Annotated in this window: 66 protein-coding genes and 1 tRNA gene (2 of these 67 only partly in view); 42 read left to right on the top strand and 25 right to left on the bottom strand. The window is 47.6% G+C overall.

Annotated features, from left to right (window positions below):
* The 22 genes from MET42_RS0113650 to xerD all read left to right on the top strand — a co-directional run.
* On the top strand, positions 1-355 hold the 3' portion of the coding sequence (locus tag MET42_RS0113650; protein WP_029512456.1) for a MarR family winged helix-turn-helix transcriptional regulator. Its footprint begins 158 nt before the window's first position; 355 of the gene's 513 nt are visible here — the last part of the coding sequence; its start codon lies off the left edge, out of view; the stop codon is at positions 353-355.
* Between the two features lie 28 nt (positions 356-383).
* Positions 384-761 carry an SgcJ/EcaC family oxidoreductase gene (locus tag MET42_RS0113645; protein ID WP_019883657.1) on the top strand — a complete coding sequence of 126 codons (378 nt, stop codon included), beginning with the start codon at positions 384-386 and terminating at the stop codon, positions 759-761.
* A gap of 34 nt (positions 762-795) precedes the next feature.
* Positions 796-1,698, top strand: a complete 903-nt coding sequence (locus MET42_RS0113640) for a DMT family transporter (RefSeq protein ID WP_019883656.1) — start codon at positions 796-798, stop codon at positions 1,696-1,698.
* Between the two features lie 141 nt (positions 1,699-1,839).
* Complete coding sequence (locus tag MET42_RS0113635) at positions 1,840-2,568, top strand: YebC/PmpR family DNA-binding transcriptional regulator (protein ID WP_019883655.1); 729 nt, start codon at positions 1,840-1,842, stop codon at positions 2,566-2,568.
* A gap of 41 nt (positions 2,569-2,609) precedes the next feature.
* On the top strand, positions 2,610-3,170 hold the full coding sequence (gene ruvC / locus MET42_RS0113630; RefSeq protein ID WP_019883654.1) for a crossover junction endodeoxyribonuclease RuvC: 561 nt from the start codon (positions 2,610-2,612) through the stop codon (positions 3,168-3,170).
* Positions 3,167-3,742, top strand: coding sequence for a Holliday junction branch migration protein RuvA (ruvA, locus tag MET42_RS0113625; RefSeq protein WP_019883653.1), 576 nt, complete (start codon positions 3,167-3,169; stop codon positions 3,740-3,742). Before ruvC ends, ruvA begins: the two co-directional genes overlap by 4 nt.
* Before the next feature lie 136 nt (positions 3,743-3,878).
* Positions 3,879-4,925, top strand: coding sequence for a Holliday junction branch migration DNA helicase RuvB (ruvB, locus tag MET42_RS0113620; RefSeq protein WP_019883652.1), 1,047 nt, complete (start codon positions 3,879-3,881; stop codon positions 4,923-4,925).
* A 1-nt stretch (position 4,926) separates the two neighbouring features.
* Positions 4,927-5,322, top strand: a complete 396-nt coding sequence (gene ybgC, locus MET42_RS0113615) for a tol-pal system-associated acyl-CoA thioesterase (protein WP_019883651.1) — start codon at positions 4,927-4,929, stop codon at positions 5,320-5,322.
* Positions 5,319-5,993 (top strand): protein TolQ, encoded by a 675-nt coding sequence (gene tolQ, locus MET42_RS0113610; RefSeq protein ID WP_019883648.1) that lies wholly within the window; start codon positions 5,319-5,321, stop codon positions 5,991-5,993. The genes ybgC and tolQ overlap by 4 nt, the downstream gene beginning before the upstream one ends.
* Before the next feature lie 11 nt (positions 5,994-6,004).
* On the top strand, positions 6,005-6,397 hold the full coding sequence (locus MET42_RS0113605; protein WP_019883647.1) for an ExbD/TolR family protein: 393 nt from the start codon (positions 6,005-6,007) through the stop codon (positions 6,395-6,397).
* A 21-nt stretch (positions 6,398-6,418) separates the two neighbouring features.
* Positions 6,419-7,249, top strand: a complete 831-nt coding sequence (gene tolA / locus MET42_RS0113600; RefSeq protein ID WP_019883645.1) for a cell envelope integrity protein TolA — start codon at positions 6,419-6,421, stop codon at positions 7,247-7,249.
* Between the two features lie 58 nt (positions 7,250-7,307).
* Complete coding sequence (gene tolB, locus MET42_RS0113595; protein ID WP_019883643.1) at positions 7,308-8,642, top strand: Tol-Pal system beta propeller repeat protein TolB; 1,335 nt, start codon at positions 7,308-7,310, stop codon at positions 8,640-8,642.
* Between the two features lie 46 nt (positions 8,643-8,688).
* Positions 8,689-9,243, top strand: a complete 555-nt coding sequence (gene pal / locus MET42_RS0113590; RefSeq protein ID WP_019883642.1) for a peptidoglycan-associated lipoprotein Pal — start codon at positions 8,689-8,691, stop codon at positions 9,241-9,243.
* A complete protein-coding gene (locus MET42_RS0113585; protein WP_019883641.1) occupies positions 9,230-10,099 on the top strand; it encodes a YbgF trimerization domain-containing protein in 870 nt (289 codons plus the stop codon). The genes pal and MET42_RS0113585 overlap by 14 nt, the downstream gene beginning before the upstream one ends.
* Positions 10,100-10,169: 70 nt before the next feature.
* On the top strand, positions 10,170-10,811 hold the full coding sequence (gene queE, locus MET42_RS0113580) for a 7-carboxy-7-deazaguanine synthase QueE (RefSeq protein ID WP_019883640.1): 642 nt from the start codon (positions 10,170-10,172) through the stop codon (positions 10,809-10,811).
* A 2-nt stretch (positions 10,812-10,813) separates the two neighbouring features.
* Positions 10,814-11,515, top strand: a complete 702-nt coding sequence (gene queC / locus MET42_RS0113575; protein ID WP_019883639.1) for a 7-cyano-7-deazaguanine synthase QueC — start codon at positions 10,814-10,816, stop codon at positions 11,513-11,515.
* Between the two features lie 81 nt (positions 11,516-11,596).
* A complete protein-coding gene (gene rpsP / locus MET42_RS0113570) occupies positions 11,597-12,058 on the top strand; it encodes a 30S ribosomal protein S16 (RefSeq protein ID WP_019883638.1) in 462 nt (153 codons plus the stop codon).
* A gap of 38 nt (positions 12,059-12,096) precedes the next feature.
* Positions 12,097-12,633: a ribosome maturation factor RimM gene (rimM, locus tag MET42_RS0113565; protein WP_232411625.1), complete on the top strand. Its 537-nt coding sequence runs from the start codon at positions 12,097-12,099 to the stop codon at positions 12,631-12,633.
* Between the two features lie 17 nt (positions 12,634-12,650).
* Positions 12,651-13,385: a tRNA (guanosine(37)-N1)-methyltransferase TrmD gene (gene trmD / locus MET42_RS0113560; RefSeq protein WP_198289774.1), complete on the top strand. Its 735-nt coding sequence runs from the start codon at positions 12,651-12,653 to the stop codon at positions 13,383-13,385.
* Positions 13,386-13,417: 32 nt separating this feature from the next.
* Positions 13,418-13,807, top strand: coding sequence for a 50S ribosomal protein L19 (rplS, locus tag MET42_RS0113555; protein WP_019883633.1), 390 nt, complete (start codon positions 13,418-13,420; stop codon positions 13,805-13,807).
* Positions 13,808-13,912: 105 nt separating this feature from the next.
* Complete coding sequence (locus MET42_RS0113550) at positions 13,913-14,389, top strand: methylated-DNA--[protein]-cysteine S-methyltransferase (protein ID WP_019883632.1); 477 nt, start codon at positions 13,913-13,915, stop codon at positions 14,387-14,389.
* 8 nt (positions 14,390-14,397) lie between these two features.
* Positions 14,398-15,315, top strand: a complete 918-nt coding sequence (xerD, locus tag MET42_RS0113545) for a site-specific tyrosine recombinase XerD (protein WP_019883631.1) — start codon at positions 14,398-14,400, stop codon at positions 15,313-15,315.
* Between the two features lie 586 nt (positions 15,316-15,901).
* Here xerD and folB read toward each other — a convergent pair.
* On the bottom strand, positions 15,902-16,252 hold the full coding sequence (folB, locus tag MET42_RS0113540) for a dihydroneopterin aldolase (RefSeq protein WP_019883630.1): 351 nt from the start codon (positions 16,250-16,252) through the stop codon (positions 15,902-15,904).
* A 113-nt stretch (positions 16,253-16,365) separates the two neighbouring features.
* On the opposite strand from folB, the gene plsY reads away from it, so the two are divergent.
* A complete protein-coding gene (gene plsY / locus MET42_RS0113535; RefSeq protein ID WP_019883629.1) occupies positions 16,366-16,977 on the top strand; it encodes a glycerol-3-phosphate 1-O-acyltransferase PlsY in 612 nt (203 codons plus the stop codon).
* Positions 16,978-16,987: 10 nt separating this feature from the next.
* Here plsY and tsaD read toward each other — a convergent pair whose 3' ends face one another.
* Entirely contained in the window at positions 16,988-18,010 is a 1,023-nt protein-coding gene (gene tsaD, locus MET42_RS0113530; RefSeq protein ID WP_029512454.1) for a tRNA (adenosine(37)-N6)-threonylcarbamoyltransferase complex transferase subunit TsaD, read from the bottom strand.
* A 135-nt stretch (positions 18,011-18,145) separates the two neighbouring features.
* Here tsaD and rpsU point away from each other — a divergent pair, with 135 nt between their 5' ends.
* The 5 genes from rpsU (at position 18,146) to MET42_RS0113505 (ending at position 22,945) form a co-directional block, all read left to right on the top strand.
* Complete coding sequence (rpsU, locus tag MET42_RS0113525) at positions 18,146-18,358, top strand: 30S ribosomal protein S21 (RefSeq protein WP_018987466.1); 213 nt, start codon at positions 18,146-18,148, stop codon at positions 18,356-18,358.
* A 126-nt stretch (positions 18,359-18,484) separates the two neighbouring features.
* The gene (locus MET42_RS0113520) at positions 18,485-18,928 is read left to right on the top strand and encodes a GatB/YqeY domain-containing protein (RefSeq protein WP_019883627.1); all 444 of its coding nucleotides are present in this window, start codon (positions 18,485-18,487) and stop codon (positions 18,926-18,928) included.
* Between the two features lie 79 nt (positions 18,929-19,007).
* A complete protein-coding gene (gene dnaG / locus MET42_RS0113515) occupies positions 19,008-20,747 on the top strand; it encodes a DNA primase (protein WP_019883626.1) in 1,740 nt (579 codons plus the stop codon).
* A 149-nt stretch (positions 20,748-20,896) separates the two neighbouring features.
* Positions 20,897-22,846 (top strand): RNA polymerase sigma factor RpoD, encoded by a 1,950-nt coding sequence (rpoD, locus tag MET42_RS0113510; protein WP_019883625.1) that lies wholly within the window; start codon positions 20,897-20,899, stop codon positions 22,844-22,846.
* Between the two features lie 20 nt (positions 22,847-22,866).
* Positions 22,867-22,945: transfer RNA gene (locus tag MET42_RS0113505), tRNA-Ile, on the top strand.
* Between the two features lie 266 nt (positions 22,946-23,211).
* Here MET42_RS0113505 and MET42_RS0113500 read toward each other — a convergent pair.
* The gene (locus MET42_RS0113500) at positions 23,212-24,633 is read right to left on the bottom strand and encodes a PLP-dependent aminotransferase family protein (RefSeq protein ID WP_019883624.1); all 1,422 of its coding nucleotides are present in this window, start codon (positions 24,631-24,633) and stop codon (positions 23,212-23,214) included.
* A gap of 158 nt (positions 24,634-24,791) precedes the next feature.
* Between MET42_RS0113500 and ccoN the strand changes: the two genes are divergently transcribed.
* A complete protein-coding gene (gene ccoN, locus MET42_RS0113495) occupies positions 24,792-26,240 on the top strand; it encodes a cytochrome-c oxidase, cbb3-type subunit I (protein ID WP_019883623.1) in 1,449 nt (482 codons plus the stop codon).
* Between the two features lie 102 nt (positions 26,241-26,342).
* Here ccoN and MET42_RS0113490 read toward each other — a convergent pair whose 3' ends face one another.
* The 6 genes from MET42_RS0113490 to MET42_RS0113465 all read right to left on the bottom strand — a co-directional run bounded on the left by MET42_RS0113490 (position 26,343) and on the right by MET42_RS0113465 (position 29,951).
* Entirely contained in the window at positions 26,343-26,765 is a 423-nt protein-coding gene (locus tag MET42_RS0113490; protein WP_019883622.1) for a DUF1398 family protein, read from the bottom strand.
* A gap of 20 nt (positions 26,766-26,785) precedes the next feature.
* Positions 26,786-27,244: a MarR family winged helix-turn-helix transcriptional regulator gene (locus MET42_RS0113485; protein WP_019883621.1), complete on the bottom strand. Its 459-nt coding sequence runs from the start codon at positions 27,242-27,244 to the stop codon at positions 26,786-26,788.
* A 71-nt stretch (positions 27,245-27,315) separates the two neighbouring features.
* Positions 27,316-27,630, bottom strand: a complete 315-nt coding sequence (locus MET42_RS0113480) for a putative quinol monooxygenase (RefSeq protein ID WP_019883620.1) — start codon at positions 27,628-27,630, stop codon at positions 27,316-27,318.
* A gap of 10 nt (positions 27,631-27,640) precedes the next feature.
* Positions 27,641-28,342 carry an NAD(P)H-dependent oxidoreductase gene (locus tag MET42_RS0113475; protein ID WP_019915190.1) on the bottom strand — a complete coding sequence of 234 codons (702 nt, stop codon included), beginning with the start codon at positions 28,340-28,342 and terminating at the stop codon, positions 27,641-27,643.
* Between the two features lie 19 nt (positions 28,343-28,361).
* Positions 28,362-29,033, bottom strand: coding sequence for an SDR family oxidoreductase (locus tag MET42_RS0113470; RefSeq protein ID WP_019883618.1), 672 nt, complete (start codon positions 29,031-29,033; stop codon positions 28,362-28,364).
* A gap of 78 nt (positions 29,034-29,111) precedes the next feature.
* Positions 29,112-29,951 (bottom strand): oxidoreductase, encoded by an 840-nt coding sequence (locus MET42_RS0113465; RefSeq protein WP_019883617.1) that lies wholly within the window; start codon positions 29,949-29,951, stop codon positions 29,112-29,114.
* A 120-nt stretch (positions 29,952-30,071) separates the two neighbouring features.
* Between MET42_RS0113465 and MET42_RS0113460 the strand changes: the two genes are divergently transcribed.
* From MET42_RS0113460 to MET42_RS0113450, 3 genes are all read left to right on the top strand, one after another.
* A complete protein-coding gene (locus tag MET42_RS0113460) occupies positions 30,072-30,971 on the top strand; it encodes a LysR family transcriptional regulator (protein WP_232411622.1) in 900 nt (299 codons plus the stop codon).
* Positions 30,972-31,301: 330 nt separating this feature from the next.
* Positions 31,302-31,874 (top strand): hypothetical protein, encoded by a 573-nt coding sequence (locus tag MET42_RS0113455; RefSeq protein ID WP_232411619.1) that lies wholly within the window; start codon positions 31,302-31,304, stop codon positions 31,872-31,874.
* Positions 31,875-31,920: 46 nt separating this feature from the next.
* Positions 31,921-32,604 (top strand): hypothetical protein, encoded by a 684-nt coding sequence (locus MET42_RS0113450; RefSeq protein WP_232411617.1) that lies wholly within the window; start codon positions 31,921-31,923, stop codon positions 32,602-32,604.
* A 129-nt stretch (positions 32,605-32,733) separates the two neighbouring features.
* Here the strand turns inward: MET42_RS0113450 and MET42_RS0113445 are convergent, their stop codons facing one another.
* Entirely contained in the window at positions 32,734-34,107 is a 1,374-nt protein-coding gene (locus tag MET42_RS0113445; protein WP_029512453.1) for a TonB family protein, read from the bottom strand.
* Positions 34,108-34,291: 184 nt separating this feature from the next.
* Between MET42_RS0113445 and MET42_RS0113440 the strand changes: the two genes are divergently transcribed.
* Positions 34,292-35,188 carry a hypothetical protein gene (locus MET42_RS0113440; RefSeq protein ID WP_019883613.1) on the top strand — a complete coding sequence of 299 codons (897 nt, stop codon included), beginning with the start codon at positions 34,292-34,294 and terminating at the stop codon, positions 35,186-35,188.
* Between the two features lie 133 nt (positions 35,189-35,321).
* On the opposite strand, the gene MET42_RS0113435 is transcribed toward MET42_RS0113440, so the two are convergent.
* Positions 35,322-35,999 carry a PepSY-associated TM helix domain-containing protein gene (locus MET42_RS0113435; RefSeq protein WP_019883612.1) on the bottom strand — a complete coding sequence of 226 codons (678 nt, stop codon included), beginning with the start codon at positions 35,997-35,999 and terminating at the stop codon, positions 35,322-35,324.
* 263 nt (positions 36,000-36,262) lie between these two features.
* Between MET42_RS0113435 and MET42_RS0113430 the strand changes: the two genes are divergently transcribed.
* The 3 genes from MET42_RS0113430 (at position 36,263) to MET42_RS0113420 (ending at position 39,755) form a co-directional block, all read left to right on the top strand.
* Positions 36,263-38,389 (top strand): TonB-dependent siderophore receptor, encoded by a 2,127-nt coding sequence (locus tag MET42_RS0113430; RefSeq protein WP_232411615.1) that lies wholly within the window; start codon positions 36,263-36,265, stop codon positions 38,387-38,389.
* A gap of 171 nt (positions 38,390-38,560) precedes the next feature.
* Positions 38,561-39,094, top strand: a complete 534-nt coding sequence (locus tag MET42_RS0113425; protein ID WP_019883609.1) for a hypothetical protein — start codon at positions 38,561-38,563, stop codon at positions 39,092-39,094.
* Between the two features lie 187 nt (positions 39,095-39,281).
* Positions 39,282-39,755: a DUF2127 domain-containing protein gene (locus tag MET42_RS0113420; RefSeq protein ID WP_232411613.1), complete on the top strand. Its 474-nt coding sequence runs from the start codon at positions 39,282-39,284 to the stop codon at positions 39,753-39,755.
* Between the two features lie 220 nt (positions 39,756-39,975).
* On the opposite strand, the gene MET42_RS0113415 is transcribed toward MET42_RS0113420, so the two are convergent.
* Positions 39,976-40,413 (bottom strand): helix-turn-helix domain-containing protein, encoded by a 438-nt coding sequence (locus MET42_RS0113415; RefSeq protein ID WP_019883606.1) that lies wholly within the window; start codon positions 40,411-40,413, stop codon positions 39,976-39,978.
* A 113-nt stretch (positions 40,414-40,526) separates the two neighbouring features.
* On the opposite strand from MET42_RS0113415, the gene MET42_RS0113410 reads away from it, so the two are divergent.
* Complete coding sequence (locus MET42_RS0113410; protein WP_019883605.1) at positions 40,527-41,012, top strand: ester cyclase; 486 nt, start codon at positions 40,527-40,529, stop codon at positions 41,010-41,012.
* A gap of 206 nt (positions 41,013-41,218) precedes the next feature.
* Here the strand turns inward: MET42_RS0113410 and MET42_RS0113405 are convergent, their stop codons facing one another.
* The 3 genes from MET42_RS0113405 to MET42_RS0113395 all read right to left on the bottom strand — a co-directional run bounded on the left by MET42_RS0113405 (position 41,219) and on the right by MET42_RS0113395 (position 43,684).
* A complete protein-coding gene (locus MET42_RS0113405) occupies positions 41,219-41,671 on the bottom strand; it encodes a DoxX family protein (protein WP_024930487.1) in 453 nt (150 codons plus the stop codon).
* A gap of 13 nt (positions 41,672-41,684) precedes the next feature.
* Positions 41,685-43,340, bottom strand: a complete 1,656-nt coding sequence (locus MET42_RS0113400) for a DUF692 family multinuclear iron-containing protein (protein WP_019883603.1) — start codon at positions 43,338-43,340, stop codon at positions 41,685-41,687.
* A 74-nt stretch (positions 43,341-43,414) separates the two neighbouring features.
* The gene (locus MET42_RS0113395; RefSeq protein ID WP_019883602.1) at positions 43,415-43,684 is read right to left on the bottom strand and encodes a hypothetical protein; all 270 of its coding nucleotides are present in this window, start codon (positions 43,682-43,684) and stop codon (positions 43,415-43,417) included.
* A 377-nt stretch (positions 43,685-44,061) separates the two neighbouring features.
* Between MET42_RS0113395 and MET42_RS0113390 the strand changes: the two genes are divergently transcribed.
* Complete coding sequence (locus MET42_RS0113390) at positions 44,062-45,222, top strand: hypothetical protein (protein ID WP_019883601.1); 1,161 nt, start codon at positions 44,062-44,064, stop codon at positions 45,220-45,222.
* Positions 45,223-45,376: 154 nt separating this feature from the next.
* Positions 45,377-45,868 (top strand): ATP-binding protein, encoded by a 492-nt coding sequence (locus tag MET42_RS0113385; RefSeq protein WP_029512452.1) that lies wholly within the window; start codon positions 45,377-45,379, stop codon positions 45,866-45,868.
* Positions 45,869-45,962: 94 nt separating this feature from the next.
* On the opposite strand, the gene MET42_RS0113380 is transcribed toward MET42_RS0113385, so the two are convergent.
* The 7 genes from MET42_RS0113380 to MET42_RS0113350 form a co-directional block, all read right to left on the bottom strand.
* Complete coding sequence (locus tag MET42_RS0113380) at positions 45,963-46,433, bottom strand: arsenate reductase ArsC (RefSeq protein WP_019883599.1); 471 nt, start codon at positions 46,431-46,433, stop codon at positions 45,963-45,965.
* Positions 46,434-46,449: 16 nt separating this feature from the next.
* The gene (gene arsB / locus MET42_RS0113375; protein WP_019883597.1) at positions 46,450-47,496 is read right to left on the bottom strand and encodes an ACR3 family arsenite efflux transporter; all 1,047 of its coding nucleotides are present in this window, start codon (positions 47,494-47,496) and stop codon (positions 46,450-46,452) included.
* Complete coding sequence (locus tag MET42_RS0113370; protein ID WP_019883596.1) at positions 47,496-47,954, bottom strand: ArsI/CadI family heavy metal resistance metalloenzyme; 459 nt, start codon at positions 47,952-47,954, stop codon at positions 47,496-47,498. The genes arsB and MET42_RS0113370 overlap by 1 nt, the downstream gene beginning before the upstream one ends.
* Positions 47,954-48,292, bottom strand: coding sequence for a helix-turn-helix transcriptional regulator (locus tag MET42_RS0113365; protein ID WP_019883595.1), 339 nt, complete (start codon positions 48,290-48,292; stop codon positions 47,954-47,956). Before MET42_RS0113365 ends, MET42_RS0113370 begins: the two co-directional genes overlap by 1 nt.
* 255 nt (positions 48,293-48,547) lie before the next feature.
* On the bottom strand, positions 48,548-49,081 hold the full coding sequence (locus MET42_RS0113360) for a cytochrome b (RefSeq protein ID WP_019883594.1): 534 nt from the start codon (positions 49,079-49,081) through the stop codon (positions 48,548-48,550).
* 45 nt (positions 49,082-49,126) lie between these two features.
* The gene (locus tag MET42_RS0113355; RefSeq protein ID WP_019883593.1) at positions 49,127-49,537 is read right to left on the bottom strand and encodes a hypothetical protein; all 411 of its coding nucleotides are present in this window, start codon (positions 49,535-49,537) and stop codon (positions 49,127-49,129) included.
* Positions 49,538-49,855: 318 nt separating this feature from the next.
* Positions 49,856-50,191: a hypothetical protein gene (locus MET42_RS0113350; protein WP_019883592.1), complete on the bottom strand. Its 336-nt coding sequence runs from the start codon at positions 50,189-50,191 to the stop codon at positions 49,856-49,858.
* Positions 50,192-50,316: 125 nt separating this feature from the next.
* Between MET42_RS0113350 and MET42_RS0113345 the strand changes: the two genes are divergently transcribed.
* Both MET42_RS0113345 and rnk read left to right on the top strand, forming a co-directional pair.
* A complete protein-coding gene (locus tag MET42_RS0113345; RefSeq protein WP_019883591.1) occupies positions 50,317-51,234 on the top strand; it encodes a LysR family transcriptional regulator in 918 nt (305 codons plus the stop codon).
* Between the two features lie 168 nt (positions 51,235-51,402).
* Positions 51,403-51,762 (top strand): nucleoside diphosphate kinase regulator, encoded by a 360-nt coding sequence (rnk, locus tag MET42_RS0113340; protein ID WP_019883590.1) that lies wholly within the window; start codon positions 51,403-51,405, stop codon positions 51,760-51,762.
* 223 nt (positions 51,763-51,985) lie between these two features.
* On the opposite strand, the gene MET42_RS0113335 is transcribed toward rnk, so the two are convergent.
* Positions 51,986-52,678, bottom strand: a complete 693-nt coding sequence (locus MET42_RS0113335; protein WP_232411610.1) for a hypothetical protein — start codon at positions 52,676-52,678, stop codon at positions 51,986-51,988.
* Positions 52,679-52,896: 218 nt separating this feature from the next.
* Here MET42_RS0113335 and MET42_RS15005 point away from each other — a divergent pair, with 218 nt between their 5' ends.
* Positions 52,897-53,238, top strand: coding sequence for a PilZ domain-containing protein (locus MET42_RS15005; protein ID WP_081624269.1), 342 nt, complete (start codon positions 52,897-52,899; stop codon positions 53,236-53,238).
* Positions 53,239-53,326: 88 nt separating this feature from the next.
* Here the strand turns inward: MET42_RS15005 and MET42_RS0113330 are convergent, their stop codons facing one another.
* Positions 53,327-53,977 (bottom strand): NAD-dependent epimerase/dehydratase family protein, encoded by a 651-nt coding sequence (locus MET42_RS0113330; RefSeq protein ID WP_019883588.1) that lies wholly within the window; start codon positions 53,975-53,977, stop codon positions 53,327-53,329.
* A gap of 49 nt (positions 53,978-54,026) precedes the next feature.
* Positions 54,027-54,380, bottom strand: partial view of a hypothetical protein gene (locus MET42_RS0113325; protein ID WP_019883587.1) — the 3' end only. 1,275 nt of this gene lie beyond the right edge of the window; the window shows 354 of its 1,629 coding nt (coding positions 1,276-1,629); its start codon lies beyond the right edge, outside the window; its stop codon occupies positions 54,027-54,029.

Genomic DNA, 54,380 nt, shown 5'->3' with positions numbered 1-54,380 from the left:
TTTGCTGCAAGGCCGTTGGTGGGTGCTGATTTTACTTATGCGTGAAGCTGACCTGACGTCTACGCCATCGGTGTTGGCGGAAAAGCTGGGTGTGACGCGTGCAACCATGACTGGTTTGCTCGACGGCCTGGAGCAGGGCGGCCTGGTACAGCGTATCTCTGTGCCTGAAGACCGGCGTAGTGTCAAAATCCAGCTCACAGCGGCAGGCCAGGCCAAACTGGATGCCGTGATGCCGGATTACTACACACGCTTACGGTTGTGCATGCGGGGCTTAAGTGAGCAGCAACGCAATGATTTGCAAGCGATTTTAGGTGTGATAGACCACGGGATGTCTGCCTGGGATTTTAATCAGTAAATTCAATTTTTAATGAAGGAGTTTCACCATGGCAACTGTTGTAGATACTTTAATCGCATTGAACCAGCAATTTGACGCCGCGTTTAACAGCAAAAATGCCCAGGCGATTGCGGCCTTGTATGCCAATGACGCGATTGTGATGCCAGCACCGGCCGGTCAGGTGGTCAAAGGTCGCCAGGCGGTGGCCGAGTTTTTCGGTGGCTTGATTGAGGCTGGCGTGATTGAACATGCGCTGACCATGAAAGAAGCGGTGGTGACTGACACGCTGGCAACACAAACCGGTAATTGGGCAGGTGCCTTGATCGGCGAAGATGGCGTCAAGCAGCAGTTTGGCGGCAATGTGCAGGTTGTTTTCCAGAAGCAAGCGGATGGCCAATGGCTGGCTGTGACGCATATCTGGAATTAATACACAGGGAACATACTTCGATGGAACAAGGCTCATGGATCAACTGATCAAACAACGTTCGCAAGCGCTGACCGCGCTGCTGGTACTCACCATCATCTGGGGCTATAACTGGGTGGTGATGAAGAGCGCGCTGCAATATGCCGGGCCGTTCCAGTTTGCGGCCATGCGTACGTTTTTTGGTGCGCTGGTGTTGTTTCTGGTGTTGTATGTGACGCGCCGCCCCATGGGCTTAACCGAGTTTCCGACCATGCTGCTGTTGGGCATTTTGCAGAATGTCGGTTTTACCGGTGTGCTTATGTGGGCGCTGGTAGAGGGCGGCGCGGGCAAAACGGCCGTGCTGACCTATACCATGCCGTTCTGGACCTTGCTGTTTGCCTGGCCGATGCTGGGTGAGCGTGTGCACGGCTGGCAATGGCTGGCCGTGATTGCTGCGGTGCTCGGCATGCTGTTTATTTTCGATCCGCTACATATCCGCGCGGATAGTTTTAGTATGTTGCTGGCCGTGTTGTCTGGCGTGTCATGGGCGTTGTCGGCCATCATGACCAAGCAGTTGCACAGGCGCCATCCAAGCTTGGACTTGATCAACCTGACGGCATGGCCGATGTTGCTGGGTTCCTTGCCCATGGTGCTGATCGCCTGGCTGGTGCCTGCGCCAGCGATTGATTGGTCGCCTTATTTGATCGGTGCCGTATTGTTTAATGTGGTGTTGTGTGGCGCGCTGGCCTGGTTATTGTGGCTGTTTGCCTTGCAGCGGTTGCCTGCTGGCGTGGCAAGTATGGCCTCCATGCTGGCGCCGGTGATAGGCGTGATTGCGGCCTGGATACAGTTGAACGAAGTGCCGGATCATCTGGAAATGATAGGGATGGCGTTGATTATCTTTTCGCTCAGCCTGATTTCGATCCTCATGATGCGACCCGGTTACGGCAAAAGCCAATAATTGAAGCCGACTTTATAAAAGGTCTGACATTGTCAGGCCTTTTTTGTTGTGTGCGACGGTCGTTTGGTGATCGGGCGGCTGTGGTAAAATCAGCGGCTTAAATTACTTCAACAACGTTGTTAAAAAATACAAGGAAGCACTATGGCTGGGCATAGTAAATGGGCCAATATTCAGCACCGTAAAGGCCGTCAGGACGCCAAACGCGGCAAAATCTTTACCAAGCTGATCAAGGAAATCACGGTTTCTGCGCGCATGGGCGGCGGCGATACTGCCATGAACCCACGTTTGCGTGCGGCGGTGGCCGCGGCTAAAGAAGAGAATATGCCTTCAGACAATATCACGCGTGCCATTAAAAAAGGTACGGGCGAACTGGAAGGCGTGAGTTATGAAGAGATTCGTTATGAAGGCTATGGCATCAATGGTGCCGCCATTATTATTGACTGCCTGACTGATAACCGCCAGCGCGCCGTCATGGACGTGCGTCACGCCTTAACCAAGCATGGTGGCAATCTGGGCACTGATGGTAGCGTGGCGTTTATGTTCAAGCACTGTGGCCAATTGGTGTTTGAGCCAGGTGTCTCCGAAGATGCGGTGATGGAAGTCGCGCTCGAAGCAGGCGCAGAAGATGTGATTGCAGATGAAGACGGCAGTATTGAAGTGGTCACTGCACCAAACGATTTTATCACCGTGAAAGAGGCGCTGGAAGCGGCCGGGCTGAAAGCAGTGATGGCGCAAGTCACAATGAAATCACTCAATGAAGTGGTTTTCACCGGTGATGATGCAGTCAAAATGCAAAAAATCCTCGATATGCTGGAAGACCTGGATGACGTGCAGGATGTGTACACTTCTGCCGTGATTGAAGAGGTTTAATTGATGCTGTTCGCCGCTGGCATTTGGTCAACAGCTTGCTAATGGCCGTGCACCGCATATTGGGCATAGACCCTGGCTTAAGAGTGACCGGCTTTGGGGTGATCGAAGCGGTGGATGGCAAGTTATCGTATGTCACCAGTGGCGTGATTAAAACGGCTTCTGCTAAAAAGAGTGCGGAGGGCGAGCCAGAAAAAGAAGCCTTGCCGGAGCGCCTTAAAGTGATCCTGGATGGTTTGTTTGAGGTGATCGCCACCTGTCAGCCGACACAAGTAGCGATTGAAAAAGTCTTTGTGAACGTCAACCCGCAATCGACCTTGTTGCTGGGACAGGCGCGTGGCGCGGCGATTTCAGCAGCAGTGATCCGGCAATTGCCGGTGGCCGAATATACGGCGTTGCAGGTGAAGCAGGCTGTGGTCGGTAATGGCCATGCACAAAAAGAGCAAGTGCAAGAGATGGTCAAACGCTTGCTCAAATTACCTGCAACCCCCAGTCCGGATTCAGCAGACGCATTAGCGTGTGCCATCTGTCATGCGCATGGTGGGCAGGGCCTGGGGGCATTGGCCACCACCGGTTTAAGAGTCAGAAATGGAAGATTAATATGATTGCGCGTTTGCAAGGCCGTTTGCTGGAAAAGTCGCCGCCCCTGATTGTGATTGATTGCAATGGCGTCGGCTATGAAGTGGAGGTGCCCATGAGCACTTTCTACAACTTGCCTGAGCTGGGCCAGCCGGTGCAAATATTGACGCATATGGTGGTGCGTGAAGATGCGCAATTACTGTATGGGTTTGGCAGCGAGCAGGAAAAAAATACCTTCAAGCAATTGCTGAAGGTGAACGGTATTGGTGCCAAGTCTGCGCTGTCTATTCTCAGTGGCGTCAGCGTCAATGATTTAATGCTGGCCGTCAGCCAGCAAGAAGTCTCATTGCTCACGCGTATTCCTGGCATCGGTAAAAAAACTGCCGAGCGTTTGCTGCTGGAGCTCAAAGACAAGTTTGTCGTGACTGGCTCTACTTCGGCGCAGCCTTCGGCTAAAGCGGCCACGGACGATATTCTCAATGCGCTGGTGGCGCTGGGTTATAACGAGCGTGAAGCCTCTGCCACCGTTAAATTGCTGGAACCAGGCATCAGTGTCAGCGATGGTATACGCCAGGCTTTGAAGTATCTGGCCAAGTGAGGCATCGCAGTCAATAGCCATGGTCTGTAATAGTCAAACGCCGCATGGTATCATGACAAAAAATAACTTCTCCAAGTGACTGGCAATGAGGGTTTTTGTTGACTAAATTTGCTTTGCACTTCATTACCGACCACCCATGATTGAAACTGATAGACTCGTCGCTCCTGCCACTGCCAGCACCCAAGAAGAGGCGCTGGAACGTGCATTGCGCCCCAAGGTGCTGGATGAGTATGTGGGGCAGGAAAAAGCGCGCGGTCAACTCGAAATTTTCATCAATGCCGCCCGTGGGCGCCAGGAAGCGCTGGATCATGTGCTGCTATTCGGCCCGCCCGGCCTCGGTAAAACCACGCTCGCCCATATTATTGCCAAAGAGATGGGCGTCAATCTACGCATGACTTCTGGCCCCGTGCTGGAGCGCGCTGGCGATTTGGCCGCGTTGCTGACCAATCTTGAACCTAACGATGTCCTGTTTATTGACGAAATCCACCGCCTAAGCCCGGTGGTTGAAGAGATTTTGTACCCAGCTATGGAAGATTACCGGCTGGATATCATGATCGGCGAAGGCCCGGCTGCGCGTAGTGTGCGCCTGGATTTGCCGCCCTTTACGCTGGTGGGTGCCACCACGCGTGCCGGTATGCTGACCAATCCTTTGCGTGATCGTTTTGGTATCGTTGCACGGCTGGAATTTTACAGTCATGACGAATTGGCCAAGATTGTCAGCCGTTCTGCCAGCTTGCTTGAAGTCGAGATGCAGCAGGCGGGCGCTTCTGAAATTGCGCGCCGCGCACGTGGCACGCCACGTATTGCCAACCGTTTGCTACGCCGCGTGCGCGATTACGCGCAGGTGAAGTCTGATGGCGTGGTGACGGATAAAGTGGCAGATGCAGCGTTGAAAATGCTGGATGTCGATCAGCAGGGACTGGACGTGATGGACCGTAAACTGTTGCAGGCTGTGGTTGAAAAATTTGGTGGAGGGCCGGTGGGACTGGATAACCTGGCGGCGGCCATTGGTGAAGAGCGCGATACGATTGAAGATGTGCTGGAACCTTATTTGATCCAGCAAGGCTATATCATGCGTACTCCGCGCGGGCGTGTCGCCACTTTGATGACTTATCAACATTTTGGCTTGAAAGCGCCTGCCAGTATGACCTCTGGCGAGCTTTGGCAAAGCGCTGGGCAATAATATGTTTGTGTGGCCGGTGCGTGTGTATTACGAAGATACCGATGCGGGTGGTGTGGTCTATCACAGCCGCTACCTGAACTTTATGGAGCGCGCACGGACAGAATGGTTGCGCGTTGCGGGTTTTGCCCAGGCTGCGTTAAAGCAACAAGAGCAGGTGCTGTTTGTGGTACACAGCATGCAACTGCAATTTAAAAAACCAGCCAGGCTGGATGACCAGTTACAGGTAGTATCACGCTTGATCGAGATGAAGCGTGGCAGTTTTAGCTGCCAGCAGCAGATCAAGTGTGGCGAAACTATTTTAATAGAGGCGCAGGTCAAGGTGGCCTGCGTGGATGCGGATTCATTTAAACCAACGGGTATTCCGGCCCGGCTCAAAATTGCACTGGAGTCTTCATGAATGTAGCGAACGATATGTCGATTTTTACCCTGGTGAGTGGGGCCAGTTTGCCAGTCCAACTGGTGATGCTGATCCTGCTGCTGACCTCACTGGTCTCCTGGTGGTATATCTTCATTAAAGTATTTTCATTGAAGGCTGCCAATGAAAATGTAGACCAGTTTGAGGCGCAGTTCTGGTCCGGTGGTGACTTGAACGAATTGTATGAGCGCATTACTGCAGGCAGAAAAACACCCCAGGGCATGGCCAGTATTTTCCAGGCCGGTCTCAAGGAGTTTATCCGCTACAAACAGCAAAAAGATACCGAAGTGAGTGACGTGATGGAAGCCACACGTCGCGCCATGCGTGCCTCGTATAACCGTGAACTGGATTACCTGGATTCGCATTTGCCATTCCTTGCGTCAGTCGGTTCCGTCAGCCCTTACATCGGCCTGTTTGGCACGGTATGGGGCATTATGAACGCGTTCCGTGGATTGTCTAATGTGGCGCAAGCCACCTTGAGCCAGGTGGCGCCAGGCATTGCTGAAGCGCTGGTGGCGACGGCGATCGGCCTGTTTGCGGCGATTCCGGCCGTGATTGCCTATAACCGCTTTGCAGCAGGGGTTGACCGTCTGTCCGTGCGCTACGAGAGCTTTATCGAAGAATTTACCAACATTTTGCAACGTAGAGCCTGATTGGAGCCACGATGAGCAGAACGCGTAAACGGCGCATGATGAACCAGATTAACGTCGTGCCTTACATCGACGTGACGCTGGTGTTACTGGTGATTTTTATGGTGACCGCCCCGATGACCAATCCTGGCATGGTGGAGCTACCCAAAGTTGGCCAGGCGCTTAAGCAAAGTGGCGACCCGATTGTGGTCACTGTACAAAAAGAGGGCACCGTCCTCATGGATGGCAAGGAAATGCAGCGCGATGATATGCTGGCATTGATCCGCCAGCGTCTGGCAGAGGCGGAAAAGCCGGTGGTCGTGTCTGCTGACAAAAACACGCCTTATGGTGAAGTGGTGTCAGTCATGGATTTATTGAAACAGGCGCAAGTGAACCAGGTTGGCTTGTTGTTTCAAAACGAAAAGTAAGCGGTTAGTGATTTAAAACAGATGAAGATCGTATTGTCGCCACAAGATCAGGTCATACGCAAACGCGCAGCCATGCTGTCTGTGCTGATGCATGTGCTGCTATTCCTGGGCATGATTTTCATGGTCGACTGGAAAGCTGTGCACGTAAGTCCGAGCGTGATGGAGGCCACATTGTGGGATAGTTTACCCAGCAAACAGCCATCCAAGCCTGCCACAAAACCGGTGGAGCCTACCCCTCCGCCACCACCGCCTGAGCCCAAGCCAGAACCCAAACCACCCGAGCCTAAGCCGCCAGAAAAAGTGGCCCCGCCGGAGCCGCAAGTCAAACAAGCGGAACAAGAAGCGGAAATTGCACTCAAAAAACGGGAAGATGAGAAAAAACGCCTCTTAGACGAAGAGAAAAAGAAAGAGCTTGAGCAGAAAAAGCAGGAAGAGAAGCTGAAGAAAATTCAGGAAGCGCTGCGTAAGCAAGAGGAAGAGGACAAGCTGAAAAAGATTCAGGACGCCATGCGTCAACAGGATATGGATGCACAGCAATCAGCGGCAGCGGGTGCGGTTGACCCTTCTGTGCTTAACTATTACATGGGGCTGATGAGCCGGAAAATTCGCAGCACTGTTAACTCTGGCTTGTGTCCAGTGACTAATCCAGAGTTGCTGGTTGACATACAAATGACCAATTCGGGTGATATATCTGGTATGCCCAAGCTGGTCAAAGGTTCTGGCGATGCGGTATGCGATGATGCGGTGATCCGTGCCATCCTGGCGGCAAAGCCGTTTGATATGCCTGATGATCCGGCCGCGCGCAAGAAAATGGTGGATCAGATACGTTTGAAGTTTAGGCCGCGTAGCTAATAGAGCAATGACGCTGAACAAGCTTTTCGTTATAATTCTTGTATATAAGCAAACTAAAATGAATAAAACTGTGACCATGCAAAACCTCAAAAATGGATTGATCCATTTTTTGTCTCATACCATCGGTGCTGGCGTACTGGTCTGGATGTTCGCGCTGCCGGCACAGGCGGCATTAGAACTCGAGATCAGTGGCGGTAGCGCGATCCAGATTCCGATCGCGATTCTGCCTATGGCTGAATCTGGTAGCGCCCAATCTGGCAGCCGCTTGCATGACATTATCAGCAACGACTTGCGCGGCAGCGGCATGTTCCGCATTATCAATACCAGCGGCATGCCTGCGTTGCCAACCAATGCTGCGCAAATTAAATACACTGACTGGACAGCATTGAAAGCGCAAGGCCTAAGCTTGGGTGAAGTGCAGCAAGCGGGCGGTAACTTAAAAGTGTCTGTGCAAGTGATGGATGTGTTGCGCCAAACCGCTTTGCTGCAACTGACTTACACCGTCTCGCCCAGCCAGTACCGCCATGTGGCGCATTTGATTGCTGACCAGATCTATGAAAAATTCACCGGCCAGCCAGGGGCATTTTCGACACGTATCGCCTATGTAACCAAGGTCGGTAAGCGTTTCACTTTGCAGATTGCAGACTACGATGGCTTTAATGCGCAAACGCTGGTGTCATCCAATGAGCCGATTATTTCACCTTCCTGGTCGCCTGATGGCAGCAAAATGGCCTATGTGTCATTTGAGAAAAAGAAACCCATCGTATTTGTGCAATCCCTGTACACTGGTGAGCGTAAAATCGTTGCCAATTTTAAAGGCAATAATAGTGCGCCAGCCTGGTCGCCCGATGGCAGCAAGCTGGCTGTCGTATTGACCTATGGCGCTAACTCACAGATTTATACCATTTCTGCCGATGGTTCCAATTTGCAGCAAGTGACTAAAAGTAGTGCGATTGATACATCGCCTGCATTCTCACCGGATGGGCAATGGATATACTTCACTTCTGATCGTGGCGGGCGCCCGCAAGTGTATAAAGTGTCCGCGTCCGGTGGCTCGGCTTCACGGGTAACCTTTGAAGGCAGTTATAATGATGGTCCGCGCTTTTCGCCAGATGGTAAATATCTGACCTATATCCGCAATGATGGCGGTGCATTCAAGGTGGCGGTGCAGGATCTGGGCAGCGGTGATGTCAAAGTGCTCAGCACTGGCTCGCAAGATGAATCACCCAGCTTTGCCCCTAATTCGCGTACCATTATGTACGCAACCCGTGTTGGCGGCAAAGGCACGCTGGCGACCGTCACTGTTGATGGTCTGGTCAGGCAGCGTTTGTCAGAAGCGGGTGGAGATATTCGTGAACCTGCATGGGGACCTGCACAAGCAGCGCCCAAGTAGTCTATCCGTGGTCAATCTATTTAGTCACTCATTTTAAGGAGAAAGTATGAACAAGACAATTTGGACAGTTGCAGCACTTGCATTGGTGTTGACTGCTTGTAAAAGCACCCCGATGAACCCGGCAAAAGTGGAAGATTCCAGCGTGACTCGCCCAATTGCCAAATCACAAAGCAACACTGGTGCTGACAGCTCTGCCAGCACAGACAAAATCAATATCAAAACCGTTGATGTTGACAGCAGCAAAGATGAGTTGAGCGCTGCTGAGTTGGCTAAACGTCAAGTGTTCTTTGATTATGACAGCGATGCGATTCGTGAAGAATACAAAGGCCTGGTAGCTAACCACGCTAAATACCTGGTTGCTCACCCGCAAACTAAAGTGGTGCTGCAAGGCAACACCGATGAGCGCGGTACACACGAGTACAACCTGGCATTGGGTCAGCGTCGTTCAGTGGCGGTTAAAAACGCGCTGAATGTATTGGGCGTGAGCGATAGCCAAATCGAAACCGTGAGCTACGGTGAAGAGCGTTCCAAGCAGAATTGTGCTGATGACGGTTGCTTCCAGCAAGACCGTCGCGTAGACATCGTCTATGCAGGTCAGTAATTTGCGACTCTCTGTTGCTTTGATTACCCTGGGTCTGACGGTGTCGACTGTCAGCCAGGCAGCCTTGTTTGACGATACCGAGGCCCGGAAGCGGATTTTCGAGCTGGAAAACAAGCAAACGACTGACCATGATGCGCAACAAAAAGCCATCACTGACCTGACGCGTACCCAGCAATCGCTGGACCGGCGTGTGCAAAGCCTGGAAGCCCTGATTAACGGTAAGGGCTTGCTGGATATGCAAAATCAGCTGGAGCAGATGAGGCAGGATGTGGCACAGCTCAAGGGGGATCTTGAGCTTGTGACGCATCAGCTGGAGGATATGCGTACCAAGCAAGGAGCTGCATACACTGATCTTGATACGCGTGTGCGCAAGCTGGAAACGTTGGCGCAGTCAGTCAGCAGTGGGCAATTGCCAGTGTCATCATCTAACGGTAATGGCGGCAGTGCAGCAGATGCGAAAGCGGATGTGTCACAGCAGGAAGCCAATGCGTTTGCTGAAGCGGAGTCTTTAAATCAGGCTGGCAAGTACAAAGAGGCGTTTAATGCTTATGATGTCTTTTTGAAAAGCCATGCAGGCAGCAAGCTGGTGCCGGATGCGCTGTATGGCATGGGCTACACCCAGTTTGCGCTCAAGAGCTACAAATCTTCTGCTGCGACGCAGCAAAAGTTTTTAGATAGTTATGCTGCGCATGCCTTGGCGCCAAATGCCATGTTGAGTTTGGCTAACAGCCAGATTCAATTAGGCCAGATTCCGGCGGCCAAAAAGACTTTGAAAGACCTGATTGCCACTTATCCGTCAGCAGAAGTGACGCCAAGTGCGCAAAAACGTTTGAAAGTACTGGAAAGTATCAAATAGCAGAATTTCGCGAGTTCGGCGATAATAGCGGGCAGATAGCAATATCTGCCCGTTTACTTTTTATATCCCCATGACCACACTCAGAATTTTCGAGATTTTCTATTCCTTGCAGGGCGAAAGCTCGCGCGTTGGCCTGCCTACTATTTTTATCCGCTTGACCGGTTGTCCACTACGTTGTGGCTATTGTGATACCGAGTATGCGTTTAAAGGTGGCAACAATATGTCGCTGGATGACATCATGCAGCAGATTGCGGCTTATGGGACGCCTTATGTCTGTGTGACGGGCGGCGAGCCATTGGCGCAAAAGCCATGCATTGAATTATTGACTCGCTTGAGTGATGCCGGTTACCAGGTGTCATTGGAGACCAGTGGTGCCATGGATATTGCGCCAGTCGATCCGCGCGTCAAAGTGATCATGGACATTAAAACGCCTGGTTCTGGTGAAGTGGACAAAAACCGTTGGGAAAACCTGGCTTTGCTCAAAGCGGAGGACGAAGTGAAATGGGTGATTTGCAGTCGCGAAGATTTTGACTGGGCCAAGCAGATGTTGCAAACCCGGCCGTTTCCAGCGCACTGTGACCAATTATTTTCCCCGAGTTTTCATGATGTCAGTGGCGAAACGCTGGCCAGCTGGATTTTGCAGGATCACCTCAAGGTGCGCATGCAATTGCAATTGCACAAAATCCTCTGGGGCGAGAAACAAGGAGTTTAAGCTTGCTTGCAACACATAAACCCAAAGCCGTGATTTTGTTATCTGGCGGGCTGGATTCCAGCACGGTGCTGGCGATTGCCAAATCACAAGGCTATGACTGTTATTGCCTGAGCCTGGATTATCACCAGCGCCATAATGTCGAGTTAGTGGCGGCGCAACGCGTGGCGTTTGCGTTAGGCGCCACCGAACATAAAACTGTGCAGCTGGATTTGTCGCTGTTTGGGGGCTCTGCGCTCACTGACAGCAATATCGCTGTGCCAGAGCAGGAAACACAAGGCATCCCTGTGACTTATGTGCCTGCGCGCAACACTATTATGTTATCGTTGGCGCTGGCCTGGGCAGAGGTATTGCAGGCACGCGATATTTTTATCGGCGTCAATGCGCTGGATTATTCAGGCTACCCGGATTGCCGGGGTGAATATGTCAAAGCCTTCCAGCAAATGGCCAACTTGGCGACCAAGGCGGCAGTAGAGGGCCAGACGATTACGGTGCATGCGCCATTAATAGAGATGACCAAAGCGGATATTATTCGCAGCGGCCATGCGCTCGGGCTGGATTACGGGTTAACCGTCTCCTGCTATCAGGCCAATCAGCAGGGCGCGGCCTGTGGGGTGTGTGATTCCTGTCGTTTCCGCAAAGCAGGGTTCGCGCAAGCCGGAGTGGCTGATCCTACACCGTATGTAGGCGCATCTTCTGGTGCGTGAAAAACACTTGCCATGCTTTGATAATATCAAGTATAATCCGCGCCTTTCTGCAAAGAAATTCAATTTTAAGAGAACAAGATTATGGTCGTTATTCGTTTATCACGTGGTGGCTCCAAAAAGAACCCGTTCTACAGCCTGGTTGTAGCAGATTCGCGCAACCGTCGTGACGGTCGTTTTATCGAGCGCGTTGGTTTCTACAATCCATCTGCACGCGCTGGCGCTGAAGGCTTGCGTATCGATGAAGCACGTACACAATACTGGGTGGACAACGGTGCACAACTGTCTGAGACCGTGGCACGTTTGGTAAAATTCCACGCTAAAGGCGCTGAAGGTATGGCTGCTGTTAAAGCGAAAGAAGTTGCCAAAGCTGAAGCTGCTAAAGAAAAAGCAATCGCTGAAGCTGCTGCCAAGTTGAAAGCTGAAGCTGACGCCGCCGCTGCAGAAGCTGCCGCTAAAGCGGAAGCCGATGCTAAAGCCAAAGCAGAGGCTGATGCAGCTGCTGCCGCAGAAGCCGCTGCTGCTGAAACACCAGCTGCTGAGTAATTGTTTTTAGCGCCTTAATTCAGATGGCGTTTGAAAACATGGTCGTAATGGGGCGCATCGTCGCCCCATATGGCGTTTATGGCTGGGTGAAAGTGGTGCCGGATACGGAGTATCTGGACGGCTTGCTGGATTATGATGCCTGGTGGGTAGGTAAAGCGCCGAATTGGCGTGAAGCAACGGTTGAACAAGCCAAGCTTCACAATGACGTGTTGCTGATCAAGCTGGCGGGAGTGGCTGATCGCGATGCAGCGTTTGCCTTGAAAGGGCAGCAAATCGCCGTACCGCGTGAGTCGCTGCCTGAGCCTGAAGAAGGTGAGTATTACTGGTCAGACTTGATTGGATTGAGTGTGACCAATGCGCAGGGTGTGGCTTTTGGCAACATTACGCAGGTGTTTGAAACTGGCGCGAATGATGTGCTCGTGGTCCGTGAAGCGCAGCCAACCAGCGTTAAAGGTAAAGATGGCAAGTTGCAGCAGGAGTACCGTGAGCGCTTGATTCCGTTTACCAGTGAAGCGGTGCCCGAGGTGGATTTGCAAGCAGGCACTGTGCTGGTAGATTGGGATGCTGATTTTTAAAGAAGGTGGCTCTCATGATGCAGATTGAAGTCATCAGTTTGTTTCCTGAGATGTTTGCGGCACTGACTGAATATGGCATTACCAGCCGTGCCAGGCAACGTGGTTTGTATCAGTTAACGCTGACCAATCCTCGCCAATATACGCAGGACGTGCACCATACGGTCGATGATAGACCTTATGGCGGTGGTCCTGGTATGGTGATGCTGGCTGAGCCGCTAACTGCTGCGATTGGTGATGCCAAAGCGCGGTTGCAGGCACAAGGATTGTCACCCAGGGTGATCCATTTGTCACCACGCGGTAAACCGCTGACGCACGAAAAAGTGTTGCAGCTAAAAGAATGTCAGGGGCTGGTGTTGTTAGCCAGTCGCTATGAAGGCGTAGACCAGCGTGTGCTGGATACACTGGTGGATGAAGAAGTCTCCATTGGTGACTATGTATTAAGTGGTGGTGAGTTACCCGCCATGGTGCTGCTGGATGCGATCATCCGGCAATTGCCAGGCGCGTTGGGTGATGCTGATTCAGCACAGGAAGATTCGTTTGTGAATGGCCTGCTGGATTATCCGCATTACACGCGCCCGGAAGAATTTGCAGGATTGAAGGTGCCCGAAGTATTACTTTCCGGGCATCATGAAAAGATTAGACAATGGCGATTACAGCAATCGCTACTGCTAACAAGGGCGAAACGCCCGGATTTATTGGCCGAAAGGCCGTTGACGAAAGAAGAGGCTAGGCTACTCAAGGATGTAGAGTAGGAACGAGCTCTTTACAATTAAAAGGAACCAATATGGCAGACATTATCAAAATGTTAGAGCAAGAAGAAATTGCTCGTTTGAACAAAACCATCCCTAGCTTTGCGCCAGGCGACACAGTGATCGTTGGTGTAAACGTGGTTGAAGGTACACGTAAACGTGTGCAGGCTTACGAAGGCGTTGTGATCGCCAAGCGTAACAGAGGTCTGAACTCCTCATTCATCGTGCGTAAAATCTCTTCAGGTGAAGGTGTTGAGCGTACATTCCAGACTTACTCTCCACAAATCGCTTCTATCGAAGTGAAACGCCGTGGTGATGTTCGCCGCGCTAAACTGTACTACTTGCGTGAGCGTTCAGGTAAATCTGCACGTATTAAAGAGAAATTGGTTGCGCGCGAGAAAGACATCGCTGCAAACAACGGTTAATTTAAACGTTGCACCAAAAAGCCCGGATTTCGATCTGGGCTTTTTTATTACCTGCTGCCGCTGCGCTTGGTTGCAGCCTAGGCAAGATTGCAGTTTAATAGCGTGATGAAGAGTCTTTATGATGAACTTGATGCCTTAGTCCCGGCGCCATTCGGCTTCGTCGGCGTACGCTGTGATGAGGCAGGAGAAACCTTGCAGTTTTTGCTGCATGCCTTACCGGTCAAGGCCCGGCCAAATCTGCGTGCACAAGCGGTGGCTGACCAAGTGGCGGCTTATCTAGACAATCCAAACCATGCTTGGCAACAGATTGCCAGCAATCTTGGTACCCCATTTCAGCAAGGCGTATGGCAAGCCATGCGTGAAATTCCCGTCGGTGAAACGCGCACTTATGGCCAGTTAGCCGCTGCGGTAAAGTCTGGTCCGCGCGCAGTTGCGAATGCCTGTGGCGCCAACCCTTTGCCTTTGTTTAATCCTTGTCACCGCATCGTGGCTAGCAATGGCCTGGGTGGCTTTATGCAAGGCATAGATGGCGGCTTGGAGATCAAGCGCTGGTTGTTGGCGCATGAGCAGCGACACAAATAAGCGATCACATGCGGCAAAAAAAGAATGCTGTGGCAGTCACAGCGCATTTTCCTGAAATTGATGTTTTTATCGACCAGCTATGGCTGGAAGATGGCTTGTCAGCCAACACCCTATCAAGCTATCGCAATGATTTAAAGGGCTTTGCCGAGTGGTGTGGCAAGCAATCGCTAATGCTGTGGAGCGTTCAATCACACCATGTGCAGGAATACCTCGCCCATCGTTTTCCGTTAGTCAAAGTGCGCAGTATCAATCGTTTGATTGCAACCCTGCGCCGGTTTTACCGCTATGCCTTACTGGCTAACCTGATCAAGCAAGATCCGACGCTGCATATCGAAGCGCCAAAAATGCCAAAATCACTGCCCAAGACCTTGAGTGAGTCGCAGGTGGAAGATTTGCTGCATGCGCCGGATGTGAATACACCGTTGGGTCTGCGCGATCGCGCTATGCTGGAATTATTATATGCCAGTGGTTTGCGCGTCTCCGAGTTGGTCAATGTGAGTATTGCCGAAGTCAGTACGCAAGACGGGGTAGTGCGGGTGACGGGCAAGGGCAGTAAGACGCGCTTGGTACCTATGGGGCAAGAAGCGGCAGAATGGATAGACCGCTACCTGGTGATCGCGCGGCCTGAGATATTAAAAGGCAGCCTGAGTGATGCGGTATTCGTCACCACACGCGGCGCGGCCATGACGCGGCATGCATTCTGGCACATTATTCAGCGGTATGCAGTGCAAGCAGGCATCTCTCAACATATCAGCCCGCATGTGTTGCGCCATGCGTTTGCTACGCATTTGCTCAATCATGGCGCGGATTTGCGTGTAGTGCAGATGTTGCTGGGGCATGCGGATATTTCGACCACGCAGATTTATACGCATGTGGCTAGGGAGAGATTGCAGCAGCTGCATAAGGTGCATCATCCTAGGGGGTAGTTTTGTGTGCTTGTGATCAGTTGCTTTTCGCCTTTTCGGCGACCATTCTTTCTTATGCTTGTCCATAAGAAAGAAGGCAAAGAACAAGACACCCCAGCTTCCGCTTTTATCCTGTGCTACTCGAATTGCCGGGCGTCCATCGAAACTCGCCCTGACAAGCCACATAAAACGTGGCTTGTTGCGGAACTCGGACAGCCGATGGCCGAAGACTCCCGCCAACCCTGCGTTGCTCGGCGCGGCAGATGGGGACCCCGAGCACCCGCGAGCGCCATCGTTTAGCAGGGTTAACAAAAGAGTCTGGTTTTTGAACCATCCGCATTTATGCGATGTGAGTTTGGCGAGATAAATCCCATCCCATCACGCTGAGTAGCGGAGACAAAATAAGAGTAGAGGGAGCGACTGTCTGAATCCAGCGGTGGGCTGCGTAGTGTGCAGCCCGCTAGGATGAGTTTCGTGACCGTCTTATTTTGTTGAGCAACGCAAGGGAGCCTTTAGGCCGTGATGGCTGGGTGCCCTCCTCTTTGGTTACTTTCTGAGGGGCAAGCATCAGAAAGTGACTCGCCTAAAGGCGAAAGGGGCTTTGAATTTATGCTGCACGGTAAATTTGAATCCCTAAAGCCTTCAACCCCGGCAATATCCCCGGTTTACTCACTTTTAACTTCACATTCTGCGCTTTAAATTCCTGCAGAATCAGCTGGCACACATGCTCACCCAGGGCTTCAACCAGTTTAAAGCTGTGTTCTGCTAATGTTTCCCGAATGCGGGCAGCCACTTGCCCATAATCAATCGTGTCTTCAATCGCATCGGTCTGGCAGGCTTTGCTAAAGTCATAGCCGATTTCGATATCCAGAATGACAGTCTGCGCGACCGCGCGCTCCCACTCGGGAACGCCGAGTTTGGTTTGCACTTTGACTTGTTCGAGAAAGATAATATCCATTGAGGTGCACCCTTGTTGTTATTTCCGCGCAGGCCGGAATCCAGTATGATTCGGCATCATACAACATCGTGCAGTGGCTGGCATAAGCGGCTGCATTTCACTGGAATTTACGCATGAACGAAATTGGGTTTGATATTGAGGCGCTGGTGTGGGTTGTGGCAGCTTATCTGATTGGGTCGATCGCCTTTGGCATTATCATCAGCAAGCTATATCGCCTGCCTGATCCGCGCACGGTGGGCAGTGGCAATATAGGCGCGACCAATGTGGCGCGTAGCGGTAAGAAATCCGCTGCGATTCTGACTTTACTGGGTGATGCTTTTAAGGGCTGGTTGCCGACCTGGCTGGCATTGCAAGCCGGGATGTTAATGGATGTGGTCGCGTTGGTGGGTCTGGCGGTATTTATTGGGCATTTGTACCCGATTTACCATAAGTTCAAAGGCGGCAAAGGCGTGGCGACAGCGTTGGGCGTGATGATTGCGTTTTCCGGCTGGTTGGCGTTAAGTGTGGTGGCGGTCTGGCTAGTTGTGTTTTTAATCAGCCGAATTTCTTCATTGTCTGCCCTGGTCGCTGCAATATTGGCCCCCGTGATTGCCTGGCAGTTCTTGTCACCTTATCCGGTGTATGTGGCGGTGGTTGTCGTGATGACGGCGTTTTTGATTATTCGCCATCAGGGCAATATTGAGAAGTTGCTGGCAGGCACTGAAAGCCGCTTCGGCAAAAAATAGCCAACCATATTTAGGCGGGGGCTTTGAGCTCCGATAAATCCCAGCGTGGGCGGATGCTGAAGCTGTAATCTTGTTTCACTGCTTGCATGGCGTGTAAACGCATGGCACCGGCAAACGCAATCATGGCACCATTATCGGTGCAGAACTCCAGCCGTGGGTAACTGACGCTGATGCCGTGCTTGCTGGCGGCTTCGTTAAGTCTGATGCGCAGGCGCTTGTTGGCACCCACGCCGCCCGAGACCACCAGCCGTTTCAGCTTGGTTTGCTTGAGTGCTTTGAGGCACTTGTGCACCAGAATCTCGGTGACGGACTCCTGAAACTCCCAGGCAATATCTTTGACGGTGTCATCATCCAGTTGTGGCTGGTTGTTGACTAGCGTGAGCACCGCTGTTTTGAGGCCGCTAAAGCTGAAGTTCAAATCCGGGCTGTTGAGCATGGGGCGCGGTAGTTGAAAATGCGGTTTGCCCTGGTCGGCTAGTTTGGAGACGGCCGGTCCGCCGGGATAACCTAACCCAAGTAATTTAGCGGTTTTGTCGAATGCTTCGCCAGCGGCGTCATCCAGCGTATCACCTAAGAGCTCATATTGGCCGATACCGTCTACGCGCATCAGTTGGCTGTGGCCGCCTGAAACCAGCAAGGCAACAAATGGGAAGGCTGGCGGATTTTCTTCCAGCATGGGCGCCAGCAAATGGCCCTCCAGGTGGTGCACGCCGATGGTGGGTACATTGAGCGCCATGGCCAGTGATTGCGCAATGCTTGTGCCTACCAGCAAGGCACCAGCCAGGCCAGGGCCTTGTGTGTAAGCGATGCCTTCTATGTCTTGCAGGGTTTTATCGGCTTGTGCCAGGACTTGTTGGGTCAGTGGCAATGCGCGGCGTATATGATCGCGTGAAGCGAGTTCCGGCACCACACCACCATAAGCGGCATGCATGTCTACTTGTGAGTGCAGGGCGTGCGCCAACAGCCCGCGGCGCGTGTCGTACAACGCTACCCCGGTTTCATCACAAGAAGATTCAATGCCCAATACCAACATACGTGCTTTCTCGCAGACAATATTTTGCGGAAATGATTGATAAATCCAAATAAGCGCGATAGAATACGCGGTTTTCAGTGCTGCATCAATCCGCATGCACGATTTGCCAACCATTTTTGAAGGATAGGGATTTACATGACCGCTATTCGTGTGAAAGAGAACGAACCGTTTGACGTTGCAATGCGCCGCTTCAAGCGTTTGATTGAAAAAACCGGTTTGTTGAACGACTTGCGTGCACGCGAGTTCTACGAGAAGCCAACTTGGGAACGTAAACGTAAAGCCGCTGCTGCGGTTAAACGTCAGTACCGTCGTCTGCGCAACCAACAGTTGCCGACAAAACTCTACTAATTTTTAGTGGATGTGAACGGTTAGCCGCTTTCAGGTTAACCGATGATGCGAAGGTTGTGGGTTTCCGCAACCTTTAGCTATTTATACAGCCCATATTTAAGCCTCCATTCAGATAAAGATATTTCTATGAGCCTGAAAGCACAAATCTCCGAAGACATGAAAACCGCCATGCGTGCGAAAGACATGCAAAAGCTGGGTGTGATTCGTTTGTTGCAAGCGGCGATCAAGCAACGCGAAGTCGACGAGCGTATTGAGCTGGATGATGATGCCGTGATTGCGGCGATTGAGAAAATGCTCAAGCAGCGCCGTGATTCGATTGCTGCGTTTGAAGGTGCTAACCGCCACGACCTGGCGGATCAGGAAAAGTTTGAAGTCACTGTATTGCAGGCTTATCTGCCAGCGCAATTGTCTGAGGATGAAATCAACGCCATCATCGCCAAGGTTATCGCTGAAGCGGGTGCTGCGGGTGCCAAAGACATGGGTAAAGTGGTGGGTGCGGTGAAGCCGCTGGTCGCAGGTAAGGCAGATATGGCGAAAGTCTCTGGCCTGATCAAGGCTGCCTTAGGTTAATCGGTCTTTAACCGCATAAACAATGGGGCGCATTTGGCGCCCTTTGTTTTTTTAGTGCGCATAAGCGATACTTGCATCTATGATCCCCGAAAGTTTTATTCAAGAACTGCTCAATCGCGTAGATATTGTCGAAGTCATCGACAAGGCAGTACCGCTGAAAAAAGCCGGGGCCAATTATTCGGCCTGCTGCCCATTCCATAACGAAAAATCCCCCAGTTTTACCGTCAGTCCGACCAAGCAGTTTTACCATTGTTTTGGTTGTGGTGCGCACGGCTCCGCCTTGAGCTTTTTGATGGAGTATAACGGCCTTAGTTTTGTTGAGGCCATACACGACCTGGCCAAACAGATTGGCATGATTGTGCCGCAAGAGCAGCGCGACCCTAATCAACCAGCGTCCCCCTCAAAGGCGGTGTTATTGAGTTTGCAAGAGACCTTGCAACAAGCCGCTAACTATTACAAAGCAGAGTTGAAAAAATCACCACGCGCGATTGATTACCTGAAAAACCGCGGTTTAAGTGGTCAGGTCGCGGCCAAGTTTCAGGTTGGTTATGCCCCGGCTGGCTGGCAAAATCTGCAAACGGTGTTTCCGCAATATGAGGCTGAGGCGCTGGAGACCGCCGGGCTGGTGGTGCAGAACGAACAAGGGCGCCGTTATGACCGCTTTCGTGACCGTATTATTTTCCCCATCCATAACCAAAAAGGCGAAGTAATTGGCTTTGGCGGGCGCGTGATTAACCCCGAAGATACGCCAAAGTATTACAACTCGCCGGAAACACCGCTGTTTCAAAAAGGCCATGAATTATATGGCTTGTTTATGGCACGTCGCGCCATCCGTGATGCGGGCCGCGTGCTGGTGGTTGAGGGTTATATGGATGTAGTGGCACTGGCGCAATATGGTATTGAATATGCCGTCGCGGCGCTGGGTACAGCAACTACCCCGTTTCATATTGCCAAGCTGATGCGGCAAACCGATGAAATTGTATTCAGTTTTGATGGCGACAAAGCCGGGCGTACGGCGGCTTGGCGCGCAGTGATGAACGCTTTGCCGGCGATTAAAGATGGTCTCAAGTTGCGTTTCCTGTTTTTGCCTGCCGAACATGACCCGGATAGTTTTGTGCGTGAATTTGGTAAAGAGGCATTTGAGGCGGAAATGGATAAAGCGATGCCGCTGTCGCAATACATTATCCAGCATTTGAGCGAGCATAACCCGATGGCTTCGCAAGAAGACAAGCTGCAGTTTTTAAATGATGCCGAGCCTATTCTCAAGCAAATTCAGGCGCCCCGTTATGCCATGTTATTGCGCAAAAAAGTAGCCGAGATGACCGGCTTGGCCGGCGGCGAAATGCAACGTATGCTCAAGTTGCCAGATCCGGTTAAAACCAAACAAAAGCCTGTGCGCCAGCGTTCGCGCACACCATTATCGCTGTATGTGCGCCTGGCCTTGATGTTGCTGATGCGGCCGCAATGGGCTAAGCCGGCGTTGATGGCGGAGATTGTCGGCGAAGGCGATGAAGAGCAGATGTTGCGTGTGGTGTTGAGGGCTGCTGTCGCCAAGCCAGACGCGCGGCCGGTGGTATTGCTGCAAATGATCACCCCGTATATTTCTGAGGTTTTGCGACACCAATTGCAACGTGAGTTGTCTTTATTGGACGAAACGCTGGACTTCACGCTTGAATTTGAGGGGGCGTGTACCCAATTATCAGACATGGCAGTCATTGCGCGTGAAAAGTCCTTGTTAGGGCGGCTGACTGAAAAGCCATTTTCTACGCTGTCGGACGCAGAGCGTGAGGCTCTGCGGCAGTTAACCAGCAAGCGCTAGTCAGCAATTCCCTAAAAACCGTGTGGGCATGCTTAAAAAACATGCAAAAATCTGGTAAAATAAAGGGTTTCCCGTAATGTTAAATCGAGTGATGTGACAGTAGCGGTAGCCAACACTCGGCATCAATCATTTTAGAGGTGGAATCGGCCATGGCCAGACCCAAAGCAGATAAAAGTTTAGACAAAGAGCTCGGAATTAACGAAGTCGAAACACACAAAGACCCCGCCACCCAGGCAATGGATGCCGAGGCACGTCGTACCCGCCTGAAAACCCTGATTGTTCTGGGTAAAGAGCGTGGTTATTTGACCTACGCCGAAATTAATGACCATTTGCCGGATGACGTGCAAGACTCCGAGCAGATCGAGAGCATTATCGGCATGATCAATGACATGGGTATCCAGGTCTATGAAGAAGCGCCAGATGCCGAAGTATTGCTGATGTCTGATGCGCCTCCAGCGGTGACTGACGAAGATGCTGCCGAAGAAGCCGAGCAAGCGCTGGCGACGGTAGACTCCGAGTTCGGTCGTACGACTGACCCTGTGCGTATGTATATGCGTGAAATGGGCACGGTTGACCTGCTGACACGTGAGGGTGAAATCGAGATCGCCAAGCGTATCGAAGATGGCCTCAAGCACATGGTGCATGCGATTGCCGCCTGTCCGACCACCATCGCCCAATTATTGGATATGGTAGATAAAGTCGAAAAAGACGAGATGAGCGTCGACGAACTGGTAGACGGTTTGATTGACAGCGATCTCGGCCTGGATGACGCTTTGGCAGTGGCTGACGCAGAGGAAGAGGAAGCTGCTGACGAAGAAGAGGAAGAGGACGACGAAGATGGCGATGCTAAAGCATCCGCCTTGTCTGCCGAAGCGCTGGCCAGACTCAAAGACGAAGTCCTGTCTCGCTTTGCCGTCATTCGCGCTGCGAATACGCAAATGAACAGCATTCGTGAAGCCAAAGGCACTAATGATGCTGAATACAAAACCCTGCATCAACAGGTGCTGGATGAACTGACGGCTTTCCGTTTCTCTGCCAAGCAAGTAGAAGCACTGTGTGACCAGGTGCGCAACATGGTAGAAGAAGTGCGCACGCATGAACGCAAAATCATGGATTTCTGTGTTGAAAAAGCCAACATGCCGCGTCAGCAATTTATCAAAAGCTTTGTCGGCAACGAAATCAACCTCAGCTGGTTAGATGGCGAACTTGCTGCTAAGCCCGCCTACGCAGAGCGTTTAAGCCGTTTCAGACACTCGATTCTTGACCAGCAAGAGCGCCTGCAAAACCTGCAGAACCGTGTTGGCTTGCCAATTAAAGAGTTGCGTGAAATCAACAAACAAATGACCACCGGTGAAGCACGTGCCCGTCGCGCTAAACGCGAAATGATCGAGGCCAACTTGCGTCTGGTGATTTCTATTGCCAAAAAATACACCAACCGTGGTTTGCAATTCCTTGATTTGATTCAGGAAGGCAACATCGGCCTGATGAAAGCCGTGGATAAATTTGAATACCGTCGTGGTTACAAGTTTTCTACCTATGCAACATGGTGGATCCGTCAGGCCATCACGCGTTCGATCGCTGACCAGGCACGTACCATCCGTATTCCGGTGCACATGATCGAAACCATCAACAAGATGAACCGCATCAGCCGCCAGATTCTGCAAGAAACTGGTCTGGAACCTGATCCGGCCACCTTGGCTGAAAAAATGGAAATGCCGGAAGAAAAAATCCGCAAAATCCTCAAAATCAGCAAAGAGCCTATTTCGATGGAAACGCCGATTGGTGACGACGAAGACAGCCACTTGGGCGACTTTATTGAAGACAACACCACACTGGCGCCAATGGACGCAGCGGTTTACGCCAGCCTGCGCGACGCCACCAGTGAAGTACTGGAGTCACTGACCCCGCGCGAAGCCAAAGTACTGCGTATGCGCTTTGGTATTGAAATGAACACCGACCACACCCTGGAAGAAGTGGGCAAACAGTTTGACGTGACGCGTGAGCGTATTCGTCAGATTGAAGCAAAAGCACTACGCAAGTTGCGCCACCCAACGCGCTCCGAACGTCTGCGCAGCTTCCTCGAAAACGGTCAGGATTAGTTTATAATCCCACGCTTTCCGGCCCCTTAGCTCATGCTTGGTTAGAGCAGCGGACTCATAATCCGTTGGTGCTGTGTTCGACTCACAGAGGGGCCACCATTTATAGAGAGGCTCAAGGTTAACACCTTGGGTCTTTTTTGTTTTGAGGTGAGGTAAACTGACATCAGAATATATCCAATTGGGGATCTCGACAGTTACTGCAGAGTAGTTAATCACGATTGGGGTGTTCGCCGAAGCAAGAAGCATCCCATGTACAAAAGGGGTTGTCATCCAATCATCCGTGAGTTTTTACTCACACCTGGTTGGCTTGACGTATAGCAGCAATACTTACTAGGCTAACTCCTTATTCACTCGCTGCATAATATTTAACCAGTTAATTGATTCATGATCAACGTTCCCAAAGTGGCGATTGCTGCATCGACTTTTTCATCCCACTCATGACCGTAATTTAATCTTATATAATTTTTATATTGTCGCTGAGCAGAGAAAATAGGACCTGGGGCAATGCTAATTCCATGTTCTAAAGCAGCACGATGTATTTTCAAGACATCTACTTTTTGAGGTAATTCAATCCAGAAAAAGTAGCCTCCGTGCGGTTTTGAAATACGAGTCTCCTCAGGAAAATGCCTTTCAACGGAATTAAAATAACAAAGTTGCTGTAATGAAAGTGTATGTCTTAATTGCCTTAAATGGCGATCGTAGCCACCCTTAGCCAAATAATTGGCAATAGTTTGTTGCACCGGAATGGAGGTTGTATGTGTGGTTGATAATTTAAGTCTTTGCACCTTCTTTGCAAACCTACCGGCTGACACCCAGCCGACTCTATACCCCGGAGCAAGTGTTTTCGAAAATGAGGAGCAATGTAGAATCAATCCCTCGTCATCATAAAACTTGGTGGGTGTTGGTCGTTTCTCATCAAAGTACAACTCCCCATACACATCATCTTCAATCAGAGGTAATTGATATTTTTTAAGAATCTCTACCAATCGCTTCTTGTTAGCGTCTGGCATTGAACTTCCAAGTGGGTTCTGAAAGGTAGTCATGATCCAGCAAGCAGTCGGTTGGTGTTTTAGAATTGTTTGCTCCATCAAATCTAAATCAATTCCCGTAACGGGATGGCCTGGCACTTCAACAGCTTTTAATCCTCTTTTCTCGATGGACTGAAGCGCGGCATAAAAAGTCGGAGATTCAATAAGAACAGTGTCGCCAGGTCTGGTGATGGCAGAAAGGCAAAGATTTAGCGCCTCTAAAGCACCATTTGTAACCACGATCTCGTCCAAAGGAATATTGATGCCGTCAATCCGGTACCTTAACGCAATTTGTCTGCGTAACTCACTGTCTCCAGGCCCAAGGTACTCGACTGTGCACCATGGATCCATTTTTTGCACCGAATGCGCCATCATCTTTGCAAGTCGATCAAATGGGTACAGTAATGGACTTGGAAAGGCGGCACCTAATGGGACACAGCCTTGAGACCTAGTAGCCTCCATCACTTCAAATACCAGCTCACTTACGTCAACTTCCTGATGCGGTCCTACCTCTTCAGTTTTGGTAACGTCTAATGGCTTAAGCTTCTTAATACTATTGTTTACATAGTAACCAGATCGGGCGCGTGTAGTGATTAACCCTCTAGCCTCCAGAAGATAATATGCCTTGAATACTGTCGAGGCACTGACGCCTTTAAGTGTGCTGACTTCTCTAACCGAAGGAAGCTTCTCCCCACCTCTAAAAACTTCATCTCTGATGGACTTTGCAATGGACTCAGCTAGCTCTTCGTATCGCTTCATAAAACCGTTTTCGACTAATTCACTTTTTTAATATACATCTGATACGCTATTTTTGTAAGTTTCTGAGTATGTTTTTTATTTGGATAAAGCCCCAAAATCTCGAACAACATAGAGATTGAATTTCTATTACCTGCAAAGATTCAAAGGGAATTGACTATATGGTGACTCAAGTAAGTACACAGACTTTTAACGATAAAATCGTTCGTCAATTTACGATTATGGCGATAGTCTGGGGAGTAATAGGTACGGCAGTTGGTGTGCTGATTGCATCTTTGCTAGTTTGGCCAGAAATTGGATCTGGTATTCCTGAGCTTTCCTTCGGGCGACTTCGCCCTTTACACACTAACCTGGTTATTTTTGGTTTTGGAGGGTGCGCACTGTTTGCAACTTCATACTATGCCGTACAACGCACAAGCCAAACTAGACTTTACAGTGATAGAAGTGCCAGTGTCAGCTTTTGGCTATGGCAAGCGGTTCTAGTAGGAGCAGTCATTAGCCTACCTTTAGGGTATACCCAAGGTAAAGAGTACGGCGAACTAGAGTGGCCAATTGATCTTATGATATTGGGTAGTTGGATTGCCTACGCCATCAGTTTTTTTGGGACGATCTCTCATCGAAAGATTAAACATATTTATGTGGCTAACTGGTTCTATGGAGCATTCATCATTGCATTCGCATTGCTGCATATTGTTGAAAGTGCAATGATTCCAGCGGGCTGGTTCAAATCCTACTCTGCTTATCCAGGTGTACAAGATGCGATGGTGCAGTGGTGGTATGGCCATAACGCGATCGGCTTCTACCTCACTGCAGGCTTTCTAGGCATGATGTACTACTATGTGCCTAAACAAGCTGAGCGTCCTGTGTACTCTTACAGCTTGTCTATCGTGCACTTCTGGGCATTGATTTTCACGTACATGTGGGCGGGTCCTCACCACTTGCATTACACTGCTTTGCCAGACTGGACACAATCAATCGGTATGGTGCTATCTCTGATTCTGTTTGCACCAAGCTGGGGCGGCATGATAAACGGTATCATGACCTTATCCGGCGCCTGGCACAAACTGCGCACAGATCCTATCTTGCGCTTCCTGATCGTAGCTCTGTCTTTTTATGGGATGAGTACCTTTGAAGGCCCGATGATGGCAATCAAAACTGTAAACGCGTTATCCCACTACACTGACTGGACAGTAGGCCACGTGCACTCTGGTGCCCTGGGCTGGGTTGGTTTTATTTCTATCGGCTCCCTGTATTTCCTGGTTCCACGTTTATTTGGACAGAAGCAAATGTACAGCGTGAAAGCGATTGAAGTGCATTTCTGGATGGCAACTGTTGGAGTAGTTCTTTATATCTCTGCTTTATGGATTTCGGGCGTAATGGAGGGGCTGATGTGGCGTGCGATGAATGCTGACGGCACCTTGGCTTATACTTTTGTTGAGAGTGTGAAAGCGAAATTCCCGTACTATTTCACACGTACATTGGGTGGTTTCCTGTATATGAGCGGTTTAATTCTCATGCTGTGGAACACATACAAAACTGCAACTAATGGCAAACCAGTAACGATTGAAATACCAATACCCGGAGCCCTTGCCCATAATCGTACGCTTTGATCCATACCTAACCAATCAGGCTGGCCGACGTAAGGGCAATTGTTGCTGTTATGTCGGCTTGGCGTGGGATCTGACAGTTTTACGGTGTATCAAGTTTTTAAGTTAAGGCGCTGTTAATAAATCACTTGAGCTATCTGGAAACCGCTCAATATGCATCTCACCTTTGCGCCCGTAATAAGTCACATGCTGACCTGTAATCCAGACCGTATACCCAATGCACCCTGACTCTTGTGAGAGTCTTTTAAATTCTGGGTACATCACTTCGCCACGTTGCGCACCTGCTATAGCATCTTTGATACCAACCGCACTAAAGTCTGAGGCTATCTGAATATCTGGCAGATCCAATTTCAATCTAAGTGTTTCACCACTTGGCATGTAATAAGCAATACGGCCCCCACGATAATCCACGGCATAAGACTCAACGCCTGCACTAGTAAGATGTTGGATAACCTGACCAAAATGGATACGACCTTGATTAGAGGCCTCTAATGTTTGGCGGATAACTGATTCGGCTGCCTGATTCATTACTAGCTCCTTTAATATTTTTACTTGGTTGGAATCTCTTTTAATTGATGCAAAGTGACTAATTCCTTCATAAGCTTTTTTAAGTCCTCACGACTTGAAACAGAAAGATGCCCGAAGAAATATTTGTCATTTTCATCTGCGGTGGTCGCTAAGGTAGGTACCAACTCCTTACCTCTTTCAGTTAAGCACAGTACCTGTTCGCGTAAGCTGTCTTGAGCTTGTTCTCTTTTTGCTAAGCCTTTAACTTCTAGCTTTGAAATAATTTTGGACGCAGCACCTTTAGTCATTCCAAGTGCATCAATCAGCGATGAGTGAGTCGCAGCATTGGAGTTGAATAAGGTTCGCATGGCTACCCACTCAGTCACAGAAATATCGTGTAGAGCCAACTGTTGTTCAAAGCGACATGAGACTTGATTGGATACAAAGCGCAGCCAAAATCCAATATGTTCTTCAAGCGAGCTGGGAATAGGGTCTTGCATAATAAGTTTATGTTTCCATGGAAACCATTATGGTAGTTTCCTCGGAAACATAAGCCAATACTTGTTTCTTTTTATTCAAACTTTATTGACTTTGATAACATATCCAAATAGTGCAATTCCAAAGGGGCGCGGAGTAAATTAGGCAGAGTTTTCATCATTTCCTGCATGTATGGCATTTCAAAGTGCAGGTCCAAGTCGCTACGATCATGCCAATTCTCATACATTACAAATAGAGTAGGATCATCAGATGATTGGTGTAAATCATAATTTATACATCCCGGTTCTGATCTACTAAGATCAATCAGTGATTTCAACTTATTGGCCAATTCGTCTGTGCACTCTGGTTTAGCATAAATGAATGCAACCAACGTTAATTTCTTTTTCATGTTTAGTCCTTTATATCATTTCAATTGCAGTGGCTTTAGAAAGCTCAGTCGAACTTCCACCTGGATAGCCACTTACTACCTGGTCGATTTCTAAACTCAGATTTTTGAACATTTGCTTAACATCATTGTTGTTCATTCGGCTAACAGCAGGCGCTAAAAAAGTCGTAACCCAATCTATCCCGCAAAACTTCAGAACCCCACCAATGAAAGGCTTCAGCATTTGCTCAATTGAGCCCGTGTATTGACTATCAGCTATGAGTTCTTCGTTTGTAGCGCCAGTTGTCAAAGAAAGCATTGCTCGTTTTCCCTTGAGCAAGCCATTTTCAAACACGTGCTCATCGTCATAAGCAAAGCCATTACCCAAAACTCTTTCTACCCAACCTTTTAGTATTGCTGGAATCGAATACCACCAAAGCGGAAATTGAAAGATGACCAAATCTGCTTCTTTCAGACGTCTTTGCTGATCTTGTATTTCTCGCTGATAGTTGCTGGTTAAGCTTGCATTGAGTTGTTCATGTGCCAAAGAGAACCTCAATGGATTTTTGAGCTGATTGAAGTCACTGGGATAAGGTGACATTGTGAAATCTTCAGCATAAAGATCAGATATCTCTACTGTCCAGCCATGAAACTTCAATCGTTCAACCATCACGTTCATCATGGAGTGGTTCATACTTTTAGGTTCAGGATGAGCAATAATAATCAGCGCTTTCATGATATTCGTCCTGTCTCTACTAACCGTAAACTCGTTCCCAAACCCATGCCTCTTTTGGAGTGGATTCCATTTCCCAGAATATGTCAGCTACATCCCGGGATTCTGGCGAGTCTGAGGCAATAAGCTTGCTAACCGTTATAGTGCCAATGTGGATTCCTTTAGCTTTAAGTGGTGCAAACATGCCTTGTGTGAGCGCACGAATGCCAGCTTTGCCGATACTGATAGGTAGAAAGTCTGGAGATGGATTGATGCCAAAGCTGCCACCTGTGATGAAAATTGAACCTTCATTCTTAAGCGACATACCAATTTCAGCGGCACGCACCGCAACCAGAGCACTCGTCAAATTGATATTGATATCTGACTCCAGTTGTTCTCTGGAGTGATCGGTCAATGTCATAGGTTTGAGATTTCCGGCTTCATCATAACGAAGCACTCCAGCGTTATATAAAATAGTCAGACGAGTGTCTTTTGCCAAGCGACTGACCAAGTGATCAATTTGTGCTGGATCATTCGCATCCGCAACTTCAAGTGTTGCCTGTATTCCGAATCTACTTAATTTTGCAGACTGAGCGTGCAGGTTTTGAAGATTGCGTGAGGATAGGACGATTTCATAATCTTCACCTGCAAAACGTTGAGCCGTGGCTAAACCAATGCCAGGTCCAGAGCCAATAATGAGTAAAGTCTTTTTCATGATTCATCCTTTCATTCATATATTCTTAGTAGGTCGCTTATCAATCCCCAGCACAAGTGTGCTGGAGACTGGGGTGACTTAAACATAGTCAGTAGAAACAGCCAGGTCTTTCCATGCGTCCAACTCTTTTTGAACGAATTGATTTTTCTCACTGATCTTGTGAACAGTGTCTGAACCCAGTGGTAGTCTCAAAGGAGGATTCTCACTATCTACTAATTTCAGGATTGCTTTTGATAACTTAGTAGGATCACCTGGCTGGGCATGATTAGCTGATGCAGCAAACTCACGCATTGCTCCCACTGTTTCAGCATATTCCGGGAATGATTTTTCGGTGGAAACCAGGGAGGTACTGTCCAGAAAGTCGGTACGGAAGAAGCCTGGTTCAACTGTTGTCGCCTTGATCCCGAAAGGTTGCAGCTCATATGCCAGTGACTCAGTCAAAGCTTCCACTGCAAACTTAGTCGCGCAGTAGACTCCCCATCCTGGATAAGAGGCATAACCGCCGATTGAGGAAATATTAATGATGTGGCCGCTTTTGTTTTCGCGCATATAAGGCACTACCGCACGAATCACGCTTAGTAAGCCGAATACATTGGTATTGAACAGGTCTTTTACTTCTTTGTCGCCAGACTCTTCAACGGCACCCAGCAAACCATAACCCGCATTGTTCACAAGAATGTCAATTTGTGAGAATTGTGCAATCGCATCTTTTGCGGCCTGAATGGAAGCAGCCTCATCTGTAACATCAAGTTTTAAAGCAAGCAGATTTGGGTGGTTACCCAATGCATCAATGACTGTTTTTGGATTGCGTGCAGTTGCGATGACTTTATCGCCACGATCCAATGCATCTTTTGCGATCAAAGCGCCAAAACCTCTTGATGCACCAGTGATAAACCATACTTTTGAATGAGTGCTCATGACTATCTCCTTTAATTAAATGAACCGCGACATGCAGAACATGGAGGTCATATTAATTACTATTAAAAAGTAATAAAATATTCAATATAATTGTTTTATTATCAACCTATAGTTGCCTATATGCAGATGATCAGACCTTTAACTATGTTCCTTGCCGTAGCCAATGCCATGAGTTTTAGAAAGGCTGCTATTGATCAGGGAGTGTCTCCACAGGCGGTGAGCAAAGCCGTAAAACAACTTGAAATGCACCTTGGATTGAAATTACTGCATCGATCAACCAGGCACTTAAGCCTGACGGAAGATGGTGAAAGGCTTTTTCAAAATGCCAATCAAGGTATGCAGCTTTTAACAGATGCTATAGTTGGTCTTGAAGAAAGTAAGCAAGGTATGGGTGGGATGATTAGGCTGGCCGCTCCACTGGCTTTTGGGAATCGAATTCTATTACCCTTGATAGATGAATTTCAGTCAGTAAATCCGGATGTTCATTTTGATCTGATGCTTAGCGATGATTTTGTAGACATCGTTACCCTGAGAATCGATATAGGTTTCAGAACTGGTCAATCTCCAGATAAAAATGTCCTTTCAAGAAAGTTAGGTGACATTGTTTCTGTGATTTGCGCATCACCACAATATATTCAGAAATATGGTGTGCCTGTCGACTTGAATGGCATTCAGGGGCATCGATGCACTGGATTTTTACATCCTCAAACGGGGAAAGAGCTTCCTTGGGAAATCAATGTGAATGGAGAAGTGAGCTACATACATGTTCCATCTGTCGCTAGATTTAATAACATTGAGGCAGAAATTGAAGCAGTTAAACGCGGCATAGGAATCGGACAGCTAAGCGAGTATTTGATCAAAGAAGAACTAGAGACTGGAGAATTAATTCAAATTATCCCAGATGGTTGGGTGCCTAGATTAGGGATATATATGTACTACTCAGAGAGAACAAAAATACCTATACGGATAAGGCAATTTATCGACTTTTGTATAGCAAAAATGACAAATAATAATCAATGATACTATTCAAATCTAATCGAGTAACCGAACTACTCGACGACTCGTCGCCTTTCGATGCGCTGCTAGCTGGGCAGCGTCGGTTTCGTCAGTTCGTCAAGTCGCAACTACTGAGCTTTACTCTCTTCGAAATCCGCCCACTCGCAGCCTCAAACGCTGCTCATAGTCACTCGCCTTGAGTTATAGCCAAGCAATCAGCGGCCGGTCGATACGACGGTGATCTCGGTGAGAGTCGTTGACTATAATATTGATCGGGCGTGCGATCTTGTAGTTGACTGTAATAACTTTCTTGGACAATACTTCAACTAAATAACAAAAATTAAAGGGGTGGATGTGAAAGTTAGTCGAATGATATGGGGCGTAGTTTTGTTAACTACGATGTTACTCACTGCTGGTTGTGCATCTATTGATGACAGTCCAGGTGATCCTAATTTGAACAAGCAGGGGATTCTCATCGTGGCTGGCGAGGGCTTCAATCCACGCTACGATGATCCCAAAGATATAAAAGCCTCGTCCACTTGGTTCATAACATCTCAAAAGCTTGCAGAAGCCTTGTATGCAGACTTGGATAAACGTCATGTTAAAACTCAATTGTTTATCAATTCAAACTCTAATCTTGACTCCCAAACCTTAGTTGCACAGTTAATTGCCCAGAATAAGCGGGATGGCCTCATACGAGTCAAAATCGTACATGTCAAAAATGCCACAGAGAATACTATTAACCTGATCTTGGCATATTCATCTTTGCAGTATGGCAGGAATAATCAAGGTGAAACAGTCACTCTTGGTAAAGGCATGGAGCAGAGTTATACGTTACTAGGAAAGAATTTCGAAGGGTCTCAAACACCATTAACTGCATTCACCAGTGACTTCACTAGTAGACTTAAAAAAGCTGGATATATTTGAGCGTCTTTTGTTCTACTTATACTGTTAAAGGTTAATTAAAAGCATTATGCATCTAATTAAAGCGCTTCTCTTTGTATTGGTATCAGCCTTTATTATTTCTTGTCCAGCCCACTCAGAGGAAAGCCCGAGTGTGTCTTCATATAGCACAATCGTTTCTACTCCGATATTCAGCCAGAATTTAGTGCATGGCTTGCCTAGTGGATGGAAGCTGGTTAATTCTGGAAAAGCAAATCGTCCTGAAGGAATGCTTTTTAGTCTAAATTATGCTTTAGATGGCCAAACCCCCGCCAATTGGACAGAGCTTATTACAGTTACTGGTTTCAAGAATCTGGCACAAAATGCAAATGCAACGCCTAAAGCTCTAATTGGCAAAATGGCCGGACAAAAAGAGTCTGTTTGCCCTGGCAATTCAGTAGTCGCTTCTGGTGGGGATGTGGCATTCGGTGAGGTTCGCGGTCATGTGGCAGTACTAGGTTGCGGTAAATTGCCAAATGACCTTGGGGGGATGAAAGCTGGAGAAGGTGAAATAGGTGTGTATATTGTGCTTAAGGGAGCTAATGACATGTATGTCATTCAGCGTATGCAACGTGTTGCGTCATTTGAGCCTAAATCACAGCCTATCACTCCACAAGTTTTGGGTGAGTTACTTCAGTCCTTTTTCCCTATTGGTTTGTGTGAGTTAACTGATACCCCCAATGAATGCCAACCAAAGCTTGGTGGTAATAAATGAAACTTAGGTTCAAATTATCCTAATCCATTAGTGTCGTGTTTGACTCACAGAGTTGCCACTATTTCATAGAGAGACTCAAGGTTAGCGCCTTGGGTCTTTTTTGTTTTTGGGTGAGTAGTTGTTATTTACCTATTCTACGGCATCAATCTCGAAAACCACTGGGATCTTGGCAACGACATCCACAGGTTTACCTTTGATTGTTGGCGGTTCAAACAACCATCTGGAAACCGTAGATAAAGCAATCCAAGCTAAATCTTCATTGTCTGCTTTGATGATGTGCGGTAGTTGAACCTCTCCTTGCTTATCAACATAGAACTCGACTAGCACCCTTTGTGAGGCATCCTTAGCACGATATTCAGCCGGAAATACCGGACGAGGAGCGTAAAGTGGGTTTAGTTTTTTATCCAATTCCTGCATTTTATGGATATCTGGTGTTTTCGAGTTTAGCTCATCCAGTAGTTGTAACGTATTTTCACTGATGACGACATCACGTCCAAGTTTGGTGAATGTTTGTTCAAAGGTAAACGATGACCATATGGGTGCGTTGTCTTTGTAGGCTGGGGTGAATAGTGAAGATTCGATCATGGCTTTTGTCGCCCGTCCAAATGCTTCATGAGTTGCCTTTATTACTTTGACATTACTTGGTTCCCCAGCTGGATTGATTGTTGCGGTGATTGTTGCCGAACCATCAACTGATTGTTGGTAAAGCTCAAAGGGGTAGACTACGGGGGCAACGACTTTGTATTGAACGGGCTCCGTGACTTCTGGATCAGATCGATCCTCTAATTCAGAGCGATATGTAGATGTGGCTTGTTTTTTGAAATCTCCTTTAAATGTGAAAGTAAACGGTACCTGAACCCAAGCAGGGATTGCTTGGTTATCTAGTTTTCTTGGTGAAAATTTGGCTTTTAGAATCGCTTTGATCGCTGCTTTCTCGAATGCGGGGTGATGGGATTGATCTACTTTTAATTCAGTAACTCTACCTGTTTGATCTATGTTTGCTCGTAATATGATTTTCCCTTTATGTCCATAGTAGGACATGACTTCTGGGAAGCTGGCGGCTGGTTTTTCCACATAGTCTGCTTGCTTAAACCTGTTAGCTGGAATCTCACCTTTTGAAAAGAGTCCCGAATATACAACGCCATTAGGCCAAGTGCGGCGGCCACTGCCGTCTTCCACTCCATGGACTAGTGTGCCTTCATATTTAGCACCATCCGCATATTCAACGATAGCGTGTCCCTCTGCTTGACCCTTATAAAAGGAGGCTTTCATCGTAAGGGATAGTTTTCCATGACTGCGAAGCATTGCAGTCCCCTTGCCACTGATATAGCCATCGATGCAATCGCCATCCCATAACAGAGTGTCACTAGGCTCTGCACCTACCAAATATGCTTTGCAACCATTTTTGTCTATTAGCCAGACACCAGTTTCCTCTTCTGCAAGGCTGTGGCTGGATAGGGAAAAACAGGCTAGAAATAAGATGCACTTAAGATATTGGCTCATACTAAATGTTGTTTTTATTGGCGGGTAACCATCCGCGACGGGTTACATAAAAAGCATTCAAAACTTGTTGAGCGGAATAACCGACAATGGACATGATTTACGTATAATAATTATAAATGAGAATTATTCCTATTCTTGAATGTGTTTATCCTTTCTGTTCAATAATATTTAAAAGAATTTATCAATGCGCCTCTATAAAACTATCACTCACTTAATAGCCACTCTCTTGGTTTTAAACTTTTCCATCGTGTGTATGGCAGGTTCATTGGTAGTACCTGCCGGGCTTGAGTTTGATTTTTCAGAAGATTTTGATTTTCCCGAAGGCCTTGATATTACTTATCAAGTTATCCCGGCTATCGATAAAACAGTAAAGTACATCGCCATATGGAATGGTGACGAATTGCAATACACAATTCTTGTTAATAAGTTACCTAAGGATTACTTGGATCCTAAAGTGTATATGCAAGGGTTTTATCGAGATATTAAAACCGCTTACAACGATGCGAAGTCAAAAGGCAGCGGTGGCTTTAATACAAAAGGTAAATTGAAAGCTACTGCCGTTGAATTGTTATATAGCCCAACTCCTGACAATCCTAAAGCGATGATAGGCGTGCATTTGACAGATGGTAAAGAGGCTTATGGCGCAATGATCAACGAATACCAGAAAAGTCCTGATACTGATGCGATTTTAAAAGAGGTGGTGAGCATTTTTCGAACAGCAAAGATAGCAGACCCAGCAACGGTTCCTCAAGCTGATAGGCGGGAGGAGGATGGTTATATCGGGACTTGGGCTTCAGACTCTACGCTACCTAATGGGCAATCAGTGAATGCAAAAATGAATATGGATCAATATCTCAATTTCAAAGCTGAGGTTTCAGTCGAGGGTAAGCTTATTTTTGTCGGTACTGGCAATTGGTATGTGAGTGATAAGAAAATCTTTTGGGCCTATATGTACAGTAATCCACAGCTATCAGATGATGACAAGAAAGACGAAGATGAAGTCATCTCTTTTGAAAGAAATGAACTGGTTTTGAAAAACAAAAAAACTGGTAAGACAAATACATTTAAGAAGTTTCCCTGATTAGCTTTCCCTCATAATCCGTTGGTGCTGTGTTCGACTCACAGAGGGGCCACCATTTATAGAGAGACTCAAGGTTAACGCCTTGGGTCTTTTTTGTTTTGTGGTAATTTGGACTTCAGAGTATTGGTGAGTGTTATGCAAACATAGTTTTGAAGCCTATTAATAACATGCCAGCGATGGACGCCACGAAGATGATTGCGCCCACAGTTTTACGTCGATTCAGCTCGGTCCACAGCAATACGCCTGTTAGAGAAAGCAGGATCATACTTCCACCAATACTGTCAGCTAATAAAACCCAGCCTACACCTGCGCCATTAGCGCGGTGGAAGTTATCAATTGCACCTACCCATGTTTCATCTGTACGTTTGATTTTCACCATATTAGACCCGACCCAATAATCGCTAATGACTTTATATTGAGGTGCAACAAACCGTATGTCCCAATGTTCTGGCTGCTTTACGTCTTGGCCGTTCCATGACACAGTTTCCGCCTGGTCTTTTTTGATGCGAGGCTCTCTGTCCATGGATAACTCTTTGCGTAGCCAGATAGCCATCGCTTTAGGGCTTTTCTTAGCTGCATCAGGCACAGCTATTTGAATCTCATTTGATTGTGGTTTTTCCAAATCAATCTTCAATACTGTGCGGTGATTATGAATGATGCCTGTAGCACCAAACAGCAGACCCAGAACGGCACCCCAAAGACCTAGCCAGCCATGGATGTCACGCAACCATTTTAAGAACGTACTACGGCGAGATCTTGTATTCGGTTTGGGGGGTAGAGATTTTGCCTTGCGGGTAATCGTAGAAGTCATTCTGGTATAGGGGTATCTGGCAGTTATTGGAGGGGGGCTTTGTTAAGAGCTAAGGATGAATTGTCGTACATTCATTAAGTATCGTCCACGGGAAATAAGTATCAGCAATTGAATCGTGAAGAGTCTGGGGATGCAAAGTGATCACTGGCTCTTTACCGAAAATAATACTTTGCCAATGCTAATCAGGTCATTTATTGTACCTTCAATGTTATAATTTTGATAATGAGAATCGTTAACATTTAACCCCGCACGAAAGTTACCAAATGAAAATTAAACCCGCTTCATTTTTAGCGGTGATGTTGTCCTATCCATTCATCAATTCCTTAGCTCAAGATATTAATAATCAAATTGACACCCTTCCTGAGGTGGCTGTGACTACCGAGAGGGTTAAGGAGTCTGCAACTGGGCCTATCCATAAGTACAAAGCCTCCCAGGCACGTACCGCTACCAAATCAGATACGCCAATTAATGAAACCGCACAATCAATCTCAGTCGTTTCTAGCGAGCAAGTACGAGACCAAGGCGCTCAAACCCTAGCAGATACGCTCAAGTTTGTTGCTGGTGTTGATGCCGGACAAAGAGGTAGACGAGGTCTTGATGATTTCTCTATCAGAGGATTTGTTCAAAGCGACTATGTATTGCGTGACGGTATGCGAATGTTTTACGACACCGCGTGGGTGCAGTCTGAGCCATTTGGCTTTGAGCGTGTAGAGGTCATGAAGGGTCCGGCTTCAGTGTTATACGGTCAAACTGGCCCGGGTGGTTTTGCGAACGTTGTGAGTAAGCGCCCGACGGATCAGCCATTGGCAACCATAGGGCTGACACTAGGGAATTATGATCAGCAGCAATGGACGGCTGATTTCTCTGATTCTTTGAACAAGGATGGAACGTTACGTTACCGCTTAGTTGCCTTGACTTCAGAAAGCAATGATCAGGTGGATTTTGTCGACCGTAGCCGTACTTATATTGCGCCATCATTAACATGGGATATGGGTGACCGCACCAGCATTACTTTACTCACGAGCTATCAAAAAAGTCGTTATGTACCTGTGCGTGGCTTGCCAGCAGAAGGCACTGTTCTTTCTAACCCGAACGGTAATATCCCTTTCAGTCGTTTTGTAGGTGTACCTGGTGTCGATAAGTACGAAACCGAAATTTCATTATTTGGTTATGAGTTTTCTCATATTTTCAACGACACTTTTACCTTTAAGCAAAATGTCAGATACAACACTTTCAATGTGGATGGTGCTTTTACTGATACTACCAATGGGTTAACGGCAAATAAGCGTAACTATCAACGTCGTTTGAATGTGCGAAATTTATCTGCTCAAATGTGGACGATTGATAACCAGTTGGCAGCCCATTTCAACACTTTGGGATTGAAACATGACCTGTTAATAGGTGCAGATATTCTGCACTACAACATGGATCGAACTTTCATTAACCGTAGCCTGACCGCGCTTAACCTATATCAACCAAACTATGGTGCCGCAGTGATTGGCGCACCTGTGGTCGTTGCCGGTAGTACAGGGAGTGATATGGCCAGGCAGTCTGGTTTATATCTCCAAGACCTCATTAAATTTGGTGATGGGTGGAATCTGCAACTTGGCGTACGTCACGATGAGACAGATTTGGTTCAAACGCGAATCAACAACAGCCGTACCAAAGCTGATCCATCCAAAACGACAGGTAAGGCAGGTGTACTGTATGCATTCGATAATGGTTGGTCACCTTACATCAGTGTTAGCGAGTCATTTTTACCCTTAACAGGGAACACAGCAGATGGCTCTCCATTCAAACCCGAAACTGGTGAGCAGCACGAAGCCGGGATTAAATACGAATCCCCAGATCATAAGTTCGGTACCACTTTCGCGGTATATGACTTAAAGAGACAGAATGTAACTACCACTGATCCTAGCAACCCCGGTTTTAGCATACAAACGGGTGAGCAACAACATAAAGGATTTGAGTTTGAAACAACTGGTCAATTAACAGATCGATTGAATTTGGTGGCGACGTACTCATACATTGATGCAGAAATCACTAAGAGCACAACCAATACCTTGGGTAAAAGACCCATCCTCGTCGCCAAGAATATGGCTAATGTATGGTTGCGTTATGATTTAACTAGCTGGGCGCAGGGCTTAGGCTTTGGGGCTGGTGCAAGACATATTGGAGAGCAAGCAGGGGATACGCAAAACACTTTTGACGTGCCATCTTATACTTTGTTTGATGCTGCTGTTTATTACAATACGGCCTCATGGCGGTTTGCACTCAATGCCAGAAATCTTGCAAATAAGAAGTACATTGCAGGCTGTGCCAGCATTAGCCAGTGTTATCCAGGTGATCCACTCACAGTCATGTTGACGGCTAATTATTCGTTCAAGTAGTCTCAGGATGAGAGCTACTCTCAGAGGGGCCACCATTTATAGAGAGACTCAAGGTTAACGCCTTGGGTCTTTTTTGTTTTGGAGAAGGTAGTTCCAATTCATTTTAATGTAACTGAATAAATATAGCTTGCTTAAAAACCTTGATTAATTTTAGAGGTGCCAAGAGAGAATATGAATAACAAAATACTCGCTCAAAAGCTCGGGTGGACAATATTACTATTATGGATTTGTTACGTTCCAGAGGTTAAATTGGATCTGCGCAACACTTATGTAAAGTCTGGTAGTTTAAAACTTTCTGGATCTCGAAACGGTTCATACCATCTCTTTAATGGTAAGGCTTTATGCGAACAGATGATTTGGTTTGGATGCCACTCAGGATTACACCGAAATTCAGCGCTTCAGATGGTTGATGATGGAAAAGCGCCAGTTGAGTTGGTTTTTGCACCAAACCGTGGAAATGCGATTTGGAATGAAGACATTGTTATTGAAGTGAGGGCATTTGGTGCTGTAGTGCCTGGATACTCCAAAGCTGAAATGATTGAAAGAATGCAGTCTTTGCAAAACCAATATTTAGCTTCTGTGATTAATTTCATAATCTTCTTACCTATTATTTTGTTTCCTCAGATTCTAAAAGTATTTGTAAGGTCAGATTCACTCGATGGATCTGATGACTCACCCACCCGCACTCCCAAATCCTGCCCATAGTCACACGTCTTGAGCCGTAGGCAATTAATCACGGGCTAGCTGATACGATGGTAATCTCCGGTGGCAATCGTTTGCCGTTATGTTGGTTTGGCGTGGGAGTTGGGATTTCTTCAGACGCAGCTATCGTTATAGCTGGTTCTAATTTAAGATGAACGCGGCTAGAGTCGAATTCGGTAAAGGGGTTAGGTTGAAACTTGCAAATAGGTTAGGCATTCGAGTGATTGCATTGTTTGAGGGCGGTAAGGCCATGCTCATGTTGGTTGCCCTGCTCGTTTTTATTTTGGACTTTCATCTTAATGCCTATGATTTAGCAGAAACACTCGTCGGCAGACTCCATCTCGATCCTCAAGGTCATTACGTGAGTCTGCTGCTCAAGGTGGCTGAGAATTTTAGTGGAGGCGAACTCGCCGCTGTTTGCGTGTGCGCATTGATGTATTCTGTAATCAAATTTTCTGAGTCTATTGGGTTATGGAATCAACGCCCATGGGGAAAGACTTTGGGTATTGCCAGTATAGGTGTGCTTATACCGTATGAGGTTTACGCTTTATTCCACCAATACACTCATTTCAAGTTAATGGTTTTACTAATCAATACTTCTATTGTTTTGTATCTATTCATGTTTTTCAATAGACATACAATTCTATCTTCATCTGAACTCTAAAATCCTGCTCTAGGTGCGCATTGTGAGTCATTGGCAGGCAAGATTGACTGATGGTGTGATACCGATTGAGATTTTTGGCCGTTATGTTTGCTTGGCGTGGTAATTGCCTCTGAATCAGGCGGAAGTAAATTAGCGTTAGTACAAGATTCGATTGTTTGGTGGACAGTACACATGAGAGACTCAAGGTTAACCCCTTGGGTCTTTTTTTTGAGATTCGATCTTAGTTAAATACAATCTTACGTACGTTTGGTTGCTGCTTTTCTGAGTCTTGGGCCTTATCGTAAGCTGATTGCGCTGCCAGCACTTCCTCAATATGTGTTTCAGACCAGACCCGAATGGCGGCCAAGGGTGCCACCAGTGTGAAACCGAGCGGTGTGATGCTGTATTCCACTTTGGGTGGCACTGAGGCGTAAACAGTCCGTTGTATCAAGCCATCACGTTCCAGGCTGCGCAGTGTCTGTGTCAGCATTTTTTGCGAAATCCCGCCAGTTTCGCGCTGCAAAGTACTAAATCGCTTGGTTTCCCGCTCGAGTAATCCTAAAAGCAATACTGCCCATTTATCAGCAATTCTGTTCAACATCAGGCGGGTCGGGCATTGCTCGTTATATGCGTTCCAGCTAGTCGAAATGTTTAATTCATTTTTTTCTTGATCACTCATGATGTACTCGGAATTAAGTTCATTAGTTACTTATAGGTTCCTACTTACTAATAGTAACTATTGGGAATAATATGCGCAACTCCATTTTATGATTTGTTTGAAAAGGAGTGTTTATGAAGTTATTGAAAGTGATACTGAGCGCATTTATTTTTTATTTATCGTTTATTTATGGAGCGTCTGCTATGGCCCAGGATTTATCGCAACAGAACAAACAATTACTAGCCAATTTTGCTAATGAGGTATTTGTAAAAAAAGATTTAACGAATTTGCAAGAGTACTTGCATGATGACTATATCCAGCACAACCCCATCGTGCCGCAGGGGTTGTCAGGTTTTAAACAGTTCTTTGCCGACTGGTTTAAAGCTGTGCCGGACTGGCAATATCAGCTGGAGAAAATTGTGAGTGAGGGCGATACCGTGTGGGCCTATGGTGTTTATTCCGGCACCCAGCAAGGCGACTGGTTAGGTATCCCATCTACAGGCAAGCATTACAGTATTCATGCTGTAGATATCTTTCGTATCGAGAATGGTAAGCTGGCCGAACACTGGGATGTGATTGACACCTATGGCTTGTTCAAACAGTTGGGTGTCATTCAGTAGTTATTGGTTTTGGGTATCCTTTGATCAGGCAGGCGGATTTTTAATCCGTTTGTTGTGGATTGGATCCGCGCATACCAAATATTAAAAGACGGTTCGCAGCAAGATGAGCCGTCTTTTCAATATTTCAACTTTCCGCCTGTCAGCGTTCTTGGCCGTTATGTTGGTTTGGGAGGCCAATGGGTGTTAAATGCACATAAAACACACGGTCACTTTTTTCGATTCAAACGCTCTAAGAAATAATCGATAGAAACCTTACCTGCACCACCAATGGCAAGCCAGGTAAATACTGCAAAGTAGGTCGCCTCTTCAAAACCCAGCAGGGTTTCCACAGAGTCAATGTCAGCCAGCCTGGCTGAAATAATCGCCACGACCATCACCGTGGCAAGTGCGCCGCCGCAGATTCTGGTCATCAGCCCCAGTATTAAGCCCAATCCGCCCAGGAATTCCCAACCTGCGACAAAGGGTGTCAGCAATTCCGGATAAGGAATGCCCCAGCTTTTGAAGTTTTCTATGATGGCGGGCAGATTCGTGAGTTTACCCCAACCGGTCAGCATAAAGGTGTATCCGACGACGATGCGCGCGATCAATGGGCCCACCCATTCAAAATGCGAGGCAATTGTTTTAGGCCACCAGATCAATATGTTCATAAGAGCGTTCATGTGTATTTCCCCTTTATCGATACTCGTAGTGATGCGATGCCAATAAGCCGTTTCGCATCCATTTTGAAAAATATGCCTTGATCTTGTGTTGCTCGGTTTCATGTACGTCAGAAAGTGTCTCACCGATGGTGGCGCCATCAAATAGTTTGGAGAGCAACCCAAACTCCTGTGCCTCCAGCTCCATACGCCAGACCACGTCCTCATGCCTGAACACGGCCAGGTAAACGGCCTCATTCACTGGCACCACAGGCCTATGGTCATCCATGACGGCCTGGTAATAGGCATTCACCTGCTGATCAAACTGCATCAGGGCCAGCGCTTGCCGAGGATAAAGTGTGAGGTCCAGAAGTGTCTCGGCAGTCAGCCCTTGAATATCCGCTTCATGGAGTGCTGCGGTTTCTGTGGGATCAGTCATTTGTGCAACAGCGGTTTCCAGCTGGCACAAGGCATGCGCAAAGACGTCGTTGGGCAAGGTTTTTTGAATAAATGCTGGTAGTTTCAGCGCAAAGCGGCCAATGTTAAAGTGATCCGGCAACACTTCGCCCACAAATGCCCAAATGAGTGCAGAGAATCTTTGTTCGGTCAGGTAATGCATTAATACCGGGTAGTCTTCCGCAACCACATCATACAAGCGGTAGCGGTAAGCATTTGCGTACACCGATAGCTGCTCATGTGGCGCAAACGCATTCTTGGCCCGTATCCACTGATCAGGGACGCTATCAAAGCGGTCGCCAAGCATCACCGCCTGTTGCATATGCGTTTGTGCCTCTGGCAAAGTGACATTTTTCTCAATAAAAATCACGCTGTCAGCCTGTGCAATGTGCGGTAGGGTAAATTCGGTCGCATGTTGGGCAGCTTCCCTGGCTTTGTCCAGTTCCGCATACAACACCGGAAATTCGGGGATATGGTCGTCCCATTCAATCATGGTGTTCGGAACGCGTCCGGCGCGGTTGACCGCATACTTGTACAGGTTCCACACCTCATCAATCACATGGTCATCATGGGTATCCACAATGTAATGCCCTTTATTGCTATGCCCTGAAAGATGCATCTGTATCACCCGGCCCAAAGGCAGCGCATCCAGGTAGTTTTGCGGGTCCAGCCTGTGGTTAAAGCAGGTCACATACACATTATTTATATCCAGCAGCAAGTGGCAATCAGCCTCTTTGGCCATGGCCGCAATAAACTCTGCTTCTGGTATGGTGGAGTGCTTAAACTCCAGATAAGTCGAGGGGTTTTCCAAGGCGACTCTGCGCCCCAGCCGGTCTTGTACCTGTTGAATACGGCGAACAATGTGCTTCAGCGATTCTTCGGTGTAAGGCAGCGGTAGCAAGTCGTGCGTATTCTTATGCGCGACGCCAGTCCAGCACAGATGATCTGAAATCCAAGCGGGGTTCAGCCAGTCCATCAGTGCTTTCAGTTTTGTCAGATACTCGGAATTCAGCGGATCCACACTGCCAATCGACATGGAAACCCCATGCATCACCACTGGATAAAGTTCCTTGATGCGCGCCAGGTTGCGTTTTGGTTTGCCGTCGGTATCCATAAAGTTTTCGGAAATCACCTCAAACCAGTCAAGCTTGGGCTGATGTTCAAAAATATAAGAATAATGCTGTGGCCTAAGCCCGAGCCCGAAACCGAGCGAAAATGATGAATTAACTAAGCACATTTAAGAAAAGGCCTCCGCAAGAAAGCAGGGTAACTCTCCCTGCTTTCTTGGTGCTGATTGAGATAATTGCTCAGTTATTTACTGCCGTCTGTTGCGCAGGAGCCGTGACCTTTGCATGCATTTTTGCCATCACCGCCCTGGCCTTTGCATGAGTTTTTGCCCTTACACGCATGCTTCTCTTTGCCATCTGCCGTTTTGCAATTGGCTTTTTCCATCTTGGCATTATCTTTGCCGTTACAGCTAGACTTAGCATCTTCTCCTGCAAATCCTGGAGAGGCCGTCATCACTGAAGCTGTAAAAAGACCCAAAAGTGCGGCAGTAGCCAATTTGTTAGTAGTTTTCATAACATCTCCTAAAAGTAACAATCAATAAAAATGAATCAATAACCTTGTAGTGCCAGCATTAGTCAGTTGGAATAGGCAGCCCTTACATTTATTTTGAAAGTTTTTTTGATTTTCCTTATAGGACGTTAAGCAAAAAATAAAAACAATTGATTGCGCCATCTTGGCTCTCATCGCTCCTCTCGAACCATCGTTCAGAAATCAGCGATGGTATCCATTACTTGCGTTTGGGTCTTAAGGCAGAAACATGTCCCAGTTTATGAATTTGACCGAAGTGAATATGTATGACAATAAATGGTCTCGCCAGTGGCGGTGACTATGTAATATTTATAAGTGCTCATCATTGAGCACAAATCGTTTGTAAATCAAAAGGGGAAATTATGTTTTCAACTACAACACGTTCTGCGTTGGTGATGACCGTTGTGGCGATGTTATTAATTCCGTTAGCCGCGTCCTGGTTTGCTTATCCGACTACGCATCTACCGCCAGGTTTTGGCGTTTTTCCACCTCAGTTTGTGGCAGAGCCGCCGGGGTTTAATCTGATTGTTTTTATTGCGGTTGCCCTGCTCGAAGCCGCATTTGCTGCTTTTTTAATATTCCCGCAATGGTTCGGCTTTAAACCGCCCGCCCCGTCTCCGCGGCCTGCACTGCGGGCGTTGCCTTGGTGGTTTTGGGTGGGGGCGGTTGTCACAGTGTTTTTCTGGTGGTTGATGTGGACGCGCACGACACCGTTTGGTGATTTGGTGTATTACGCCTTTACGCCGATGTGGTGGGGATTTATCTTTGTGCTTGATGGCTTGGCATACCGCTATTCTGGTGGTTACTCGCTGTTTGCAAGTCGCCCTAAAACATTTCTGATTAGTGCGGTTGTATCGATTTTTGGCTGGTATTTCTTTGAATATTTCGATTATTTTGCGTTAGGTAACTGGTATTACCCTAATACTGACATCCCGGGTTTAAGCCATGCCAAGATTGTGTGGATTTTTATTTTTGCCTACACCACTGTTTGGCCGGCCATTTTTGAGTGGTATACCTTGCTGAATGCTTTTCCTAAAATTGCAGGGCGCTATGCCCAAGGGCCCAAGCTGGCCCTGCCGGCAAAGCCAATGTTATACCTGAGTTTTGTGTTGTTTGCCGCCGTGCCGTTCTGGCCTTATCCGTTGTTTTGGGCCATGTGGATTGCGCCATTGATAGGTATCGCTGGCATATTGATGATGCGTGGTATCTGGACCCCATTTACCGATGTCGCCAACGGCAATTGGAGTCCGGTTCTTTTGATGGCGATCAGCTCATTGTTTAACGGATTTTTCTGGGAGGTGTGGAACTACGGCAGCGCGCATCCGGCATTACCGGTCACCAACCCGAATTACTGGGTCTACGATATTCCTTATGTGAATGTGATTCATATTTATGCTGAAATGCCACTGTTGGGATTTGCAGGCTATTTGCCTTTTGGTGTGCTGGTGTGGGTGGTGTTTATCTGGGCGGGTAAGGTGCTTGGTTTTAATACCGATATTCTTCCGAGTGGTAAAGGGCATTGATGCGCCCGTCATTCACTCACCTGTAGTTTTGGGTATTGTAAGTACTCGACGCGTTAGGTAGGCAATGCATCCTAAGAGACTCAAGGTTAACGCCTTGGGTCTTTTTTGTTTCTGGGTGTTAGTATTCATGTTCATCAAAAGCCAAGGATACGCTGTGAATCAGAAAGGAACGTTAACTTTCTTTTGTGGAAAGATGGGCGCCGGAAAAACGACAAAATCCAAGACGCTTGCGCTAGAGAAAAATGCTGTATTGATATCAGAAGATGAGTGGTTATCTGCACATTATCCCGATCAAATTTATTCATTTGACGACTATATGACGCACTCTGCCCGGATAAAACCTTTTGTTAAGTTGCATGTTCAATCCATTCTTAAAACAGGCACGAATGTTGTGATGGACTTTCCAGCCAATACGTTGAATCAACGCGCTTGGTTCAATCAACTGTGTCACGAGATTGAATGCAATCATGCGCTGATTTATCTGGATTTAAGTAATGAGCAATGTCTGTTGCACATAGCCAAGCGAAGAACGGAGCAGCCAGAACGCGCGCAGTTTGATAATGAGGCGGTGTTCTACCATGTGACTAATTTTTTTGAACCACCTTCACAAAATGAAGGTTTGAACATGGTGCATATTGAGTCTTGATCTATTACTGAATGCTCATGGCAATACCCAACTTTTGGATGACTGGCAGTGGTCGATGTATTTGCATGGGGAAGTGATTGCATTTTTAGACGTCTCAAATATGACCAATCAGCTGTAATGCCTGCTTGAGCTTTTCTTTATCATTCAGGCAGTCAGGACTCAGGCTCAGGAATGCCTCAATCCTTGTGCGTAGAATCGAGTATGCTTGGGTGAATGCAGCCTCTATTTCAGTGTCTGTACCAGTTGCTTTGGCGGGGTCATCAACGCCCCAATGCGCCCTTAGTACGTTACCAAGGTATGCCGGGCAGGTTTCCCCCGCCGCATTGCTGCATACGGTAATGACAATGTCTGGTGTCACTGGCAGGTTGTCCCATGACTTGCTGTAATAGCCCTCTGTGGCAATGCCCTCACGCTTGAGCAGGGCGATAGAGCGCGGATGCACTTCACCGGTAGGCTGGCTGCCTGCGCTCATGGCTTGCATGCTGTCTGGCGCTAATGCATTGAATGTTGCTTCAGCAAGGATGGAGCGGCAGGAGTTACCTGTACATAAAAATAGGATATTCATTGCATGCTTTCGATAATTAGGCGTTCTCGTACCAATCGCGGCTACGATTGACAATTGCGACCACAGACAACATGACGGGCACTTCAATGAGTACACCGACCACGGTGGCGAGCGCCGCACCTGAGTTGAACCCAAACAGGGCAATAGCTGTTGCTACCGCCAGCTCAAAGAAGTTTGACGCGCCAATCAGTGCCGATGGGGCAGCGACACAGTGAGCCACCTTCAGTTTCTTATTTAGCCAGTACGCCAGCATGGCGTTGAAATACACCTGAATGGTGATGGGCACTGCTAACAAGGCGATCACGAAGGGCTGCGCAATAATCTGCTGGCCCTGGAAACCAAACAGCAATACCAGCGTTGCCAGTAATGCAGACAGGGAAACAGGCTGGATGCGTTTGAGTAATGTATTCAGCGCTTGCTGACGGCCTGACAATATCACTTCACGCACAAACTGGCTGATCACCACAGGGACGACAACGAAGAGCAGCAGAGACAAAAAGAGCGTGTTCCAGGGGACGACGATACTTGATAGTCCCAACAATAATGCGACCAGTGGCGCGAAGGCAAACAGCATAATGGCATCATTAAGTGCCACCTGAGAGAGTGTGAACTTAGGCTCGCCGCCGCATAGTCCACTCCAGACAAACACCATCGCTGTGCATGGGGCTGCCGCTAACAAAATCAGGCCAGCGATGTAGCTGTCAATTTGCGCCGCGGGTAATAAGTCACCAAACAAGTGGCGAATAAACAGCCATGCAAGCAAGGCCATAGAGAAAGGCTTCACTATCCAGTTGATGAACAATGTCACGCCTATTCCTTTGCTGTGTGCCAGGACATCACCCATGGTCTTGAAGTCAATCTTTAGCAGCATCGGGATAATCATTAGCCATATCAGGACAGCTACCGGGAGGTTCACTTCAGCGATTTTGAGACTGCCCACAGTTTGGAAGAAGCCAGGAAACACCTGACCTAATGCGATGCCGGTTACGATGCAGCCAAGCACCCACCATGTCAGGTTGCGTTCAAAGTTGCTCATCGGGCTGGTTTGCGAGATCTGATTCATTAGCAGCACTTCTTACGGGTAGCTATTTCAATCTTTTGCGCGGCTGGAATGCAACAGGCAGCACCAGGCGCTGATGCTTCTTGCCCGCTAAAGGTGGGCGCACTGGCTAATGTGCGATAGGTTTCCCAGGCGATCCCAGAGGGGTCTTGCACCCAATGCTTGTCAGATTTTGCATAGCAGCAAGTCGTGCCCTCTTCAGTCACCAGGCTAAGCTCGGCTTTTTCTAAGCGCGCTTTGATTTCCTCAAGCTCAGATTCATGCTCAACCTGAATGCCAATATGGTTTAAGCCAGCTTTGGCACCACGTTTGCTGATAGCAAAATTGACTAACGGGTCATCCAGCATCCACTTGGCATAGTCGGGTTTAGAGACGGTTGGAGACGCGCCAAAAAGGTTGCTATAGAAACCGACGCTCTGATTGATATCGTCAACGGAGACATGCAAATGCATACGTTTCATTATTCATTCCCTTTCTCGGGATTGCAGCTTGTGACATCGGGGCAGCATTCAGTGACACCGGCACAGCAATTTTCAGTGAGATACGCAAGCAAACCATTCATTGCGGCATAGTTGGCCGTGTAGTAAATGAATCTGCTGACCTGGCGCGAGTGAATCAGTCCGGCCTGGCTGAGCTCTTTGAGGTGAAACGAGAGCGTGCTGGGCGGAATGTCGAGTTTTTCTCCAATACTGCCCGCTGGTAGCCCCTCAATGCCTGCTTGAACAAGCAGACGAAATATCTCCAGGCGTGCCTCTTGAGCGATTGATGAAAGCTGCGTCACTGCTGATTTAATGTCCATGTATTCTATATTTCCATAAATATGGAAATAATGCAACCATCTGATAATTTAATTGCATCAGATGGGTGTGTGTCAGCTAACGATACGTATTGAGCGAATGGTTACCGCTGGCAATAAAGGTTGGGGCGGTCATTCCGGTGGAGAGTGTTGGCGTGGTGTGAGCGTTGGCATTTATCAGGGCGAGAATGGCAAACTGTAGTGCTCGCCTCGCCTCATAGTGGCCGCTATTGATAGAAGCTGCCCTGATAGGATTTTCTATGAATGCTCTTCTATTAAGCCAAAGATTTGATGATAAATGGCCGCAGTAATATGGACTGCAAATAGCGGGTAAATCATCACCGAAATTAAATAATGAAAGCCTAATAAGGTTTGGTGAATGGGGTGCGCTTTTTCAAGTAATGGCGGCAATTCTAATATGTCGAAAAAATACAGTGTTTCGCCGCTGCTTAGCAACATCAATATCCCCAAGAAACACTGTGTCATGATGATGAGGTATATGGATCTGTGCAAGGAAATCGCCACCAGCTTTTGCCAGGTTTTGATACTGTAAGAATGAATAGGATTTGGGTTCAGGTTTCGCCATGTCAGCCTGGCAAGCATCAATATCAGCAACAGAATGCCGATTGAAGCGTGCAGGGAGATTAGTGTCAGTTTGTCAGCGTTGGTAGCCTTGTCTGTGAACTGGCTAGCCACCACGATGATGGTTAACAGCATCGCTACACTGGTCCAATGCAGAATTCTGGCGATCAGACCATATTGTGTATACGAGTTCTTAAGATTGATGCCCATGGTGAGTATGCGCCCAAATGCTATTGCTTTACGCTAGTGGTAAGCTTACTTCAGAGAGTATCTAAGCGTTTTAATCGCAGCCATGCCAAACCCAAAGGTGGTTAACGATAATGTCGTATAGAGAAACACAATATAAGGCAATGAATGAATTTTTGGGGCAATGGCTAACACGAGAAAAGCCGTTGGATTGCCGATGGAACCTAATGCCATTGGCCACAGGACAAACTTGGGCAAGCTGATTTTTGAGGCATAAAAACCTAATAACAACATGGTCATCATTAAGTAGTCTAAATGGCCTGATAGCAGGTTTTCGGTGCTGGTAAATAGATTGAGCATGTAAGGAATTTTCATGCCGCGGGTCATCACCAGGCACCATGCCAGCACTAAACCCAATAGCAATGTCATGCAAGCTGTCCTCAGTAAAATCACATTGCCTGCATGTTTATCTTCATTCATCTTTATTTCCCCTTGAAATCTTTGTTTTAATTCGCCACACCACTAAAACTGTCTGACTAAACCTAATGCGAAACGCTCAAATTAGGATAGATTGCCATCATAGGCAGACAGGTCTGTATGTAGTGTATAAACTTTTGTGGGGTAATGCAAGAGGGGGCTGGTCAGGGGGGGGTATTGATGCGACTAATTAATGGTCATTTGGAGTTAGATCGTTGGCTGATCTGTCGGCTTGGCCTTATGGTACTTGATTTTCGCGCGCTCATTGAAGGGCTCAAGAGCGCGGCAGTTACGGTATCCATTCAGATTTCTAAACCTGATTCATCTCATTTTATAAGTGTCGGTATGAGTGACGGCGACTGATAGAGACGCTGCCCCTAAGAGAATGGCGAGTAAGTGATATAAATAAGGCACGAATGAAATCGCTGCCAGGGCCGGTGTCAGGTCGAATACAAAGGCGACAGACGGGATGAGCACCAACCAGTTTTTGCCGATAATGGTGCCTCTGATCAAGCAGATTCCACATATTCCGACCATGGACAATACATAAAGTATGGAGTCGTTTGCAACAGCGCCAGCATCAGCTAAATAGGTTGGCAAGGCCAGGACAAGATAAGTCATCACGAATAATCTGGTATTGGAAAATGCTTTATACATGGCTCAACATCCTTGTTTATGCTTCATTCTTAATCTTCATCTAAGTCGTATGTTATACATTTCTATGGATAAAATTAGTCCTTCAGATTGCATATAACTGTTTCTTATTGGGATACAATCAGCTGATGTATGATTTAAACCTGATGATCATTTTTGCGCATGTGGTCAATGAGCAAAGTTTCTCGGCTGCAGCCAGGAAGCTGGGCATGACCAAGTCCTCCGTGAGCAAGGCGGTCGCGAAGTTAGAGCATGCCTTAGGCGCCAGTTTACTTAACCGCAGTACCCGGCATCTCAGCTTGACCGAAATTGGCACTGGCTTTTATGACTATTGCACTCGCATCAGTTATGAAGCCGAAGAAGCACAGCAAATGATTGAAAGCCTGAATGCACAACCGCGCGGCGTGCTTAAAGTAGCCGCTTCAGTGGCTTTTGGCACCTTGCATATTGCGCCTGCCATTGCTGAGTTTATGGATCGATATCCGCAATTGGAAATCGACATGACGATTACCGATCGCTTAGTGGATTTGACTGAAGAGGGCTATGACGTGGTGATTGCAATCACCAGGGATTTGCCGCAAAGCCTGGTGGCGAGAAAGCTGGCACCGATTCGGCGAAATCTGTGTGCAACGCCTAAATACTTCGAGCGCCATGGCATTCCCGTCATCCCGCAGGATTTAGTCAATCATAACTGTCTGGATTATATTCACTCGGGAGACAAAGGCCTGTGGCGCTTTAACGGGCCTCAGGGCGAGGTTGCCGTCAATGTCTCTGGCAGGTTGCGGATTAATGACGATGAGGCATTGTCGCAAGTCGTTTTAGGCGGCTTTGGCTTGGCGCTATTACCGACGTTTATTATTGGTAAGGATCTGCAAGCCAAACGTCTGAAATCGGTTTTGTCTGAATACATTCCTGTAGAGCAACATGTCTACGCATTGTATTTGCCTAAGCGGAATTTACCTTTGAAAACTCGTGCCTTTATTGACTATTTGTCTGAGCGATTTGGCGCAGAACCTTATTGGGATAAAGCGTCGCCATCCGACTAGGACTGAAAAAGCAGTTCTTTTATGATGCTTGATCACTGCAACATAGAGTGATTGTAGTCATATAGGAAACAGTGATGTTCTATTGCACAGGCTTATTCTTTCCACCTATAGCTATTATTCTGTCCGCTTGCCCTTGGGGATGATTAGCATTTTGTATGGTTGGAAAATATGGAATCTGAAAACTTAATATTGTCGGATCAGGACTATGCGCGCTTATCGACGCTGGCGCATGATGAATTGTTACGGGATGAGCTAGGCAGGGCGATTGTCGTTGCAGCGGATCAAGTGCCTGTGGATGTCGTGAGGATGAACTCACGTGTAATTTACCTGGATAAAAGCAACGATTTAAAAAGAGAAATAGAGTTATGCTTTCCTGAAGAAGCTGATCTTAAACTGGGAAAGATTTCTGTATTTTCACCGGTGGGGACTGCTTTACTTGGATTAAAAGTCGGCCAGGAAATTGATTGGCCATTTCCTAATGGCGAATCCAGGCGGTTGAAAGTGGTGAATGTGATTCACGCACCTTAAAGTTTTTCGCGTTGATACGAAGCGCCTTCCCGGCACATTCGGGAAAATTTCCCATATGAAAGATAGGCGCTTCCCGGCATTATTCAGTCAGGGCATGCTTTGCCACTAGGACCGTTTAAACTGAGGTGACTTATTTTAAACGGGGTAAAACATTCCCTATCCGCATTCGATTAACTGCATATTGATTCAGTGCTAGAAAAGGCATCTCTTCGGAGGTGCCTTTTTACTTTTCGAGCTTATGTGCACCTGTGCATTTGTCTTTAAAAGAGAGAAGCGTACTATCGAAAGATTTTTTGCGTTCATTAAACGCGCTGGTTTTGCTATTTAACTGGTCTAACTGATTTTTTAAGCCTTCTAAATTGTCATTAAATTGCTGCTGTTTTGCTTTTAATTGCTGCGTTTTTTCTTTTAATACGGATGAGTCAGCATTAAATTTAGCAATGTCTTTATTGAATTGGTCGACCTGTTGATTGATTTTCTTTGCTGTTGGTGCATCCACTCTTTGGCGCGTTTGCACAGAGAGCGCTTGTTTTCTTTGAGAGAACTGATCATTCAGCGCATTCATTGCTGCAATCTCTGACTGCACCGCGCTTGCCTCTTTTTCCAAAGTTAGCCTGGCATTCTGGTTTTCCTGCACACTATTCTCGGCTTTTAACACTTCTTCGTTCATTTGTTTTGTTTCGAATTGAAAGCTATCAAATCGCTGCCTGATCGTGACATCAGAACTCATGCATTCTTCTAGTTCGTCAAAAGTAATCGAGGGCATGTCTTTTGTATCTTTGCCCCATACATGGTAAATGCCAGGCAGCCTGATGGTCGAGGGTTGCGGCATTTCTTCGGCAGCTAAACGAGCGTTTGCAATGACAGAGAGCGCAACCATGGTGGTTGCAAAAATATGAGTCAGAGAGTTATTCATTTTTTTCGACTAAGTATGTAGTGGTTTTTATGAGCTTAAAATGACCTGGCATGATGAAATGCTCGATGAGAGTCATGCCTTACTTTAATACATTTCTCGTTGTATTTGTTATGGCGGGATAGGATGCGTAAAGTTGATTTACCTGGCTTGGCAATCCCGGTTTTTCAACAGGTGTCTATCATATAATGCCGGGCAATTAAGTCAGTCATAGTTAGTCCATGTCTTCCAGTAGTTTGCACAATACCTCAATAGACAAGAATCGTCGCTCGTGGCACAAGAAATCTCAGTTAGTCGATAGTACGGGCTGTCAATATATCGTGTTTACGCACGATATCTCTTTGATGGGAATGAGTCTCTTTGCTGACAAGCAATATAAACCCGGGCAGATATGCAATGTGCATGTGCCGGTATTTGTCGGGTCGGCACTGCGTAATTACCGGTTTAATTGCCGGGTGACGTTCTCTTCACTGTGTGGCATGAAGGGCTTTAGAACCAATCTGGAGTTTCTGGACGTCTCTTCAGAAAATCGAAGCTTGATTCAGTCGGTGATGGCGCAATAAGCTGCATTCACTGAGCGCGATCATCACACATCCAGCCGGGCATTCCGGTGGCCCTGATCCCTTGATTTCTCTCCTCTGTTGGTTTTTTTCATCCATCATTTTGCAGCTCTCCAGAGAGGATGACTTTCCCACCTGACACGGCAGGCACGTGCGTCACCAGACATGCCGCCACTTTAGAGGCCTCTACAGCGCGCAGGTGTATGGGTAAAAGCGGTGCTAACAGTTTGAACATTAAAATACCGAGTTTTTCAGCATGTCGTTGCGGCTGCTTTAACGCGTCACGGTCACCTAGCAAAAAAGAGGGGCGCGCGATCACCAAGGTTTCAAAGGGCAACGTGGAGAGCTCAGCTTCGAGCTCGCCTTTAATGCGGTTATAAAAGAGCATTGAATCAACATCTGCCCCCATGGCGCTCACCAAGCCGAGTCGTTTTGCGCCAGCGGTGAGTCCGGCATTTGCCACGGCCACATTTGCGTCCAGATCTATGGCTTCAAAAGCTGCCCGGCTACCGGCTTGTTTGATCGTGGTGCCTAGTGCCAGATAAATTTCATCTAGCGGCGGCAGTGGGGGTAATTGCTTGAAGTCTACTTGATGCATGTGGAGCTTGGGGTGTTGGCGCGCGAGATCGCGTCTGGACAGCAGATGGATTTCTGAGACCGTATCGTCTTGTAACAGGCGCTGCAAGATATGCGAGCCTACCAGGCCTGTTGCACCAGCAATTAATACTCTGCGATGGGTCACTTGATTCTCCTGCGCTTAAGTCAAGGGGTGATAGACAGCCAGGCCGTCGCTACATGGCCAAAGGCTTGGCTTGACGATATTGCAAATCCTCGAGGGTGACATCCATGCCACCCACCTGGATGCCTAGTAAATTCAGTAGCGGGTCTAGCAATACACGTCCGATCTCTGCCAGCAGCGGGCTGACCAGTGTGGAAATCACATTATTCACCAATCCCAGATTCAGTACACTCAGAATGGTCACATTGAGCGCGTTCGATTTTGACAGGGCGTTTTCCAGGCTGCTGCCCACCGGGCTGGAGACCGACTGCATTTGGGGTAAGTGATTCTCCACCGGATTTGCCACTGAATATTGAAGTGTTTGTGCATTGGCCGGTTGAATAGGCAGGTTTAAGCCGATATCTGC

Source organism: Methylophilus sp. 42 (assembly GCF_000384155.1).
Classification (GTDB): domain Bacteria; phylum Pseudomonadota; class Gammaproteobacteria; order Burkholderiales; family Methylophilaceae; genus Methylophilus.
The sequence above is the reverse complement of the archived record's forward strand: the minus strand, read 5'-3'. Positions and strand labels throughout refer to the sequence as shown.

Coding starts and splice junctions, on each gene's coding strand:
- MET42_RS0113645 (WP_019883657.1), top strand. CDS start 384: ATGGCAACTGTTGTAGATACTTTAATCGCATTGAACCAGCAATTTGAC.
- MET42_RS0113640 (WP_019883656.1), top strand. CDS start 796: ATGGATCAACTGATCAAACAACGTTCGCAAGCGCTGACCGCGCTGCTG.
- MET42_RS0113635 (WP_019883655.1), top strand. CDS start 1,840: ATGGCTGGGCATAGTAAATGGGCCAATATTCAGCACCGTAAAGGCCGT.
- ruvC (WP_019883654.1), top strand. CDS start 2,610: ATGGCCGTGCACCGCATATTGGGCATAGACCCTGGCTTAAGAGTGACC.
- ruvA (WP_019883653.1), top strand. CDS start 3,167: ATGATTGCGCGTTTGCAAGGCCGTTTGCTGGAAAAGTCGCCGCCCCTG.
- ruvB (WP_019883652.1), top strand. CDS start 3,879: ATGATTGAAACTGATAGACTCGTCGCTCCTGCCACTGCCAGCACCCAA.
- ybgC (WP_019883651.1), top strand. CDS start 4,927: ATGTTTGTGTGGCCGGTGCGTGTGTATTACGAAGATACCGATGCGGGT.
- tolQ (WP_019883648.1), top strand. CDS start 5,319: ATGAATGTAGCGAACGATATGTCGATTTTTACCCTGGTGAGTGGGGCC.
- MET42_RS0113605 (WP_019883647.1), top strand. CDS start 6,005: ATGAGCAGAACGCGTAAACGGCGCATGATGAACCAGATTAACGTCGTG.
- tolA (WP_019883645.1), top strand. CDS start 6,419: ATGAAGATCGTATTGTCGCCACAAGATCAGGTCATACGCAAACGCGCA.
- tolB (WP_019883643.1), top strand. CDS start 7,308: ATGAATAAAACTGTGACCATGCAAAACCTCAAAAATGGATTGATCCAT.
- pal (WP_019883642.1), top strand. CDS start 8,689: ATGAACAAGACAATTTGGACAGTTGCAGCACTTGCATTGGTGTTGACT.
- MET42_RS0113585 (WP_019883641.1), top strand. CDS start 9,230: ATGCAGGTCAGTAATTTGCGACTCTCTGTTGCTTTGATTACCCTGGGT.
- queE (WP_019883640.1), top strand. CDS start 10,170: ATGACCACACTCAGAATTTTCGAGATTTTCTATTCCTTGCAGGGCGAA.
- rpsP (WP_019883638.1), top strand. CDS start 11,597: ATGGTCGTTATTCGTTTATCACGTGGTGGCTCCAAAAAGAACCCGTTC.
- rimM (WP_232411625.1), top strand. CDS start 12,097: ATGGTCGTAATGGGGCGCATCGTCGCCCCATATGGCGTTTATGGCTGG.
- trmD (WP_198289774.1), top strand. CDS start 12,651: ATGCAGATTGAAGTCATCAGTTTGTTTCCTGAGATGTTTGCGGCACTG.
- rplS (WP_019883633.1), top strand. CDS start 13,418: ATGGCAGACATTATCAAAATGTTAGAGCAAGAAGAAATTGCTCGTTTG.
- MET42_RS0113550 (WP_019883632.1), top strand. CDS start 13,913: ATGAAGAGTCTTTATGATGAACTTGATGCCTTAGTCCCGGCGCCATTC.
- xerD (WP_019883631.1), top strand. CDS start 14,398: ATGCGGCAAAAAAAGAATGCTGTGGCAGTCACAGCGCATTTTCCTGAA.
- folB (WP_019883630.1), bottom strand. CDS start 16,252: ATGGATATTATCTTTCTCGAACAAGTCAAAGTGCAAACCAAACTCGGC.
- plsY (WP_019883629.1), top strand. CDS start 16,366: ATGAACGAAATTGGGTTTGATATTGAGGCGCTGGTGTGGGTTGTGGCA.
- tsaD (WP_029512454.1), bottom strand. CDS start 18,010: ATGTTGGTATTGGGCATTGAATCTTCTTGTGATGAAACCGGGGTAGCG.
- rpsU (WP_018987466.1), top strand. CDS start 18,146: ATGACCGCTATTCGTGTGAAAGAGAACGAACCGTTTGACGTTGCAATG.
- MET42_RS0113520 (WP_019883627.1), top strand. CDS start 18,485: ATGAGCCTGAAAGCACAAATCTCCGAAGACATGAAAACCGCCATGCGT.
- dnaG (WP_019883626.1), top strand. CDS start 19,008: ATGATCCCCGAAAGTTTTATTCAAGAACTGCTCAATCGCGTAGATATT.
- rpoD (WP_019883625.1), top strand. CDS start 20,897: ATGGCCAGACCCAAAGCAGATAAAAGTTTAGACAAAGAGCTCGGAATT.
- MET42_RS0113500 (WP_019883624.1), bottom strand. CDS start 24,633: ATGAAGCGATACGAAGAGCTAGCTGAGTCCATTGCAAAGTCCATCAGA.
- ccoN (WP_019883623.1), top strand. CDS start 24,792: ATGGTGACTCAAGTAAGTACACAGACTTTTAACGATAAAATCGTTCGT.
- MET42_RS0113490 (WP_019883622.1), bottom strand. CDS start 26,765: ATGAATCAGGCAGCCGAATCAGTTATCCGCCAAACATTAGAGGCCTCT.
- MET42_RS0113485 (WP_019883621.1), bottom strand. CDS start 27,244: ATGCAAGACCCTATTCCCAGCTCGCTTGAAGAACATATTGGATTTTGG.
- MET42_RS0113480 (WP_019883620.1), bottom strand. CDS start 27,630: ATGAAAAAGAAATTAACGTTGGTTGCATTCATTTATGCTAAACCAGAG.
- MET42_RS0113475 (WP_019915190.1), bottom strand. CDS start 28,342: ATGAAAGCGCTGATTATTATTGCTCATCCTGAACCTAAAAGTATGAAC.
- MET42_RS0113470 (WP_019883618.1), bottom strand. CDS start 29,033: ATGAAAAAGACTTTACTCATTATTGGCTCTGGACCTGGCATTGGTTTA.
- MET42_RS0113465 (WP_019883617.1), bottom strand. CDS start 29,951: ATGAGCACTCATTCAAAAGTATGGTTTATCACTGGTGCATCAAGAGGT.
- MET42_RS0113460 (WP_232411622.1), top strand. CDS start 30,072: ATGCAGATGATCAGACCTTTAACTATGTTCCTTGCCGTAGCCAATGCC.
- MET42_RS0113450 (WP_232411617.1), top strand. CDS start 31,921: ATGCATCTAATTAAAGCGCTTCTCTTTGTATTGGTATCAGCCTTTATT.
- MET42_RS0113445 (WP_029512453.1), bottom strand. CDS start 34,107: ATGAGCCAATATCTTAAGTGCATCTTATTTCTAGCCTGTTTTTCCCTA.
- MET42_RS0113440 (WP_019883613.1), top strand. CDS start 34,292: ATGCGCCTCTATAAAACTATCACTCACTTAATAGCCACTCTCTTGGTT.
- MET42_RS0113435 (WP_019883612.1), bottom strand. CDS start 35,999: ATGACTTCTACGATTACCCGCAAGGCAAAATCTCTACCCCCCAAACCG.
- MET42_RS0113430 (WP_232411615.1), top strand. CDS start 36,263: ATGAAAATTAAACCCGCTTCATTTTTAGCGGTGATGTTGTCCTATCCA.
- MET42_RS0113425 (WP_019883609.1), top strand. CDS start 38,561: ATGAATAACAAAATACTCGCTCAAAAGCTCGGGTGGACAATATTACTA.
- MET42_RS0113415 (WP_019883606.1), bottom strand. CDS start 40,413: ATGAGTGATCAAGAAAAAAATGAATTAAACATTTCGACTAGCTGGAAC.
- MET42_RS0113410 (WP_019883605.1), top strand. CDS start 40,527: ATGAAGTTATTGAAAGTGATACTGAGCGCATTTATTTTTTATTTATCG.
- MET42_RS0113405 (WP_024930487.1), bottom strand. CDS start 41,671: ATGAACGCTCTTATGAACATATTGATCTGGTGGCCTAAAACAATTGCC.
- MET42_RS0113400 (WP_019883603.1), bottom strand. CDS start 43,340: ATGTGCTTAGTTAATTCATCATTTTCGCTCGGTTTCGGGCTCGGGCTT.
- MET42_RS0113395 (WP_019883602.1), bottom strand. CDS start 43,684: ATGAAAACTACTAACAAATTGGCTACTGCCGCACTTTTGGGTCTTTTT.
- MET42_RS0113390 (WP_019883601.1), top strand. CDS start 44,062: ATGTTTTCAACTACAACACGTTCTGCGTTGGTGATGACCGTTGTGGCG.
- MET42_RS0113380 (WP_019883599.1), bottom strand. CDS start 46,433: ATGAATATCCTATTTTTATGTACAGGTAACTCCTGCCGCTCCATCCTT.
- arsB (WP_019883597.1), bottom strand. CDS start 47,496: ATGAATCAGATCTCGCAAACCAGCCCGATGAGCAACTTTGAACGCAAC.
- MET42_RS0113370 (WP_019883596.1), bottom strand. CDS start 47,954: ATGAAACGTATGCATTTGCATGTCTCCGTTGACGATATCAATCAGAGC.
- MET42_RS0113365 (WP_019883595.1), bottom strand. CDS start 48,292: ATGGACATTAAATCAGCAGTGACGCAGCTTTCATCAATCGCTCAAGAG.
- MET42_RS0113360 (WP_019883594.1), bottom strand. CDS start 49,081: ATGGGCATCAATCTTAAGAACTCGTATACACAATATGGTCTGATCGCC.
- MET42_RS0113355 (WP_019883593.1), bottom strand. CDS start 49,537: ATGAATGAAGATAAACATGCAGGCAATGTGATTTTACTGAGGACAGCT.
- MET42_RS0113350 (WP_019883592.1), bottom strand. CDS start 50,191: ATGTATAAAGCATTTTCCAATACCAGATTATTCGTGATGACTTATCTT.
- MET42_RS0113345 (WP_019883591.1), top strand. CDS start 50,317: ATGTATGATTTAAACCTGATGATCATTTTTGCGCATGTGGTCAATGAG.
- rnk (WP_019883590.1), top strand. CDS start 51,403: ATGGAATCTGAAAACTTAATATTGTCGGATCAGGACTATGCGCGCTTA.
- MET42_RS0113335 (WP_232411610.1), bottom strand. CDS start 52,678: ATGAATAACTCTCTGACTCATATTTTTGCAACCACCATGGTTGCGCTC.
- MET42_RS15005 (WP_081624269.1), top strand. CDS start 52,897: ATGTCTTCCAGTAGTTTGCACAATACCTCAATAGACAAGAATCGTCGC.